Here is a 57,671-nt window from a genome sequence, read left to right as displayed (position 1 = left end):
ACCGCGGATCTACAAATCAGTTGAATGCTAGTTTCACACCTCCTGCAACATTTCACAATGGAGACGGTGTTGGTCTTTTCGTTGCACCTCTTTTAGAGTATCGCCCTGCTAAATCTAAATGGGGCGTGATGTTGCAAGCTGGTTATGATAGCCGTAAAGGTACTTTTGATCAAGTAAATACAGCATGTGACTGTCCTGCTGACCTGACCACTAAACTTAGTTACATCACTGTAGAACCTAGTTTGCGTTTCGCTCCATTTAAATCAAATTTATATCTTTATGGAGGTCCACGTTTAGCTTTCAACCTAGATAAATCTTTTGAATATCAATTAGGTATAAATCCTGCTTATCCAAATCAAACTCCCTCAGCAGCAGTGACGGGTGATTTAGACAACGTTGAAAAAACGCTTATTTCAATGCAAATTGGAGCAGGATATGATATTCCTCTTTCTACAGATGCTAAGAAAACACAATTTGTTCTTTCTCCTTTTGTTTCTTTTCAGCCTTATTTTGGTCAAAACCCTCGTTCAACTGAAACTTTGAACATTACGACAATTAGAGCCGGTGTAGCTCTTAAAATGGGACAAGGAAAAAACATTCAAGAAGCGACTGATATAGTTAAAGATCGTGAAGTTCAATTTACAGTAAACTCTCCGAGCAATGTTCCTGGCGAAAGTAGAATGACTGAAATTTTTCCACTAAGAAACTATGTTTTCTTTAATGAAGGATCTACTGAAATTCCAAATCGTTACGTAACTTTGAATAAAACTCAAGCCGCTAATTTTAAAGAGGATCAATTAGAATTGTTTGCTCCTAAAAACTTAGCAGATCGTTCTAAACGCCAAATGACTGTTTATTATAACGTTTTAAACATTCTTGGACAACGTATGCAACAAAATCCGTCAGCAACAATAACTTTGATAGGTTCTTCTAACAAAGGGAATTCGGATGGTATTGTAATGGCTGAATCAGTTAAAAGTTACTTAGTGAACGTTTTTGATATAAACTCTACTAGAATCGCGACTAAAGGTCAAGAAAAACCAAATATCCCATCAGAACAACCAGGAGCAACATTAGAATTAGTTTTATTGCGTGAAGGTGATCGTAGAGTCTCTATTGAAAGTAACTCTCCTGACTTATTAATGGAATTTCAAAGTGGTCCTGATGCACCATTAAAACCAGTACAAATCATGACATCGCAAGAAGCACCAGTTGAAAGTTATGTAACTTTTAACAATAAAGGAGCTGGAGAAGCATTATCTTCTTGGTCATTACAGATAGCAGACGAACAAGGAAAAACAAAAGCTTTTGGACCTTACACTGAAGATGAAGTTAAAATTCCTGGAAAAGCAATTTTAGGAAGTCGTCCAGAAGGTGATTACTTAGTAAAAATGATTGGTCAGAACAAAAGTGGTAAAATTGTAGAGAAAGAAACTCCTGTTCACATGGTACTTTGGACTCCAGCAAAAACTGTAGAAGGTATGAGATACAGTATTATCTATGAGTTCAATACTTCAAAAGCAATTACGATTTATGAAAAATACCTTACTGAAGTAGTAACACCTAAAATTCCTGTTGGAGCTACAGTATTAATAAAAGGACATACTGATATAATTGGTGACGAAACATACAATCAAACACTATCTCTTTCTCGTGCAAACGATACAAGAAAAATTATTGAAAATGCTTTAGCTAAAACCGGGCGAAAAGATGTGAAATTTGAAGTTTCTGGTTATGGTGAAAATGAAAACAGTGCACCTTTTGAAAACAAAACTCCAGAAGAACGTTTTTACAACCGTACTGTAATTATTGATATAATTCCTGCTAATAAATAAATCTCTTATTTTAGCGTAAATTTTAAGAATGAATAAAAGGATAGAAATTTAAAAATCTATCCTTTTTTTTGTACCAAAAATTAAAATTAGAAACTAATCACTTCACAATACACATAATTCGTCGCATCTTCCTTTTCGAATAAAGTTATCTTTTTTAAATTTTATAACAAATATTATACATTGCGATAAAAAGAGTATTTTTACTTTCTTCTTTATTTTAACATATGAATTCTAACGAAAAAATTCTCAGTAAATTCTACACTGCTTTTGCAAATGGTGATGCGAAATCTATGTGCGAATGTTATCATTCTAACATTAAATTTACCGATCCTATCTTTAGATTATTAGTTGGAAATGATGTTTGCCAAATGTGGAAAATGCTATTTGTAAAAAGCAAAGAGACTATCAAAGTTGAATTTTCAATTGGAAAAATAGATCAATACCGTGGTTCAGCTACATGGATAGCCACATATAAATTTGGCAAAAAGAATAGAAAAGTGATAAATAAAGTTTACTCTGAATTTCAGTTTAAGGATGGATTGATAATCAAGCAATTTGATCATTTTAATATGTGGTTGTGGTCTAAGCAGGCTTTTGGAATTATAGGATATCTTTTTGGTTGGACGGGCTACTTCCAGCGAAAAATAGAAGAAAAAGCTTCGCTGTCATTAAAAAAATATCAAAATGCTAGTTGAGTCACTAAAAACTTTATTTAATAGAGATCTCAATAAACTTCAAGAGGAAATTGAGTTATATAAAAATGAGGCTAATCTTTGGAAGATTGAAAAAGGAATTAGTAATTCTGCGGGGAATCTTTGCTTACATCTAATAGGCAATCTCAATAGTTATATAGGATCTACTCTCGGAAAAACAGATTACATTAGGAATCGAGATCTTGAGTTTTCATTAATAAATGTTTCAAAAGCAGAATTATTAAATAGAATTGAAAAAACTAAAGTAGTAGTGAATAACGCACTAGAAGTAATAACTTCCAAAAAACTTGAAGAAGAATATCCTCTTTTGGTATTCGAAAATAAGACTACAATAGCGTTTTTTCTAATTCATTTGAGTACTCACCTTGCTTATCATTTAGGCCAAATAAATTACCACAGGCGCTTGCTAGATTCTTAAATAAATACAATTTTATTCAAGCAGTAAATGAATGAAAAATTTGCTACTTATAAATTTCAAATGAATTAAAAGTCATTAAAGTCAAACTGCCACTTTATAGTTTTATCATACCATAATTGCCCTTCAGAAACCGTTAGAGGACAATCAAAATTATTAGTATAAAGAGCTCCAGTTCCTAATCCTTGTGGCATCAAATTGTGCTGTAAAAAAGTCCATTGTGCAATTGCATTTAGACCAATATTACTCTCTAAAGCTGAGGTAATCCACCAACCAATATTGTGCTTTTCAGCTAAAGAAATCCATTCTTGGGTTCCTCTAAAACCACCTACAAAACTTGGTTTTAAAATGATATATTGAGGCTTAATTTTAAGTAATAATTCTTCCTTTTCAGCTAAATTAAAAACACCTATTAGCTCTTCATCTAGCGCAATGGGAAAAGGAGTGATTTTGCATAGCTCTGCCATCCTGTCAGTATTGTTTTTTTCAATTGGTTGCTCGATACTATGTAATTTAAATTCAGATAGTTGAAGTAATTTATCTAATGCTAAATTTGAATTAAATGCACCGTTAGCATCTACTCTAATTTCGATTTGTTCTGGTGAAAAATACTCTCTAATAAACCGTAATAATTGCAACTCTGTATCAAAATCAATAGCTCCAATTTTCAATTTAATACAACGAAATCCAGCAGCTAATTTTTCTTCTATTTGCTCCTTCATATAAGCTTCTGTCCCCATCCATACGAGCCCGTTTATATTGATAGACTTTTCACCTGTAGTAAACTCTGATGGAAAGAGTAAAAAAGGGTTTTCACTCCCTAGAGATTGAAACGCCATTTCAACACCAAACTGTATCGATGGATATTCTAATAATACTTCCCAAAGCTTATCCTTTCCTAAATGAATATTAGCACAAGTCCACTTTAATTTCTCTTCATAATCGAGTCTATCGTCGATACTCAAGCCACGAAGAATTCCGCACTCCCCTATTCCCTTTTTACCATCCTTTTCTAGAATGATAAACCAGGTTTCTTTTTCATTCATTATACCTCGAGAAGTTCCTGAGGGCCTTCTGAAATTCAGTATGTATTTATGGTAGGATGCTCTCATGTTTCATTTAACCCCGAAGGATGTTTAAGATTACTTATCAGATTATAAAAACAATTTTTAATTACTCTATCGTCAATTTTAAAATAGACAACTTCTAAGTAAAGCGCTATTTCAAAAACTTTAAAACTCTATCAAAATCCTTATTTCGAATGCCTAATTTTTTAAATGTTTCAAAGTCTTGTTTAATTTTTTCGTTCCAACTCAAACTGTCACTTACATTTTGCGCTTCGTATTCTTTGTAGATAACTTTAGCAGAATAATAATTATCGTTTAACAGATAAGCATGCGCTAAGTTTAATTTTATTAATAATTCAGTATCATCAAGCTTCTCACCTTCTTTAAGAAACTTAATTGCCTTACCGTATTGCTTGGTTAAAATATAATTGCTGCCGATTGAATTGTAGTCTAAAGCCTTTGCCTTACCATCATTTAGCACTATCATCAATTTAGTTATCGCATCACCAATCTTACCCTCTTTTGAGAGAACTCCAGCTTGCTTTCTCAAATCTTCATAAATAGCAGTTGAAAGATTGCTTTCGCTAAAACAACTAGCACCATAATCTTTAAAAGCTTTAGCACGCTCAACAGCTAACAATTTTTGAAATTCCTTAAACTTATATTTAGATTGAATTTTATCCAATATACAGACGCAAAAATCATCCGAATTAGCCATCTTCTGAGCTAAATTAGAAGTTTTACATTGATCAATTATATATTTTCTATTCTCAGTTGTCCATCCACGACTTAGTTTATTATCTACCCACGGCACAACTTCAAGAACAATTTTCTGATTCATAATCCAATTCTTGCTTTCAAAACCAAACCATAAATTGCCGGAATTCGATTTCATACAAGATATTTTATCAGCGGAAAGCAATTTTGCATCTTTGCTCACTGGCGTATCTTGCACGAAACAAGCATTCTCAGTGCTTCCATCTTCCTTGTATTGTGACGCGAAACCTGCAGAAGAAAATATAGCATACTTACACTTATCCTCACCTGAGATTTTTGACAATATAAAGACAGCGCCAGCAGAACCTTGCGAAATACCCGTAGGATCAGGAATAGCTTTTAAAACTGAAACTAAACTACTCGCCATTTGTTGGTTTTTATCCAAGAGCGTAATTCTGAAAACAACTTCGGTGGTTCCTTCTGGGAAATCTTGGGTTTTGACAACAATTCTATTTCTTGCAGAAACGGTTACTTCTTGGACTGTAGCTCGAGTTTTATCCCAATAGCCATCTTTTTGCGCAAAACTCGCTTGGAATGCAAGTGTTATCAAAAGCAGAAAAAAAACTTTTTTACTATTCATATCGTTTGTTTACTTTTTTTTAGCCCAGATAGAAGTGGAAATCCTTTTATAGATTATCTAGCCTTTCTAAGGCTGGATAATTTATAAAAGATTGAAACGGATAGCTGGAATAGCTCCATATAAAACTATAACTCAATTGAAGTCCCTATTTCAAGTAGCATTAAATCTTTTCCTTTATTAAAGAATTTTCTAATAGCGTCTTCATGATCTATTTCAATATAACCAAAAGTATCATAGTGATATCCTAGAATTTTGTCGCAATCAACAAAATCAGAAGCAATAATCGCATCTTCAACATTCATGGTGAAATTATCTCCTATAGGCAGAATCGCTAAATCAAGCTTAGTGCGCATAGGAATGAGTTTCATATCCATTGTCAAAGCAGTATCACCAGCAATATAAATATTTTTGTGTTCGCCCTCGATCACAAATCCTCCTGGGTTTCCACCATAAGATCCATCAGGAAAAGAACTTGAATGTATTGCATTTACGTATTTTAGTTTACCAAAATCAAAGTTCCAACTTCCGCCGTGATTCATAGGATGTGATTGAAAGCCTTTAGCGCCATAATATCCTGCAATTTCAGCATTAGAAACAATTACCGCATTAGTTCGCGTAGCTATTGCTTCAACATCAAGAATGTGATCGCCGTGAGCATGCGTTAAAAGAATAAAGTCAGCTTTTAATGAATCAATATCGATATGTGCTGCCTTAGGATTTGCAGAAATATAAGGATCTACTAAAATATGCGTACCGTTAACTTCGATACCTAAAGAGGCGTGACCATAAAATGTTATTTTCATTTGAATAATTTTTAAAATCCTTTTAATTTACATGTACTATGATACAATTTATATGAAAACGGTCTGAAATTAAAAAGGATGATTATATTTTATTTTAATTTTTGCTAGCAGTTTTTAAAATTGCGACTCATTTATTTCACAATAGAATCGTTATCTACCTCCCAAAAACAGATTTACAATTAAATCCGGAATTAATGAAACCATGCATAAAGCTAATAAAATAGAAAGTGCAAATGTGCTTAACGCTAATTTTTTTAACTCAGGATCTAGAGCTCTCGGATCTTCGTTTCGGTAAACCGTATTAAGGTGCTTAACCAAAGGTACATAAGCTAATAAAAATAAATATTGATCTAAACGATAATCACTTAATATTGCGAAAACTAAAACTAAAACCATTGCTGTAATGATTAAAAAGTAATGATATTTCTTAGCCTTTGCTCCACCTATTTGAACAACAATTGTATTTTTATTTGATTTTCGATCAGAGGATTCATCACGCATATTATTCAAGTTCAAAACTCCAGTGCTTAGTAATCCTATTGCTGCAGCCGGCAAGAATAAATCAAAATCTAGTTGCTCTGAGTATAAAAAATTAACTCCAAGTGTGCTTACCAAACCAAAAAATACAAACACGAAAACATCACCAAATCCCCTATAACCATAAGCAGTATTTCCCACTGTATAGCGAATCGCCGAAGCGATAGATAAAATACCAAGCAAAAAGAAAAATAAAGAATACCAAATATTAGTATCGCTGAAAGCGAAGTATATCAAGGTAATAGCCGACATCAAAGTTAAAAATGAAGTTATCGCAATTCCAGTTTTCATCGCTTGAGGCGAAATCGCACCACTTTGTATCGCTCGCAACGGACCTACTCGATCTGCATTGTCAGTGCCTTTTATTCCGTCGCCATAATCATTTGCAAAATTTGAAAGTACTTGCAAACCCAGCGTTGTTAAGATTGCTAAACCAAAAATGGTCCAACTAAAAACTTCAGTCGGAGTTTCAATATTATCTGTAGGTCGTAACGCATACATACTTCCTACAATAATTCCAGATACTGATAATGGCAAAGTTCTTAATCGTGCTGCTTCAATCCAATGTTTCATTTTATTCAATTTGTTTAATACCACGAAGGTAACTTATATTTCTATTTTATTTTCTAACTAATATATCCTTCTACTCCCATTTATGGGTGATAATTGTAACAACTTTTATAACTCTACATCCAATTGCTATCTGAAGTCTCAATTTTATACAACCACTCGTTTACATGATGCTTTATAGTTGTAAAATTACCTAACTGAAAAGCTAAATCTCCACCGGCGGTATGTATTATAATCGAACCAATGTCGGCATTTTTATGCCAAAAAAGTTGCGAAGTAGTTACTCCTTGTATTTTTGCAGTATCCACAATAGAATTATCGATATCCCAAGCACCACTTTGTTTGATTACAAAATCATCACTAATATAAAGTCTGTTGTTTAGATATCCGAAAAATACAATTAGCCCGATAAACACAACATAGATGGGAACAACAAAAACATAATCCAGCAAAGAAGGATCGACATAATTAGCTAGTGCAAAAAATAGTATCGCTGGAATTATAATAAAAAGTAAAAGTGAAAATACTAGTTTTCTATAATTTGGCTTTAGCTGTATTCCTTTTTCAGGTATGTTTCGAAATAAAAACTTGAAAATAGCAGCTTTTTCATTTTCATCGCAGCCAGGGATTTCGATAATAGACTTGTTGTTTTGTCTATCCCCGCTCGTAGCTTGCTTTATCTTAATCTCCAAAGTATCCATTTTCTTTTGGAAATAGTTTCTACTAATAGTTACAATTTGCACCTTTTCGGGTTTCACGATTGTACTTTTAGTACTCAATAATCCGAAGGAAAGCACAAGCGAGTCATTATGCTTAGTCACTTGGTAATCATAGTACTTGAAAATGACCCGAATCAAATTGATCATTAATATCACAGCGATCAAAACAAAGAATACAAAACCAATAGATTTTAGAGCTAAACCTTGATCAATATAACTTTCAAGTTCTTCATCGCTAAAATCATATTCTGGTATAATCTTTTTTACATTATCAAAAATTGTAATTATAAATGCTAAAACTAAGCCGAATGTTTTGACATAATTAGTTGTAATTCCGACCTTCAATAAACTTAAAAAACTAATTTTCACAAGTGGTTTATCATCCTCAACTGAATTAATTAAAGTTTCATCATCACTTTGTAATTGATCTTTGCTAATTTCATTTACTGACAATCTTGTTTTTAAAGCGACTGCGAGAGCATGTGAAACGGCTTTAATTCTTCCCTCTTTCTTTGCACTTCCAGCTGTGTCAACATTAAGTTCATAAACACCAATTATTCTTTGAATTAAGGATTGATTAATGTCTACTTGCTGAATTCTATTCAGCTGAATAATAGTTCTTTTTTTATTAAGGACTCCTTCATTTATAATAAACTCATCATTATCACTATCCAAGTAAAAAGTAAAATTCAAGTACTTCAGATAAGCAATTAATGCAACAATTAATAAAAAAGCAGCTACGCCAAAAACTAGATAAACTGAATTTAAATCTTTAAACTTAACAATATAAATAAGTAAAACCGGCCATAAACCGCGTGCCCAAAGCTGCAACGTATCAAAAAACATTACTAGTACGCCTATTGGTGATTGCCTTTGAGGAAGGTTAAATTGTTGATCCATTATAATTGCTTTTGAATTTTACCCATTAGCAATTGTTTAATTTTTTCCGCTTCCTCTTTTTCGATTCCAGGAATTTCGATATCGCTAGAGCTTCCACCAGCGGTAAATATTTGAATTTTGGCTAAATCAAAAATACGTGAAACAAGACTTTCATGTAATGCTACGTGCTGTATTCTATTATAAGGTATTACAACAGTATTATTCGAAATAAGTCCGAACTTATATAATACATCGTGTTCTCTAAATGCATATCCCTTTTTGTAGAATCCCGCTATTGACACGAATGTAATAAATAAGCAAAATATTGAAAGCATAATTCCAATTATCAACCAAATTCTTCCTGAAAATAATTCTTCATTATAATAAGAGAAAAAAACAAAAAATAGAATTAGAGACGCACAAAAGATCACCAAATTTATAATAACAACTTTAAGATATTTAGGATGTAAAGATGTAAAAACAACTTCCTCAAATTTAGGAAGTTGCTTGGTATCAATTGTGTAGTTTGTGAAATTTTCCATTTAGTTTTATTGATTTACTGATGCAGTAATTTTTGAATTCATAAAAGTTTTGAAACTTTAATTATATATATAAGTTCAGCTTTAAATAATGACTGTGCTTCCTCAATATTAAAAATTTTTAATTTCGAATTGAAGAATGATCATTAATAAAGCTTATTATATTATGGTAACCATTTTTTTTCAAAATTCGGTTTTCTTTTTTCTAAAAAAGCATTTCGACCTTCTTTAGCCTCTTCAGTCATATACGCAAGACGAGTTGCTTCTCCAGCAAAAACTTGTTGGCCAACCATTCCATCATCAGTAAGGTTCATAGCAAATTTCAGCATTTTTATAGCCATAGGCGATTTCTGCAAAATTTCTTGAGCCCATTCGTAAGCAGTGTCTTCCAGTTCTGCATGCGGAATAACAGCATTTACCATTCCCATATCCATAGCATCTTGCGCTGAATAATTGCGTCCCAAAAAGAAAATTTCGCGCGCTTTTTTCTGCCCGACCATTTTTGCTAAGTATGCTGAACCGTATCCACCATCAAAACTAGTTACATCAGCATCTGTTTGTTTAAAAATCGCATGCTCTTTACTTGCTAAAGTTAGATCGCACACAACATGCAAACTATGACCACCACCTACAGCCCATCCAGGAACAACAGCAATAACTACTTTTGGCATGAACCGAATCAAACGCTGTACCTCGAGTATATTCAAACGATGTTGTCCATCTTCGCCAACATATCCTTGGTGACCTCTTGCATTTTGATCACCACCACTGCAAAAAGAATATACACCATCTTTTGAAGAAGGACCTTCAGCAGAAAGTAAAACTACTCCAATAGAAGTATCTTCTTGCGCATCATAAAATGCATTGTACAATTCCGCAGTAGTTTTAGGCCGAAAAGCATTTCGTACATCAGGTCTATTAAAAGCTATTCGAGCAACACCATTGCACTTCTTATAGGTTATATCTTCATATTCTTTAGCAGTAATCCAATCCATAATCGTTGATTTAAATTATTTTAGTGTAAAAATAAATCATTTTTTGCAGTATATCTATTCTATCAAAAGAAGCTTGTGGTACTATTTATCTGATGAATGATGCTAAAATGTTAAAAATCAGTACTTAAAGACTAAAATAAAGAGTTTCAATGTAAATTTTTTTTATATTTATGGTAATCAAGATTGACAAATACAAATTATGTATTTCATTAATTTTTTTTAATTAACACTGATTTATTAACCCTAAAAAAAGAATGTATTGAGTACACTAAAAAATGTTGTCGCTCCTTTTTCTAAGGCAGTAATTAATCAATCGATTACAAATACTTGGAGAAATGAGATAATGAGAAAATCATATGTCATTTTAATAGATTCTGATAAGTAACTCCTACGGTTGAAACAAAGATTAATTTTTCTTGTTCTTGCATTAGCGAGACATTAATAAAAGAATGTTTAGAAAATAATCTTAAAATTTATATATAAACCAAAGGCTAACTGTGAACTTGGATATCGAATTACATAACTTTTGATTTCACATTTTAAGACATAAAAAAAATTAAGTTAAATTACGCTTAAGTTAATCTAGTAAAGGTAATATAAGTATATAGTATCGTTTTAAAGGCGCATAAATTTACTTTAAACTTCAAATTATTTTATTGCTGATCTAATTACAATTTTAAAAACAGCACTAAAAAGAGAAAGACTAATCGTTTTTGATTAGTCTTTCTTTTTATTATTCTTTTACTAGATAAATTCCATCTTCTTTTATTTCAATTAGTTTCTCTTTATATAGAGAACCTATCGCTTTCTTAAAAGTTTTTTTACTCATTTTTAAAACGGTTTTAATATCTTCAGGATGTGAATTATCAGTGAGTCTTAAAAATCCTCTACTCACTCTTAATTCATCTAGAATTTTTTCAGCATTCGGTTCAATGCTTTCGTATCCCTGAACTTGCAACGCTACATCTATTTTATTGTCTGGACGAATAGTTTTTATAAAACCTCTCATACGATCACCAGTTCGAATGGCATCATCATAAACTTCGTCTTTATAAAGTAAGCCTTTGTGCTTTTCGTTTATGATTACATTAATTCCTATCTCTGTGATATGAGAAACAATCAAATCCACTTCTTCCCCTTTTTCGACAGTAAGCTCTTCATTTTTAAGAAATTGATTCGTCTTACTTGAAGCAACTAAACGATTGGTTTTTTCGTCCATGTATAGATAAACTAAGTATCGTTTTCCTTTTTCCATCGGACGAGCTTGCTCTTTATAAGGAACCAAAATATCTTTTTCCATTCCCCAATCCATAAAAGCACCTATCTGATTTACGTAGTTCACTCGCAACAACGCAAATTCATTTATTAAAATATAGGGTTCCAAATTTGTAGCAACAGGACGCTCTTCGTGATCCAAATAAACAAAAACAATAAGCTCCTCACCTATTTCAAAATCATTTGGCACATATTTATTGGGTAAAAGTATATCATGTATTCCTTCTGGATCCGTATCCGGTGTCCCTAAGAACAAGCCGACTTTAGTATCTCTTAATATTATAAGCGTATTGTATTTTCCTATTTCAATCATTATCTTAGAATTCTTAGTCTTTATCAACTATATAAGTCGCAAAGGTACAAAGATTTAATTATAAATTAATTTTGATTACGACTTATAAAACTCTAATTTTATAGATAATACGGTCTTGGACGATAACTATTTTACGGATTTTCCACTTAATAGTTCGAAATCGCTGTAGCAAATAAAAATTTTTAATTAATTCAAATACAATATTTAACATAATGAAAACAGCCTCATTAACAAAAGATCTTCAGTACAATGAAGAAAAAGTAGCAGTAAAAGTACTAATGGAAACAGAAACATCTAAGGAAATTAGAATCCTTTTTAGAAAAGGACAAGTGATGAAAGAACATAAAGCTGGATTTCCAATTACGGTAGCAATTCATCAAGGAAGTATCAATTTTGGAGTGAATGGTGAAAAAATGATCTTACAAGCTGGAGATTTAATTTCGCTAGATGCAAATGTACCTCATGATTTGCATGCTGAAGAGGATAGTATCGTGAGATTAACGTTATCCAAGTTAGATACAATCGATAGAGTTAAAAAGGTAATTGAATAAGTATTAAATTTTACATTGTAACGTTATACAATGATATTTTAAGAGAATTATTTTGAATCTGAATTAAATTTTAAGATTCAACAAATCCTAAAACTCAATTCTGTTACTTGATTTTTTATTCATTTTACTAACTTTGAGAAAACTAAAAAACTACTAATGAAATCAAAATCTATTTTCTACTTATTAATCTTTACACTACTCTCTCAAACTACTTTTGCACAAGCAACAGTAGATGATCCTGAAATAACAAAAATGGTATCCGAAGTAAAGTCGGAAAACCTCGAAGCTACAGTTCGCAAACTAGTTTCTTTTGGAACAAGACATACTTTAAGCGATACTAAAAGTAATACTCGCGGAATTGGAGCAGCTCAACGTTGGGTAAAATCTGAATTTGACAAATATGCTTTATCTTCTAATGGTAGACTAACTTCAAAAATTGATTTCTTCACTATTAAAGCCGATGGAAAACGTATTGCGGTCGATAGTGAATTAGGAAATGTAATGGCTACCTTAAAAGGAACCGATCCAAATGATGATCGCGTAATGATTATAAGCGGTCATTTAGATTCTCGTGCTTCTAATGTAATGGACGCAAAAATCGATGCTCCAGGAGCAAATGATGATGCATCAGGAGTCGCGGCGATGATGGAACTCACAAGAATCATGAGTAAAAGAGAATTTCCATTTAAACTAATTTTCGTTGCGGTAGTTGGTGAAGAACAGGGATTGTATGGCGCGAAACATTTAGCAGATGTTGCAAAAGAATCAAAATGGAATGTAGTTGCCATGATTAATAATGATATGATTGGTAATAGTTTATCCAGCGGTACATTATTTAGAGACAACATGCAAGTGCGTGTATTTAGTGAAGCTACTCCTTTTTTAGAAACAGAAGCAGAATCTAAAATGCGCAAATCGACTAATCGTGACAATGATAGCCCATCGAGACAACTAGCGAGATACATTAAAACTGTAACTAACCAATATATTGATCAATTAGATATTAAGTTAGTTTATCGAAATGATAGATTTTTACGAGGTGGAGATCACACTCCTTTTAGCCAAAATGGATTTACAGCAATTCGCTTTTGCGAAATGAATGAAAATTTTGATCACCAGCATCAAGATGTTAGAAAAGAAAACAATGTACAATTTGGCGATCTTCCAGAGTTTATGGATTTTGAATACCTTAAAAAAGTAACTACTTCGAATCTAGCAACTTTTAGTAATTTAGCTTGGTCACCAAAAGCACCTACAAACGTAGGAATAGAAGTTAAAGATTTGACTAATTTTTCGACTTTAGTTTGGAAAGCACCTGAAGGAAAAGAAGTTTATGGATACAACATACTTATAAGAGAGACTTCCGCACCTCATTGGGAAAAGACAATTTTTGTTAAAGATTTAAAAGCAGAAATTCCTTATTCTAAAGACAATTTCTTTTTCGCTGTACAAGCTGTAGATGCATTAGGACACTCAAGCCTACCTGTCTTCCCTGTGCCAGTTAGATAAATAATTAACTGATATCAACTTACAAGTGGCAATTTAATATCAAATCAAAAAAAAGCGTTCAAATAATTAAGTTGAACGCTTTTTACATTTAAAAAATTTATTATTTGTAGATACTTTCTTTTTTGAAATGTACGGTTAATAGATAGTATACTACCGCTCTATACTTGCTTTTATTCGAACGACCGTATTTATCCATAACAGCATCAATACCGGCATCTAAATCTGCACCGTCAGTTAATCCTAATTTTTTAATCAAAAAATTATTTTTCAGCGTTTCTAATTCCGCCTTTTGACTTCCAGCAACGATAGCGGCATCAGCGTTATAAATGGATGGTCCACAACCAATGGTTACTTTTGTCAACAAATCCATATCTGGATTAACACCGCACTTGTCTTTCAGATCTGCAGCATACTTAACAATTAATTCTTCTCTTGCGCTCATAATAATAGTGTAATAATGGGTTAGTGTTTAACTCAAATTTAATCAATTATTCCTAATAAGCAGACTATAATAATTGTTTATAACGAAAAACGTAGGATAATCTTTAACTTTCTAATTCTATAATTTTGTTCAACCCTGTAAACCAAATTATCTGAGTCCAAAGAAAACGATACGTTAGAAAAATAACAGAAATACACACTATCCAGTACAAAACTTCACTTTCATAACTAAATGCTGAAAACAAAAAATCCAACAACCAAAAAGCGCCAAAAGAAACTGGTAAAACAACAGCAAATATTCTAAAAATAAATGCAATAATTTGTAGGGTTTTTTGAATAATCATGATTGGCGATTTAGAAAGTTTCATAGAAAACTCGTTACGATAGATTCATATTTAATTAATTAAATATGATATCGAAGAATTTAAAGCTAAAATAAATCAAACATTTTGATTAATTATAAGTGTTTTGTGAACGCCTATTTTAAGTTGACAAACACCCCTTTCTAGCTAAAAAAAAATCCCTAAACTTGAAGCTAAACTTTTATTTTAATAGTTACGCAAGTTCCCTTAGTATCGTTATACTCTGTTTCAATAGGATTTTTTATCTCTTTCTGTAGGAGAATCAACCTCTCCTTTGTCAATTCAACGCCTTTAGATTTATGAAGTTTCACTTTATCAAAAGACGAATTGCCTTTACCATTATCGATAATTTTGCACTCTAGAATACTTTTAGACAACATCGAAAATGAAATAATAAGTTTAGGCTTTACTGAATTATCATTAAAAGCGTGGACAAATACATTTTCAACAAATGGCTGTAAAGTCATTGTTGGAATTTTGCACGACTCTAAATCTATTGCTGAATCGATTTCAAATTCTATAACTATATTATTTCCAAAACGAATATTTTCAATCTCACTGTAAGCTTTCAAATAATTGATTTCATCTGAAATACTAATTTTATTTTGCAATGAATTTTCAAATGTTTGTCGCATTAAAGTAGAAAGATTGCTAACAAAATCAAGTGAGCTGTCAACTTCATTACTAATTATAAAATGCTGAATTGTATTTATTGAATTAAACATAAAATGAGGGTTCATTTGGTTCAATAAGACATCAGCTTGCGTTTCAGCAATTCGCTTTTCTACCCGTGCCTTCTCTTTTTCTTTACGTTTATATAATAAGAAAATATAAAATATTCCTGCATTTAAAACGAAAAAAGATATAGTTAAAAACCACCATGTTAGCCAAAATGGTGGTAATACTTTTATGTTCAACAACTTGAAAACACTGTGCTTTCCCGCATTTGAATCAAAAACTTCGATTTGAACATTATAACTGCCAGGAGGTAGATACGATAAATAAATGTTTGGCTCCTTACTATATGGACTCCATCGATTTGTGTTTTCTAATCGATATTTGAATTGTAATTTTTCAGGAAATGGATGTCCTTTTGGAATAAAATTAATTGAAAAGGAATTGTAATTATAGGCTGTTTTCAATTCGTCGCTAGAGTACTGAAACCAATTATATTTGCCTTTACCAATTTTCACTCCATTAATTGCAATTTCGCTTATAGCGATGGAACTTACTGTAGTTTGCTCTCGTAAAACTTTTTTTAGGTCTACTACAAAATAGCCTTTATTTGTACCCAACCATAACTTATCGCTAAAAATCTTTGAGGTTGTTACGGCAGCATCAGCTAGTCCTTGCTCCTTATCTATTATTCTTACTATACCGTTTTGGTATACGTTCATCCCTTTTTCGGTTCCTATAAGTATACAGTCTTTGTACGCTTCTAAGTACAAAATGGTATTCCCAATTATTTGGTTTTTGAAAATAGTTTTAACGACTTTGAAAGATGGATTATCTTCAACGATAAATATATCACCAAATTCAGCACCGAGTATAAGTCGGCCTTTATCATCAACTGTAATGTGCTTAAACTTTTCTTCTTTCCAAATTCCTTCCGCTAAGTAAGATTTAAATTTACCATTTTCAAAAGTGTACAAGCCATTAAAAACAGATAATAAATATGTTTTGCTATTACTATTTAAAATTTTAACAATAAACTGAGGCGTATTTTTATCTAAATTATAATAATTTTTAGCTTGTAGTTTGGAAACATCATCATAAACTCGAACACCTGCGTAGGGAATGGTTTCAATAAATTGACCGTCAGTTCCAAAACCGAATTTCAAAGTATGCTTCGGTAAATAGGAAATAAAATTTCCACTTCCATCCATTTCGAATACACCTATATTACTTCCAATCCAAAGCCTGTCTTCTTTACGGACTATTTCGTAGAACCCAATTTCAGTGGCCGGAATATTAAAATTTAGTTTATAATCTAAAGAATTTACGCCTCTATTTCTATAGATAGATTTCTGCTTTTCTAAAAATGATAGTTGGGCAGTTTTAAAATCTGATAATGTAAGCCGTTTTGAAATTATCTGATTATTATTTAAAACAGTTAGTCCAGCATTGTCTAAAATTATGGTTTGATTCCCAATTTTTTCAAAATCTATAATTGACTTATCTTCAAAAGAATAATATTCAATCATTTTATCTAAACGTACTTCGTAAATACCTTTGTCGTTAGAACCAACATATAATATATCTTTAGCTTTATCGTAAACAACATTAAGAATGATTTTAGAATCAATTCCATAATATTTGGAAACATTGATCATTACGTCATTTTCAATACGGTACAATCCTCCATCTGGATTGTAAATTCCCCAGGCTGCAGCATATATATTTTTACGCTTATCACCTGCAAATTGCCAAACTATAGAGTTACCAAATTTAGTGGAAGTAAAGTTTCGCTTATTTAATTCTCGAATGTCATATCTATCAATAAAACCCTCATTTCCACTATATAATATAGAGCCAAAAATTCCTAAAGAATAAGAGTTTTTATTTGCATTAACAGAAATTATTTTAAAAGCACCATCAACTTCTTTAATTTTAAATAAGCCATGAAAAAGTGACGTAAAAAAAACTTCATCCCTGTATTCGAAAAAAGAAATACAGATAAAATCCTCATTATGCTTTGGTATTTCAGGCGTTATAACTTTATTTGAATTGATGTCAATTATTGAAACGCCTTGCTCTGTTCCAACGTATACATTATTTTTAAAGGGAAACAATTTACGAGTTTTGTTGTGCTTGAGTCCATTTTTAGTAGTGAATACTTTAAAACTAGTTCCATTATATTTAGTTACTCCGCCACCGTAACTGGCAAACCACATATTCCCTTTTTTATCTTGAGAAATGTCCCAGCAACTATTATGGCCTAAACCTGACGACGCATCAATATTGTAAAAAGAGCCATTTTCCATTCTTGAAACTCCGTTTTCTGTTCCAACCCAAAGAACGTTCTTTGAATCGAAAAATAAAGTTCTGACAGCATTGTTAGGTAAACCATCTGCTGTGGTGTAATTTTTAGATGGAAAATATTGAGCAAAGCCGAAGTTTACAAATAGAAATAAAGCAACTAAAATTCTAATTCGTAATTGCATCTATTAATTTCTTTTTGGTAAAAAAAGTGTCGGAGACTGGTATAATTGATCCATTAATCATCTCAAGATTATACTCCTCTGATTTAAATCCTTTAATGTAGTTTCGATTAACTAAATAACTTTTATGTATTCTAATAAACTGTGGTTCAATTAGTAGCTCAGAAATATCTTTTAAACTTTTTGTAATTAAATATTCCTTTTCAATTGTAATAATATTGGTATATGAACCATCTGATTTACAGTAGACAATGCTATTAGCTTGTATCACTTCAAAACCATTTTTCACGGGAAAAACAATTCTTTGCTTATCACTAAACTGATTATTAATATTTTCAGTAAGTAGTTTGAATCTATCGATGCTTATTTTTAATTCTTTTTTTGACTCGTAACGCGTTATCGCAACTTCGAAATCTTCCTTATTAATAGGTTTAACAAGATAATCTAATGCGCTATTTCTAATTGCTTTAATAGCAAATTCTTTGTGCGCCGTCGTAAATATAATTTCAAAATTTATTTTGTCGAAATACTTTATAAGCTCAAATCCATCTTCGTCAGGCATGGTTACATCTAAGAAAATTAAATCAGGCTGATTTTTTTTTATGGATCGAACAGCGCTCTCAACAGAATTACACTCGTCAATTACTTCGATTCGCTCACCAAAATAACGTTCGCAAAATTTTCGTAAAAAACTACGCGCGTGCATTTCGTCATCAATTATAATTACTCTTATTTTCATGCTGAAAATTGTTTTACTATGCTAGAATACTAAAATAGTATATTATTCTCTTCAGCAACATAATTTCTTATGAAAAGGCATTAAAACGCTATGAAAGCACAAATCTGACTTATGAAAGTATTATTTATTAGAAAAATTACAAAACATTAAAAACTACCACTAAACTAACTCCTTAAAATATTGCAATAAGATCTTATCATTTTCTAATGTAGGAGTAAAAACTTCCAAGATTGAAGGTTTATCACTTTGATTATAGAAAGCACTCAAACTTGCACTTAAGCTTTTTTCGTCGCTAGCAACAGTATACTCGAAACCATACATTTTAGCTAAATGCTCAGCAGTGAAACAATGAGAAGTTTCAAAGAAAGTATTAAAAACTGCAGATTCTTCGTGACCCGGTAAAATCCTAAAAATTCCTCCACCGCCATTGTTCACTAAAATAATCTTAAAGTTTTTTGGAATATATTGATTCCACAATGCATTGCTATCATATAGAAAGCTAATATCTCCTGTAATAAAAACCGTTTGCTTTTTATTGGCAACAGCCGCACCAATAGCAGTCGAAGTACTTCCGTCAATTCCGCTTGTTCCACGATTACAATACACTTCAATAGATGGATCGATATCAATTAATTGTGCGTACCTAATGGCTGAGCTATTACTAATTTGTAATTGACAGTGCTTTGGTAAATTTTTTATTACTTTCTCAAATACTACAAAATCTGAAAATGGAAGTTTTCTTAAATAAATTTCATGCTTTTCTTCACGTAAAATTTTAACTGCATTAGTTTTCTCAAAATAGTCGCCTTTAACAACTCTAACTAAAGGCATAAAAGATTCAAAAAAACTATTTGGATTAACTTCAAAATGCTTTGTTAGTGATCCAAAAGTATCGTAAGCTCGCAAGGTGTCTATATGCCAATGATGTTTCGGTTTATATTTTCGAAGAAACGCTTTTATACGTTTTGAAACGATCATACCACCAAAAGTCACAAGAATATCTGGACAAAAGTCTTCATATTCTTTAGTAGTGAAAGGTGTAATTATAGTATCAATATTATTTATAAAAGTAGAATGATGAAGGTTTGATGTTGTTTCCGTCATTACCACAACCGATTCGTCTTCTCCTAAAGCAGCTAAAGTAGTGTCATTTATTGCGTAAGGTTCATTGACACCTACTAAAATCATTTTTCTAGTCGATGAATTCCAAATTTCTGCATATTCAGATAGATCTTCAATAATTGGAACTGGAATAAATGTTGCAAATCCATTTACTAAAACTTCAACAGAAAGTTCAGATGTCGTTTCGTATAACGGTTCTTCAAAAGGTGCATTGATATGTACAGGACCTTTTTCGTTTAATGATGTATCGATAGCCCGGTTGATTTTAGCATCGTTCTCTTTCGAAACATCCTCATCTAGATTAGCGTTATACAATGAATGATTTTCAAAAACATTTTCTTGACGAATGGTTTGACCGTCACCAATATCAATCTTACTTTGAGGACGATCTGCAGAAATAACAATAAGAGGAATTTGACTGTAAAATGCTTCTGCAAAAGCAGGATAATAATTTAATAATGCAGATCCAGAAGTGCATACTAATGCGACCGCTTGCTTCGTTTGCTGTGCGATACCTAAACCAAAAAATGCTGCTGAACGCTCATCAGCTATACTATAGCACTGAAATGCAGGGTTGTTCACGAAACCTATTGTTAAAGGTGCGTTTCTAGAACCGGGTGAAATTATAATTGTAGTGATTCCTTTCGCTAAACATATTTCGATAATACTCTGCGCCAAAGGAATTTTTGGATAAATCATGAATTCAAATTTTAAAGAGGTAAAGATACAAAGTTGGCATGCTTATTCCTTATTCTAGATTAGTTTTCTTATTTTTGAGAATCATTTCAAATAACCGTTAATATTGATTAATATGCGTTTTTTCTATACGTTTCTAATATGTTTTATTTTCCAATTTAGTTATTCGAATATCAATAACGCACCAGTTGATATAAGTTATGAGCAAGCGCTACTTCTAGGCAAAAAAGAAAACAAGCCTATTTTCATTATGCTTTATGCTAATTGGTGTCCGCATTGTAATACAATGAAATCAACTGTATTAAAGGAACCGAAAATTGTAGATTTCTTGTCAAAAAACTATATCTATCTTTGGAAAGATATTGAGACTGAAGAAGGTTTGAAAATAAAAGACAAATATAAAACTCAAGGCTTGCCTACTTTCTTATTTTTAGATGCTAACGAAACTGTTTTGTATAGCGTAAAAGGTAAAATGACATCAGATGTATTTATGCATGAGGTGAATAATGCCTTAAATCCTAATTTACAATTACCCTATTTAAAATCGCAATTTTTAAAAGACCCAAGTAATGCGACTGCTTGTTTAAATTATATTCAAACATTAAGAAAAGGTGTTGAAAGAACGGAATTAGCGAAAGCAACGCACTTATATCTCGCAACACAAACAGACAAACAATTACTAAGTGAAACGAATTGGCGTATTATTGCCAACGGAGTTTCTGATATAACATCGCGGGAATTCCAATATGTATTAAAAAACAGAATGGAATTTGAAAAACTTATTTCAGTAAAGCGCGTAGATGCAAAGATTACAAATATTGTTTCAGAATTGTTACAACCGTACACTTTAAGTTTAGACACTACAGCCTATTTCAAAAACAGGTTAATTGCAAAAACAATAACGTTAGAAAATATACAATCCTTAATTTTTTCTTATGATCTATTAATTGCAGAACGAACCTCCAATTGGGATTTTTACAAAAAAGCAACTTTAGAAGGAACAAAAAAGTACGTATGGGATTCAGATAATAAACTGAAAGAAATAGGGCAAATTTATTATAAAGAAATAAGTGAACTTTCAGCTTTGCAAAGTGCAATTTTATGGGTGAAAAGAGCACTCAAAATCAATAATTCTGCAGATGGGAATTTACTAATAGCGCGTTTGTATTCGAAAATAAATGATAAGAAGTCAGCACAATTCTACGCTAAAAATGCCCAAACTATTACTAAGGAAATGAGTTGGGACAGCAGCGAATCTGATACGTTTTTAAAGGAATTAAATACTAAATAAAAAATATGTCTGTTAAAATTAGACCATACACTCTAAATGATACCCAAGCGATTTTAGAAATTATTAACTACAACATTTTAAACTCTACTGCAATATACGATTACACCATTAGAACATTCGAGCAGCAAAAATTAATTTTAGAGGATAAAATTGCAAAAGGATTCCCCGTTATTGTAGCAGAGATTGACGGGATTGTCGCAGGCTTTGGCATGTATAGTGAATTTCGTTTTCGAGAAGCTTATAAATTTACAGTGGAGCATTCTGTTTATGTAAATCAAGAAAATCACGGTCAAGGCATTGGGAAATTCTTGCTTAAAGAACTAATTACTCTTGCCAAAGAGCAAAAACTTCATACGATGATTGCTGTTATAGATGAAGAAAATCAAAGTAGTATTGAATTTCATGAAAAATTCGGATTTAAAACTGTTGGCATAATTAAAGAATCAGGATATAAATTTGATCGCTGGTTACATTCCGTTTTTATGCAATTGATTTTAGAATAGATAAGTTAAGAATTGAAGTAAAATGAAAATTTAAATATATTACACTATAAAAATTTTCATTTTATCACTTGATACTTTACCGTATATTTGCATAACTAAAAATTTCATGGACTACACCTTACTTTCATCGCCTTTACAGGGATTTACCGACTTTCGTTTCAGAAATGCACAGAATAAACTTTTTGGAGGAATCGATACTTTTTATTCGCCATACATTCGATTGAATGGCAAAATGGTTATTAAACCTTCTTACCATCGCGATCTTCTTCCTGAGAATAATCTTGATTTAGAAGTAATACCACAAGTTATTACAAATGATGCTAATGAGTTTTTATTTGTTGCTAAATATGTTCGTGAATTAGGCTATAAAGAATTAAATTGGAATTTGGGTTGTCCGTATCCTATGGTGACCAAATCTGGAATGGGTTCTGGTATGATCAGTAATCCTGAAAAAATAAATCATGTATTAGAAAGAGCTCATACAGAATCTGATATTATTGTATCTATGAAGATGCGTTTAGGATACGAGAACAGCGAAGAGATATTAGAGGCATTACCAGTACTAGATAAATACCCAATTAAAAATATTGCTATACATGCACGCATAGGTAAACAGCTCTATAAAGGCGGCGTAAACCTTGATGCTTTTCAGCATTGTATTGATAATACAAAACACAAGTTATATTATAATGGCGATATTACTTCCGTAGCTAAGTTTCATGAGATGCAGCAGCGTTTTCCTACTATTGATCACTGGATGATAGGAAGAGGTTTAATTTCTGATCCATTTTTACCAAGCATGATTAAGAATAACACTACTGAATATCCTGAAAATAAAATTGAATTATTCAATGCATTTCACGACACTCTTTATGCTATTTACAGTGAATCTTTATCTGGTTCTACTCATATTCTATTAAAAATGTATCATTTGTGGGAGTACTTTTCTGCGACATTCTCAAACCCGCACAAGGTTTTAAAGAAAATTAAAAAAGCACAAAGCATCCGAAACTACGAAGCAGCCGTTGCTGAAATTTTTAGAAACGAAAAGTTTTAAGTTACAAAAGACCTATAAATAAAAAAGCGATTTTCAGTTTCCCTGAAAATCGCTTTTTTGTTTAGAGCAAATGTAATTATGCTTTAATCCAATCCATTACTTCTGGTGAAGTAACTAAAGTTTTTGGAGAAATAACTTTTTCTAACTCTCCATTTTCATTGATTAAATATTTTTGAAAGTTCCACTCTACAGTAGAATCTTGTAAACCGTTTTTAGATTTTTGAGTCAAAAACTGATAAATAGCAGCCATGTCATCACCTTTCACAGAAATTTTATCCATCATTGGAAAAGAAACTCCGTAGTTTTGCTCGCAAAAAACAGCAATTTCTTCATTACTTCCCGGTTCTTGTGAAGCAAAGTTATTTGCTGGAAAACCTACAATTACAAAACCTTTATCTTTATATTCTTTATATGTAGCTTCAAGATCTTTGTACTGTGGAGTCAAACCGCATTTTGAAGCAGTATTTACAATCATTACTTTTTTACCTTTTAGAGAAGCAAAATCAAAAGTATCTCCCGATAAATCTTCCACTTTAAATTGATAAATATTTTCTTTTGCTACGGTTGCTGTTGCACTCATATTTGTTTTTGTTTTTTTTGACTGAGCCTGATTTTGGCAGCTAAACATAAATAAAGCGCAAGTTGCAATTAATACTAGATTTTTCATATTCAAATTTTTTATAAAATTAAACAATTATTTGTCTCAACAAAACTTATTTTAGTTAAACAGTCGTTAAAAAAAGAAGCCTGATATTTTGCAATATCAGACTCCCAAACAAATAAACAACAAATCTTAAAAAAACAAACTTAAAAAGTATAAGTAATTTTTCCTTTCATGAAGAATGGCGTTCCTGGAGTAAAGTGAATTTCCTCCACGCTATTCGGTTCGTTTTGTAATCTTGACTCAGTAGCAAACTGAGTTTCATTCCACTCTGTATTAAATATATTTTCTACAGCGACACCAAAATTGATGTTTTTGTATTGGTAATTAACGTTTAAATCAGAAATGAAATATCCTTTTGCAACAATTGAATTATCCTCATTAGCAGGACGATTCTTTAAATATCTGTATCTAATTCCACCTGAAAATCCATTTATTTTCTGGAAACTTAATCCTCCCGTTGTTGTAAAATCAGGAGATAAGGGAATATAATTTTCTCCTTTTGGCTCATCAATACTTCTTGCATACGTGTAATTAGCATCAGCATCAAAATACAACCAGTCATTTAACTGATAACGAAGTCCTAACTCTGCTCCCATACGTTTTGATTTTCCGCTTGGTTCAACAATACCAGCATCACCTACATAAACAAACTCTTGTTCTAAATATAAATACCATAAAGCAGAGTTAACGATTAATCGTGGAAACGGTTTCCAAATTGTTCCAATATCTGTTCCAATGGCAGTAGGTAAAATCTCTTTACCATTATTTTCAACAACTACTCTAGCATCGTTTGAATGAAATCCAATTCCAGACTTTACAAAAAACTGTAAATTATTATTCTCTGAATAAATGAAATTTAATTTTGGAGAAAATTTAACTTTCGATTCTGATTCGTTAGTGTAATTAACGTTTAACTTATCTTGGTAATTGAATTTAAAATAGTCTAATCGAATGGCTGGATTAATCATTAGTTTTCCAAAATTGAATTCTGAATTAACGTATGAAAACATATTCGACTCGTCAATATCTCCTAATTTAATATTTTCAAGAACAGTTTTTCTATTTAAAGTATGTGAAAGCTCTGAATCTGTTGTGGCATCTGACCGGAAGCCTACACCATATTGTAATAAAACATTTACGTCATTCCATTTGGTTTTTCTATTCAATTCTGCATTCAAACCGTAGATATCTCGGTACTCTTTCTGTTTGATTTGATCACCATTAATAGGATCTTCTAAGAAAAATGTAAAATTAGAATACAATTCAAATTGGTAATTAGAGTAAAAAGCATTTGCTTTAAAAAATGTATTTTCATCAATAGGCTTGCTCCAACTCACATTAAAATTTGTTCTAGAAGTTTTACCACCTTCTGTATCATCAACTGATCCAAATCTTGAAATTGTCCCGTTGTCAATAAGACGTTGCGGAATTTGACCTGATGCATCCCATTTACTATTGAAGCGAGACCCCATTACAGAAAGTTTGCTGTTATCACTTAAAATAGTTGAATACTTACCTAATAAATTGATTCTATTAAAATTTTGTGGCGAGTCAAACGGACCGTCTGTCAATATGTATTCAGTCGCTATATAAGCACTCTGATTTTTCTGATTTCCTAAAAGATTAAATAAACCAACTGTACGAAAAGTATTGAATTGACCAACTTCTACACCAATACTACTTTTTTCAATTTTATCTTTAGTTTGAAAAGCAACGTAACCTGCTGTTGCAAAATCACCTTTGTTCGCGTAATACGTTCCTTTACCAAAATCTATTTTCTCTACCGTTTCTGGAATTACAAAATGTAGATCAGCATATCCTTGACCATGTGCGTGCGAAACCATATTAACTGGCATTCCATCTACAGAAATTGCAATGTCTGTCCCGTGATCAATATCAAAACCTCTCAAAAATATTTGTTCTGCTTTTCCTCCTCCAGCATGTTGACCAATAAACAAACCTGGAACTTTTCTTAAAATTTCTTGCGAAGAATTTACAGGTGTAGTTTGCAAATCAATTTTAGAAATAACATTCATTGCTGAAAGCTTAGGTTGAATAACAATTTCATTTAGTCTAAAAATATCATCTTCCATAACAATGATATTATCTGAAGCCATCATTGTGAAATTTGATTTTTTATATCCTAAAGCGGTAACTTTAATAATATTCCCTTCAACGGTTTTATCTAAGCTAAATGCTCCAAATTCATTTGTATGTGCGTGACTCTCTGAATTAGTGTTCACTAAATATGCATTTTCGACTGGATTTCCATCACTGTCTAATACTTTACCCTTTTGAATTTGGCTATAAGCCGAAAAACCCAAAAGCGTCATAATTATTAAAATAAGATACTTCATGATACTACTACAATTGATTTACTTTGTTTTCAAAATTAGGTCCCAGTTCATACAAACTGCCACTTAATTCTTGTTTAATTGGTGCTATTTTTGCGGCTAAATTATTTGATTTGTAAATCATTGCCAAATGATATTGAACCTTTGGCTCAAATGATTTCCCAACTAAATGACGCTGAGCAATCTCTAGCGCTTTTTTAGGTTCACCTACATTTAAATAAGACCATGCAAGTAAATCATAAGAGTCAGCAGTAGGGCGGTGATCGACTTCAATCTTAGCAATATCAAGCGCTTTTTGAGCAGTATTTTTGTCATCTGCGTAAATCAGTGTATTATACTTATTATACATTGCACCATAATTATTTTGTTCCATCATAGAAAAATAAGCATTACGATTTTTCAATTCCTCTTGTTTATTTCCTTCAAATTGAGCAATTTGAGATTTCAATAAATAGAAATCTGGAGTATTATGATTTGCAGCGATTGCATCAATAATTCGGTTTGCTTCCTTAGTATTTCTTTCTTTCGAAAATACAATCCAAGCAATTCCCTTTAATGCATAAGTAAAATTAGGATCTAGTTCTAAAGTTTTTAAGTAAGAATTATAAGAATCTTCAATTCTACCAGCGTGACCGTAAAAATCACCTAAATTAGAATAGGACCATATTTTTAAAGACTTATTGTCATATTTTTCAGCGATATCTTTCGCTTTTTCCATAAATGTGATTGCAGTTTCTAAATCTCCCCTATGATCATTCCATTTCGCTAGGCGAATTAAATAATCAAAATCCTGATGATCTTTAATCGAATTTAAATTTTTAACTGCTTCAGGATAATTACCTAGTTCCATTTGAACATCAAACAAAAGTTTTTCAGTTTCTTTTCTCCCCTCACCTATTGCAAGTGCTTTGTTAGCAAGAACTAAAGCTTCTTTAAAACGGTGCTGAGAAATATAATTTCGAGCTAAAGAACGGATCGTAGAAACTCTAGAATAGTTATATTCTTCATTTGCTTGAAGTAGTAATTCTTCTGATTTATATAAATTTTTTATATTCCCAGTATATTCGAATAAAACACCATAATTTGAAGCGAGTTGACCTAGATAGCTCGGCTGGTTAGGAGCAGCATCATATTTTTTTTGCCAAAAATCAATTTCATTATTTGCAAATGTGACTGATTTATTATCTTTTATATTTAGGTATTTATTATAATCTTCTGTAGTGGTAATCTGTTCTGATTTTTTCTCGCAACCGAATATAAATAGGATTGTGAAAACCAAAAATGGAATTATTTTTAAAGTTTTCATACTCTAATTGTTTTGTTTGTTTGTTTGTTTGTTTGTTTTTGTTTGAAAAAAAACAGAGCGTAAATTAAAAAAACGCTCTGTTCCTCTCTATAAATATTACCAAGCAGTTGCTAAGTAAGGGAAAGCTGCTGCAAAAGGTTTATCGTTTGCGTTTACATTATCTTTAGTAAGACCTGGATTTGAAGTTCCTGCTGATCCACCGAAAATTAGCAATAATTCTACGTCAATTACATCATCCGCTAAAGCTCTACCTGTTAAAACATTAGTTCCATCAAAGAATGTAGTTTTCTTTGTTTTGTCTACGTTTAAAACGTCAGTCGCTAAAAGACCTGATAATTGTGACGCATTCTGACCTAATGCATTAGTTGTGAAAGCCGGATTTAAAGCCATCAATCTCGCTTGAAAGATTGGTTGATATTTAGCTCCCATTGCTGAAGGAATCGCAGCATTAAAATCATCTTTAGGTTGACCTGCTGCTACAAATACTGTGTTAATCGCTGGTCTAGCTGTTTGATCTTGTTGAACAAAAGTTCCTGAAAAATCAGGGTTTGTCATCGAGCTTCCGTTAGAATCGCTATCGTCGCAATTCACAGATACAACTGCAGCTACTAGCGCGATTGTAATAATTTTGAATTTATTTGTTTTACTCATGATATTTGAATTTAATTTGTTTCGAAATCTCTAAAAGCAGATTTCATGTTTTTACTTTTTTAATAAAATACTTTATTGTTTTTTCTTAGTTTCAGACCAAACATTAATAGTGCTTGAAGATCCTAACATTGTTTTTGGAACTTCAACAACAACTGCCATTACGTTAGTTCCTGCAAAAGTATCAACACCTGGATTGTTGAAACCTGTAGCTGTTCCTCCAAGAATTTTTTGGAATTGACCTAAATCGAAGAAAAATGGATCATCTCTAGGACCAGCAAAAAATTTCATACCATTTTGTTCTGCAGTGATTGCAGTACTACCATAAGATGAAATCGCTACACTTCCTGCAGCTGCATTTGTTTTAATTGTACTTTTTGTTCCAGGCGTTCCAGGAGCAACGGGTCCAAAGAAGTACATTTTGTCATTTTTTCTAATCGCTTGGATTACCAAATCTTCAACATTGTCACCATTGTTGTCAATGTTAATCTCAATCATCATGTTTTCGTCAAATTTTGCAGCTCCTGTTGCATTAGGACTTAGCAATCCTTGCGTAGTTACAGCAAATACCATATTACTAGTATTTTGACCTTGAAATGCAAACATATCAGCAATGTCTGCAGAATTACCTGTTACTGCTGGAGCATCTATGTGATCCGCTGCAACTAAAACTAAGCCTGAAATCGCCACCAGCGATAGACCTAAAATCATTTTTGTTTTGTTCATTTTGTTAATTTTTAAAAGATTATAAAGTCATTTACGCAGAAGTAGTCGATATGGTTTTAAAAAACTTAAAAAAAAACCAAATTATTTTTTAAATATCTATAAATCAATTACTTAAATAGTTAAATAAAATACAAAAAATTTTAAACTATAATTATTGTAGTAGTGATTGTTACATATTTCAGTATTGTTATTAAGAATGTATTAAGTTTGCATTAGTAAAATTAAAGTATATGAGTCAGGATGAACTATTGGTATTAATTTACAAAAAAGATGAGCGAGCGTTTACACATTTATATGATATGTATTCTAAGAGTCTATTTTCTGTTATTAATGTTCTTGTAAAGAATAGAGAGGAAGCAGAAGATGTTCTTCAGGAAGTATTTGTAAAGATTTGGAAAAATATAGATTCTTATCACGAAAGTAAAGGACGTTTCTATACGTGGATCCTAAACATAGCAAGAAATACCTCCATAGATAAGTTGCGTTCAAAAAACTTTAACAACAGTCAAAAAAACCTTTCCTCAGATAATTTCGTAAATCACTTTGAAGACAGTTCGAAACTAGTCGACAAAGTGGATACAATAGGACTACAGGAATTTGTAAAAAGACTGAAACCAAAATGTATTCAAATAATAGATTTACTGTTTTTTAAAGGCTACACTCAACAAGAAGCTTCGGACGAGTTAGAAATTCCTTTAGGAACAGTAAAAACGCAAAATAGGAATTGTATTAACGATCTACGAAATTATTTGAAAGTATAATGGAAACAAAAGAATATATTGAATCAGGTGTCTTGGAACTCTATGTTTACGGTTTACTAAGTGAAACTGAAAGCGAAGAAGTTGCTATTATGGCAAAAAATAACCCAGAAATTAACACAGAGATTATAGCAATTGAAAAGGCAATTGTTGCTTTATCAGCTAGCTTCTCACCGTTTCATTCTGTGGCCAATTATGAAAAAATTAAAGAAAAATTAGAGCTGAAGCATAGCCCAAAAGTTATTGAATTAGAACCAACAAGCAACTGGTCTCAATACATAGGTTGGGCGGCTGCAGTTTTATTGTTAGTTGGAATTGGTTATCAATATAATGAGATGCAAGTAACGTCTAATCAAGTAGCGAGTGCAACTAATGATAAAGCTAAATTAGAAAAAGATCTAAAAATGCTCGAAATTAAAAATGCAGCAAGCGAAACAAGTTTAGCGGTTGTTAGAGATACTAAGAATACTGTTGTCGCTCTTGGCGGACAAGCAGTTTCTCCAGAGTCAACAGCAAAAGTATATTGGAATCAAGATACAAAAGTAGTTTACATTGATGCCGCTGGTTTACCAGAACCTCCAGAGGGAATGGTTTACCAAATTTGGGCTCTGAAATTAAGTCCTTTAACTCCAACAAGTATTGGGTTACTAGAGAACTTTAATTCAAATGACCAAAAATTATTTGCAGTTAATAATGCTGATCAAGCGGAAGCTTTTGGAATTACATTAGAGCCTGCGGGTGGGAGTTTAACTCCTACAATGGAAAAACTTTATGCTTTAGGAAAAGTCTAAATTATCTTTTAGTTAAAGAGAAAAAGGTTCAACTTCATAGTTGGACCTTTTTTTATGGAATAGTAATTCTACAACTTTTATCTGACTTGCCGTATTCATTTCTCAAAATGAGCAAGTTTGTCAAGCTGAAATTGTCTCGACGTTAATATTGATAAACCTTTAAATACCTAAAGCATTACAATTAGACAAGCTAATCGTCTTTGTTATTAATGCAGACAGATTTAAGTTTTCGTTCAATTAATAACATGAATTTTTTAAACTAATTTATCAGTATTTACTTGGTCAAGCTGGCAACGTTTCAAGTAGTACATGCACTAATGATTAAACATATGCAGCGAGACAATTGGAGTAGCTGACTTTTGATAAATACTTAAAGCTGCACCAGGATTTTAACAATTACTACTATTCAAAATTTCATCTAACAAAAAAAGGTCCAACCGTGAAGTTGAACCTTTTCTTATTAAAACTATAACTGCTTATTTCTTATAGAACTTTTTATACTTAGGATATGATAAAGCTCCTATAACGGTAATGGCTCCTAAAGAATACCAAATCCAATTAAGTGAATGTGCTTCTCCACTTGCGTAAGAGTGTAATCCAACTAAGTGGAAATTTACACCGTAATAAGTGAACAAAATAGATACGAAAGCAAACATGCTCATCAGGTTAAAGATCCATTTACCTCGTAATGCAGGAACAAACCTCATGTGTATTACAAAAGCATACACCATGATACTAATCAATGCCCAAGTCTCTTTTGGATCCCATCCCCAGTAACGTCCCCAACTTTCGTTGGCCCATTGTCCTCCTAAAAAGTTTCCTATTGTTAACATTATTAAACCAATAGTAAGCGCAAGTTCATTGATATAAGTAATCTCTTGAATATTTAAATCCATTTTAGCTTTGTTTTTCTCATTCGTAAAGAAAATTAAAAGCAATGAAACAAATCCTAAAATCATTCCTAATGCAAATGGACCATAACTAGCTACAATAACTGCAACGTGTATCATTAACCAATATGAGTTAAGTACAGGTTGTAAATTAGCGATTTCAGGGTCAATCCAGTTCATGTATGCTGCAGCTAAAATCATTGCCGTAACAAATGCTGAAGACGCTACAGTAAGCTTCGATTTAATATCGAATGCTAAACCAAAAAACATAGTTGCCCATGCAACATATATAATGGATTCATATGCATTACTCCATGGCGCGTGTCCTGAAATATACCATCTCGCTATTAATCCTCCGGTGTGCAAAATAAATAATACAAGCACTACAATATGCATGAAATTAACTAAATAATTTAATGCTTTTCTTTCTTTAAATATCTTTAGAATAGTAAAAAACAGCATCAATATTGCAGCAAAAACATACCAATAAGGTAATTTTTGGAATACATCATACTTATTATACAAAACCTCTGAAGTAATTTTTTCTTCGCTGGGCCTTACTTTACTTCCAAAACGCTTTTGGAAACCATTGATACTTTCTAATAATTCATCAGCGGTTTTGTAATCATTAGAATTAGCTGCGTTAGCTAATGATCCAAAATACAATGGCAACACGTTTTTAGTATACGTTGCTTCCATTCCTTTTAATCCAGCCTCATTCAGCTCTAAAAACGAAACCCACTTGTTATTTTTATCTTCTGGAATTGGGAAAATCTTTAGGATTCTACCACTTAAAGCAGACTCCATTAAATTTACCTTTTTATCCGTTTCAATAAAATCTTTCTCAAATTGATTTGGATTCGCTGATTTGAATGCTTCTTCCAGATATTTAGAAAGTTTATAATTTCCTTTATCATCAAAAAATGATACAAATGGAGCAAATTCTGCATTTTTGTCAATTCCAATAATCTTTCGAATACTGTCATTTCCACTTTTGATATAAATAATCGGAATCTCTATCCAATAACTAGCATATTGTGTCATCGACATGAAAACTTGATCAGAGTTCATTCCCTTGTAGCTATTAGCATGGCTAACTTTTCTCAGTAATTCAGATGAAAAAGTATTAATAGGTTTCATTCGACCGCCTCCATCTTGAATTACAAGACGACCAAACTTTTCAGCATGCGCTTCTGGAACTTTAAATTTTGCAATTAAAGCTTGAAGCTCATCTTGACTTAATGTTTTCTTCGAATGATTTTCATGTGTTGTTGGTGCAGCTTCTGCAGGTGCTGTGGCTGCTTCAGTATGTGCATGTCCTTCATGGTCGGCATGATCATGCGCAGGTTCTTGAGCAAAGCCGCTAAAACATAACAATAACATTAAGAGTGTTAAAAGTTTAGCCTTTTTTATTTTAACAACATCTAGTTTTCTTTTGATATCTGTAAATCGAGAATGCTTCGTAAACATAATAGCCATCATTGCAAAATACAATAAAAAGTAACCGATATAAGTCAAAGCTGTTCCCCAAAAATCATGATTTACAGATAAAATTGTTCCTTTTTCATCTGGATCAAAGCCCGACTGGAAGAAACGATATCCCTTGTGATCTAATACATTATTCATATAAATGTGAGCGTCAAATGGTTTTTCATCTTCGACAGTAACTTTACTTTCAAAAGAAGAGTAACTTTTTTCTGTTCCCGGATATTTCTGCGCAATAAAATCATTCAATTTTACCTTAAATGGCAAAATGTAAGCTTTACTTCCGTAGAAAAAAGTATAATCAATGTTCCCTATTTTTACCGTTTTAGAGTCTCCTATTTTACCTTTCGAACCAACTAACGTTACTATTTTTTCTTGACCTTCAGCCATTAACTTCACTGTTAAAGCGTCTTCATGAGTTTTAGCTTTGTAATCATTATCTGATTCATAATCCATAATACCTTTCACGGCTTCGTCCGGAAAAACAAAACGCATCTCGCCGATGGTGTATAAAGATCGCATCATTAACGGCTGTACATTGTCCTTTGTAACTGTTCCTTCTAGCTTGTCAGCCATTCGCATAAAGTTACCTTCAAAAGGAGTTTGAATCGTGTATGCACTTCCTGTGGTTGTAATATTTATCGCTCCATCAGTTGGTTTATTCAGTGCAAACAAAACATTATGTATATTTTGCACTTCACCTTCTTTTAGAAAATGTTCATGACGTCCACCGTCGCCGGCTTCTACAATTTTCAAATATAAAATACCTTTTGCGTCAGGCTTGATATATTCCTTTGCACCCATAATAAAGTTCTCATACTCTACTTCAAACTTAGTATCTGCAAAATTTTCAGACATACTAAAATTATTGTTTGTAGCTGGAGAAAGCAAAACTTGCTTTTCAAAAACTCTACGCTTCATTTCGCCTTTATACTCTCCATCTGCAAAAACAGTGAGGAAAGTTTTATCAGAATAAATTTGGTTTTCCGAAGCACCTTCACGTATCGGCATCATTCCCTCATAGCTAATATAACGGGTTACGGCAGCACCCAAAATTATAAAGATGAAAGATAAATGGAGTATTAAAGTTGCCCACTTTTCTTTCTTCAATAATTGGTATCGTTTGATATTACCAATAAAATTGATAACAAAAAACACATGAATAGCTTCAAACCACCATGCATTGTAAATTAAAATTTTCGCGGTATCTGTATTGTATTTACTTTCGATAAAAGTTCCAGTAGCCATCGCAACGGCATAGGATATAAATAAAAAAGCCATTAATCGTGTAGAAAACAAAAAAGAAAATATTTTTTTATCCATTTTTATGGGATTACGTTTTTTAAATTGCCACAAAAGTACTCAAAATTGTTGACTTCCATATTCTGACATTTGTTAATTTAAACCAAAATTAAGACTTCCATAAATAACTGTCGTTCCATAATTTTAGTACCATTCACGAATTTTAAATAGAGTAATTTTCAATTAAAAATCTATCATTTTTTTTGCTAATTTTGCCACATGGTCAAAATCATTATTATCGGTTCTGGAAATGTTGCACAGCATCTCATTTTCGCTTTCGAACAAGAAAGGAAAAAAGGCGGAACGATCGAACTAATTCAAGCTTTTACTCGAAAAAGAGAAACGCTTGTACATTTACTCGATTTTGATCGAATCGCTACTGAATTTAGTGATTTAGTAGAAGCCGATTTGTACATCGTTGCTGTTTCTGATGATGCAATATCTGAGGTGGTCTCACAACTTCCCTTTAAAAATAGATTAGTAGTTCACACCTCCGGAAGTGTTCCGCTGACTGCTTTGAATGAAGAAAATCGAAAAGGAGTTTTTTATCCATTGCAAACTTTTACTAAAAACAAATTAGTCGATTTCAGCAGCATTCCTATTTGTTTAGAAAGCGAAAACGCAACTGATTTCCAACTTTTAGACAAAGTTGCCAAATCAATTTCAAATTCTGTTTTTGCAATTAATACCGAGCAGCGAAAAGCATTGCATGTCGCAGCCGTTTTTGTCAATAATTTTACAAACCACCTTTATCAGATAGGAAATGAAATTTGCGATGAAAACCATGTGCCATTTGATATATTAAAACCTTTAATTGCCGAAACAGCTAACAAAATCATGATGCTTTCACCTATAGACGCGCAAACAGGCCCTGCTAAGCGCAATGATAAAGTAACTATTGATGCGCATGAGCAATTTATTTCGAATGAAAACCAACTTACTATCTACAAAATACTAACACAATCAATACAAGAAAATGGCAAAAAGTTATAAAGAAATAATGAACGACATCACAACCTTTATTTTTGATGTCGATGGTGTATTAACCGATAGTTCTGTTTTTGTAACCAATGAAGGTAACATTTTAAGAACAATGAATATTCGCGATGGTTATGCTATGAAAGCAGCTGTAGAAAGTGGTTACAATGTTTGCATTATCTCTGGCGGAAGCAACGAAGGCGTTCGCGTACGATTAAGAAATCTTGGCATAACAGATATCCATTTGGGCACCCCAGATAAAGTGGAAACCTTTGATGAGTATACTGATGTTTACAATATTAAACCAGAGCAAGTACTTTATATGGGTGATGATATTCCAGATTACCATGTGATGAAATTAGTTGGTTTACCAACTTGCCCGCAAGATGCAAGTCCAGAAATAAAGAATATTTCCAAGTATATTTCACATAAAAATGGTGGAAAAGGAGCCGCAAGAGATGTTATTGAGCAAGTTATGAAAGCGCAAGGAAAATGGATGGCTCATTTTAATGGAAAACACGATTAATTAAAGAGCAGTGTTTTGTGATTATTTTCTAATTTATTGGTCAGTGGTCAGTTTTAAACAAAGTGGTCAGTGATCAAATTGTATTGATAACTTGAAGAATAGTACTATTAACATTAATGCTTTAGAACTAAGAAGTTAAGTACTCAAATTCTGAAAACTAATCATTGAACACTGAAAACTAACCACTGAAGACTGAAGACTGACCACTGAAGACTGACCACTGAAGACTGACCACTGAACACTACTAAATGAAATTCCTAAAACTAATTCGATATCAAAACTTATTAATGCTTGCTTTTATGCAGCTTGTTTTTAGATATGGATTTTTTAAAATGCAGAACATTCAGTTAGCATTATCTGATTTACAGTATGGTCTAATGGTTTTGTCTACCGTTTTGATAGCCGCGGGTGGTTATGTTATTAATAACATATATGATCAAGAAACAGATAACTATAATAAACCGCAAGATGTTATCGTTGGAAAATCAATTTCAGAAACCACAGCATATAATATTTATATCGTCGTTACTGTAATTGGAGTCAGCATAGGCTTTTATTTATCAAATGTTATTGAAAAACCAGGCTTTTCCGCTATTTTTATATTAATCGCTGCTACATTATATTTGTACGCGACAAGTTTAAAGCAAATGATGCTAATCGGAAATATAGTTGTGGCTCTTTTACTTTCATTTAGCATAATTATCATAGGAATATTTGATTTATATCCTGCAACGATTGCTTCCAATCAACAAGAGATGAGATTGTATTTTTCAATTCTACTTGACTATGCAATTTTTGCTTTTATCATTAATTTAAATAGGGAAATAGTTAAAGATATCGAGGATATAGATGGAGATTGCAATCAGTCAATGAACACATTAGCAGTTGCGATAGGAAAGTCAAAAACTGTAAAACTAGTTTTCATCCTGAGTTTCATCCCTCTAATAACTTTTATTTATTACCTTAATAGATATTTATTAGACTTAGTTTTTCTAAGTATCTATCTGTTACTTTTTGTTTGTGGTCCACTACTTTACTTTACAATTAAAATTATCAGCGCAAAATCTAAAAAAGATTTTCATTCACTCAGTACAGTTTTAAAATACATGCTTTTTTTCGGAATTTTGTCTGTCGTAGCCATTACTTTAAATATGAAATACAATGCTTAAAAATAAATTAAAGAAATACCGTTTAATTCTTGCTTCGGGCTCACCGCGTCGCCAACAATTTTTTACAGATTTAGATTTGGATTTTGAAATCCGATTGAAAGAAATTGAAGAAATTTATCCGTTAGAACTCCAGGCAGAAGAAATAACAAACTTTTTAGCAGAATTAAAATCGAGCGCTTTTGAAGGAGAACTAAAAGATGGCGAAATTTTAGTTACTAGCGACACTATTGTTTGGCATAACAATAAAGCTTTAGGTAAACCCAAAGATAAAAAAGATGCTTACGAAATTTTAAAATCACTATCTAATAGCACGCACGAAGTTATTACTTCAGTATGTTTCAAAACAAATCAAAAAATTGATTTACTTCATGAAGTCACAAAAGTGACTTTTAACGAACTGAACGATGAAGCTATTTACTATTACCTAGAAAATTTTAAGCCGTACGATAAGGCAGGATCTTATGGAATTCAGGAGTGGATTGGTTTTATAGGCGTTTCAAAAATAGAAGGTTCCTATGCTAACGTTATGGGAATGCCAACTGATAAAGTGTACGATTATTTATCTAAATTAACATAATATGGAGATTTTAGCATTACAAGAATACTCAAAGGAATTGATCGCCAGTGCAATTTTATTAGTGACGCTTCTTTTCTTTAGAACGGCAACAACAAAACTCGTACGACGTTACGCTAAAACAAACCAAACACTCGAGCATAGAACTAATTTAGTTGTCAAGTATATGCACTTGTTTTTATATATTTTGGCAGCTATCGCGCTAATAATTATTTGGGGTGTTCAAACTAAAGATATTATTTTAGCATTTTCGTCCGTAACTACTGTTGTGGGTGTGGCATTAATTGCTCAGTGGTCCATATTGAGTAATATAACTGCTGGCATTATTTTATTTTTCTCCTTTCCTTTTAAAATAGGTGACGTTATTAAAATTCATGATAAAGATTTTCCAATCATTGCTGAGATTGTGGATATTAGTGCCTTTCATGTCTTCTTAAAGACTTATGATGGTGAGCAAATAATTTATCCAAATAATCTACTTTTACAAAAAGGTATTTCGATTTTAAAAGATCATTTTAAGGATAAAGAATTTGTTGATTAATAATCATATCGAATACAATAATCTTGATAGTTCGATACAAAGTATAGCCTGATACCAAATTTAGACTTACTATTTCAAATTTTTATTACGATATATTATTAAAATTTTCAATTACTAAAATCAGTTTTTAATTCACTTTGTTTTGTAAAATTTCGTACTTTTTACAACTGTTAGCAAAGTCTTAATTATATAAGTATTGACTAAAAATATATAATGCATAGCTTTTGATTTAATCACATATTTGTCAATTGAAAACAACTGAAAATTAGTTCGTTTTAACGAAACACAAAACAACAATGGACGAGAACTTGAAACTACCGTTTTATGCTAAATTGACTCTAGTTTTACTAGGATTAATTTCACTGACTTTTATATTTTATATCGCACAAGATATACTGATACCAGTGATGATGTCCTTTTTGTTTGCGATTTTACTTTATCCTGTTGTCCAGTTTTTCAAATCAAAAATTCGTTTACCACATGTGATAGCAGTTATGTTAGCGGTCGTGATATTCGTATTAGTTTTTATTGGACTGTTTGTTTTTTTATCCTTCCAAATCAGTGATTTCGTCAATGATTTTGATAAGATTGAGCGCAATTTTAATATTCATCTAAATAGCATTCAAGGCTTTATAAGAGATAATTTCCATTTAAGTTCTAGCGAACAGAAGAAATACATTGACACAGCCACTGAAGATTCTATGGCAAAAGGTAAAGAAATGATAGGCAGTACGTTGATGTCTTTCACAGACACTCTTGTAAACTTGACTTTAATACCTATTTATACTTTTTTAATTCTTTTATATAGAACTCACTTTTTACTTTTTTTATCTAAATTAATTAAAAAAGAAAATCACGAACAATTAAAAAACATATTGACAAATATAAGAGTAGCAATCAATAGCTATATTGTTGGACTTATAATTGAAACAGTTTTGATAGCGATAATGACTACAGCTGGTTTCATGTTAATTGGCTTAAAGTATGCTGTATTACTAGGAATTGTTACAGGAATACTAAATCTTATCCCGTACATAGGAATTCTTTTTGCTGGATTACTTAGTATTTTAGCATCACTTACTGGCTCTCCAGATCTCTCAATAATTATAGGTGTGATTGTGATCACTATAGTCGTTCAGTTAATTGATAACAATATTCTTGTCCCAATAATCGTAAGTTCAAAAGTAGAAATCAATGCCTTTATTTCAATCATCGGAATTATTATAGGCGGAGCAATTGCAGGAGTTTCGGGAATGTTTTTAGCATTACCTATTATAGCAATCTTGAAAGTTATTTTTGATCGCGTGGAATCATTAGAACCTTGGGGCTATTTAATGGGAGACCATCTTCCCAGAACGTACACGTGGCGTAAAATTAAGTTGCCACTTTTTGACGAAGAGCAGCAAAGTGAAGTTAACTTTATAAAAGCTGATGTTATAGTTCCAGTTTTTACTGAAACTACGACTGAAAATAATCCTGATAGAACAGATCAATAATTTCCTAGGAATTATAGATAGTTACTTTGACCGTAAAGAACTTTTTTTCTACTTATTATATTATTTTTGAGTTTATAATTAGACTATGCAAAATAAAATAAATTTCTATTTCCTTGTAATTCTACTCAGTTGTTTCCAAGTATCTTTTGCTCAGGAAACAGGTGTAAAAAAGGATACGTCTAAAGTTTATGACAACATAAAAAACTATTCGAAAAAGAATAAGTTTACCAAGTTGATGCATAAGCTCGTATTTAGATCTCCTAATTTAAACAAGAAAGCACTTCAAGATGTTCAAAAAGATTACACCAAATTTGAAGGTAAGATTATTAGAAATATTAATATTATCACGTTAGATCCTTTTGGATATTCTGAAATTGATACTTTAAGAAAACCTAAAAACTGGGCTGAAAGAACTGGTAATAAAGCACACCTAAAAACAAAAAGATTCGCAATAATGAATTTGTTGCTAATTAAAAAGAATGAGCGTTTTGATTCATATTTAGTTAAAGAGTCAGAACGTTTAGTGAGATCGCAACGCTATATTAATCGTGTAGATATTGCACCTGACTTAATAAACAACAATAAAGATTCTGTAGATATTACATTACGCGTTTTAGATTCTTGGAGCCTTATTCCTAAAGGTTCTGTTTCTAGTTCGAAAGTAAATCTAAAAATTATAGAGCGTAATATTTTAGGAACAGGTCACCAATTAGAAAATCAATTTAAAAATAGATTTAGTGACGGTAAAAGTGCTTACAATGTTGCTTACACCGTACCAAATATTAAAAATACTTTCATTAGCACTAAAATAAGTTACCAAATAGATTTAGATAATTATTACGGTAAAAGTATTGCTATTGATCGACCATTTTATTCACCGCTCACAAAATGGGCAGGAGGAATTTACTTAGATCAGCAATTTAGAAAGGACAGTTTACAAGATTCGAATTCAGTTTATGCTTTCCAGAACTTTAAATATAGTACACATGACGTTTGGGCTGGACATGCTTTTAAACTTTTTAAAGGAAACACCGAGAGAGAACGAACTACGAATTTAATTACGTCAGCGCGCTTTTTAAATGTTAAGTATCTAGAAAGTCCGACGTTCGAATATGATAATACCGACTTTTATTCAAGCGAAAAATTGGCATTAATAGGTATTGGTATTTCTTCTCGTAAATTTATTAGAGATCGTTATATATTTCAAAACGGAACAATTGAGGATGTACCTATTGGTAAAATATACGGCTTGACTGGAGGTTATCAATATAAAAATAACAAAGATCGATACTATTTAGGAGCCAGAGCAGCTTTTGGTAACTTCTATTCATGGGGTTTCTTAAGTGCAAATTTTGAATTTGGTAGTTTTTTCGAAAAGTCAAATGCTGAGCAAACTGCTTTTTCTTTTCAAGCTAATTATTTCACAAATTTAATGACAGTAGGTAGATGGAAACTAAGGCAGTTTGTAAAACCACAGCTTGTTCTGGGTTCAAATCGTGTAGAAATAATGGGCGATCAAGTATCTATCAATGACGATTATGGTTTAAATGGATTCAAAATGGCCGAATACGGAACTAAGAAGGCTATTTTAACTTCGCAAACCCAGTTTTATTCTCCTTGGGATTTGTGGGGTTTCCGAATTAATCCTTATTTCAACTACTCAATTGCTATGTTGGGAACGGCAACGAGAGGAATATTACAAAGTAAAGCGTATTCTAAAGTGGGCATAGGCGTTATTATAAATAATGATTATTTAGTATTTAGTTCGTTTCAAATTTCACTTAGCTACTACCCTTCAATTCCGGGTGATGGACAAAATGTTTTTAAAACCAATTCATTTGAAACCACAGATTTTGGTTTTCAAGATTTCGAATTGGCAAAACCACGAACTGTTATCTATAAGTAATAGATTAAATTTTTAAATAGCAGACGATTAAACTAATAAAAAACTATTTTACGTTCTAATTATAAAATGTAAATTATATAACGAAATCCCTTAATTATATAAAAAATATTAAAATATTATTTACTACTTTTATGTGATTTAAATTCATAATTAAAACCCAAAACAAATGAAAAAAGTTACCTTTTATTTAATGATGATGGTATTATCATTAGGAGTTATTCCAAGTCAAGTATTTGCAGCTGAAAAAAACCCTACTTCTATTAGTAATACTCCGAAGGAGGTTCCTGCAGAAGTTAAGGTAATGCTTAATCGTCTGGAAGAAATTAAGGCTATGGATAAGTCTTCTTTGAACTCAGCAGAAAGAAAAGAGTTGCGTAAAGAAGTACGCACTATTAAAGCAGACTTGAAATCATCAGGAAATGGTGTTTATTTATCTATTGGTGCGATTATTATAATTGTTTTATTATTGATTTTGTTACTATAATCGGAAAACAAATGCATAAAAAAAAGGAAATGATAAATCATTTCCTTTTTTTTATGTATTATTTTCTGTGTTAATAATTTACTAGCTCTCGAACTGATTTAAACTAAAATTCGATTTTTAATTATTAGTCACTATAATTTAACATGGCATGGTTATTGGCTCTGAAGTAGAATAAGAAAATAAAATTATTAATCTAAAAATATAAGAAATGAAAATAATAAAATTATTAGTACTAGGTGTACTATTTATAGCAGGAGCTAATTTAGCGCAAGCACAAGTATCTGTAAATGTAAATCTTGGTGCTCCTCCAGCTTGGGGTCCTGCAGGATATTCGGCAGTAGATTATTATTATTTACCCGACGTTGAATCATACTATGATGTAAAGAATTCCCAGTTTATTTACCTTGGAAATGGAAAATGGATTCGTGCCAAAAATTTACCTACTCGTTATAGAAATTATGATTTGTACAGCGGCTACAAAGTTGTTCTAAATGACTATCATGGTAGAACTCCTTACAATCACTTTAAAAATCATAAAGTAAAATATTACAAAGGATACAAAGGTAAACCACAAAAAAATATTGGTTATTACCGCGGACACAAAAGTAAAGCGCATAAAAATAGCGATTACAATAAAAACAAGAATAAAAGTTATGAGAAAGGAAAAAAAAATCATGACAAACACAAAAATTAAATCTAAAATACTACGCACAAAATGAGAACCTTAGCTTAAGGTTCTTTTTTTTTACAATCTTATATTTGTTTTATAGTTCTTAAAAAAATGTTAATTCTACCACCTTGGCATGCTTGTTGAAAAAGTACAAATAGATATATCGTTTTACTAAAATAAGTTTCCCCATTAAAATAAAGAAAGATGAAAACATTAAAACTAATCGCCTTAGGAATTATCCTTTTTGCCTCAAGTACAATTCAAGCACAAGTTTCAGTGAACGTTAACATTGGTAGAGCTCCAGCATGGGCTCCCGTTGGTTATGCCGATGCAGATTACTATTATTTACCAGATGTTGAAGCCTATTATGATGTACGCGCTACACAATTTATCTACTACGGAAATGGTAGATGGATGCGCTCAAGATACCTTCCTGGACAATATAGAAATTACGATTTATACGGTGGATATAAAGTAGTATTAAATGACTATCGCGGATCAAGACCTTATAATAATTTTAGAAATCATAAAGTAAAATATTATAAAGGTTATAGAGGTAATGATTATAGACATAACGGATATAATAATAACCGTCGAGTTTATGTAAGCAATAGACATGACAACAGAAAAAGATACGATCACGACGATAGAAAATACAAAAAACATGGAAATTATAAAAGAAAAGATAATGATCATGATAAACGCAGAGGTCACCACGATAGAGACTAATTTTTAAAGTTATTTTATTAAAATAAAGAGAGAGAAAGCTAATTATAGTTTTCTCTCTTTTTATTTTAATTCATTTCAAAATAATAAAGAAATTAAAAAAGATTTCTAAAAAAAACATTTAATACTTACATTTGAAGCTATTGCAAACTAAATTTTAAATAATGCCGAAAAAACAAATTCTTACGTTCACAGCGTTCCTTTTATGTTTACACATTACAGTTGCACAAAATCCTAAAAAACTTAATTCAGTTGAGATATTCAATAAGATCGAGAAGCTTAACTTTCTTGGTTCGGTATTATATATTGCAGCGCATCCAGATGACGAAAATACTAGATTAATTTCATATTTATCGAATGAACAAAAAGCTAGAACAGGCTATTTGTCTTTAACTCGCGGCGATGGAGGACAAAACCTTATAGGAACTCAATTAAGAGAATTATTAGGCGTTATCAGAACTCAAGAACTTATCGAAGCTCGAAAAATAGATGGCGGAGAGCAATTTTTCTCAAGAGCAAATGATTTTGGTTTTTCTAAAAACCCAACAGAAACCTTGCGAATTTGGGATAAGGAAAAAGTTTTAGCTGACGTTATTTGGGCTATTAGAAAATTTCAACCCGATGTTATTGTAAATCGTTTTGATCATCGCTCACCGGGAACAACTCACGGACATCATACTGCATCTGCTATGTTGAGTGTCGAAAGTTTTAACTTAGCTAATAATCCAACTATTTTTCCTGACCAACTTAAATTTGTAAAGCCTTGGCAAAGTAAACGCCAATTTTTTAATAGTTCCTGGTGGTTTTATGGAAGCATAGAAAAATTTAATGCAGCTGACAAAACCAACCTAATCGCTATAGAAACAGGAGTATATTATCCTGCAATTGGAAAATCAAATCAAGAAATTGCGGCATTAAGTAGAAGTCGTCATCAATCACAGGGCTTTGGCTCAACAGGAGTGCGAGGCGAAGAAACTGAATATTTAGAATTTATAAACGGTGATGCATTAAAAGATAAAAAATCACTTTTTGAAGGAATTGATACGTCTTGGAATCGTGTAAAAGGTGGAAAACCGATTGGCGAGTTATTGACAAAGATTGCAAAAGAATATGATTTCAAAAATCCCTCAGCAAGCATTCCGAATTTGGCGAAAGCCTACTCAATGATTCAAGCATTAAATGAAAATCATTGGGCTCCATTAAAATTAGCAGAAATCAAAGAAGCTATTGCTTCATGCGCTGGCTTGTATCTTGAAGCGGTTGCTCAAATTCAAGAAGCAACACCAAGAAGCACTATTAAAGTGAAAATTGAAGCTATTAATAGAAGTTCTAATTCCATTGAACTAACAAGTACAACTTCATTGCCAAACAATAGTACTACAACACAGAATCGCGATTTAAAAAATAATATTGTAAATAATATTAGCTTAGATTTAAAATTGCCCGAGTCTCTAAATTATACACAACCGTATTGGCTAAAAGATAATGGAACGGTGGGAATGTACACTGTAAATGATCAAGAAAATATAGGGATTCCAGACATAATTCGTGATGTAAAAGTAGTTTTTAACCTTAAAATAAATGGAGTAGCAATTCCCTATGAGCGTACCGTAATTTACAAGTATAATGATGATGTAAAAGGAGAAGTATATAACTACCTTGATATTGTACCTCAAGTCACAACTTCAATCGAAAATAAAGTTTTACTTTTTACAGATAATAAAGCTAAAACTGTGGTCGTAAAAATCAAATCAGGTAAAGAAGATGTTAAAGGAAATTTACAATTAGAGTTGCCAAAAAACTGGCAAGTCTCTCCTCAATCTATTTCTTTTACGATTGCTAAAAAGGGAACAGAACAAACCGTTTCTTTTCAAGTAACTCCGCCGCTTTCAGCGGATGAAGCTGTATTGAAAAGTGTCGCTGTTATCGATAATAAAAGATTTGATAAAGAACAAATTTTCATCAATTACGACCATATTACGAAGCAGCAAGTTTTACAATCAGCGGAGTCTAAATTGATAAGAACTGATCTAAAAACCAGTAATGAACGTATTGCTTATATTATGGGAGCTGGCGATGAAGTTCCAAATAGTCTTCGTCAAATGGGCTACACGGTGACATTAATAAAAGCAGACGAAATTACCGCGCAGAAATTAGAAAATTTTGATGTTGTTATTACTGGAGTTCGGGCTTACAATACCATTAACGCTTTGGCTTTTAAACAAAATATTCTTTTTGATTTTGTGAAATCTGGGAAAACGATGGTCGTACAATACAACACTAATGGAGATTTAGTCACTGATAATATTGCGCCTTATCCATTAAAACTATCTAAAGATCGAGTTACTGAGGAAGATGCAGAAGTTAGATTTTTAGCGCCTGATCATAATGTCTTAAATTTCCCAAACAAAATTACTACTGCAGATTTCACGGGTTGGAAACAAGAGCAAGGACTTTATTATCCTAATGAATTCGATAAGGCCTTCACTCCTATTCTTTCTTCAAATGATACGGGTGAAACTCCTAAAAATGGCGCATTACTTATCGCTCCATACGGAAAAGGTAATTATGTTTACACTGGCTTAAGTTTTTTTAGAGAACTTCCTGAAGGAGTTACAGGAGCATATAAATTATTAGCTAACATTATTTCACTTTCCTCCGTGGAGAAAGATTCGAAATCAAACACTAAGAAATAATAAAATAAGATGGAACCAAAAAAATTAAAAACCTGGAAAAAAAACTATACATGGGTGCTGTTGGCTAATGCTATCTATATCATGTTTTTTTATTTTATAATGAAATTATACTCTTAAATTATGCAGTTATTTGATTGGATTATACTTATCGTTACTTTATTATTTATTGTAATCTACGGTGCTTGGAAAACTAAAGGAAGTAAGAATGTTGAGGACTTTATTTTAGGTAACAATGAAACACCTTGGCATGTTGTAGGACTCTCTGTGATGGCCACACAAGCGAGCGCAATTACGTTCCTTTCTACTCCGGGACAAGCATACCACGACGGAATGGGGTTTGTTCAATTTTATTTTGGACTTCCTATCGCGATGGTGGTTATTTGCGTAACGTTCATACCGTTATACCATAAATACAAAGTGTATACCGCCTACGAATATCTTGAGAAACGATTTGACTTAAAAACAAGATCTCTTGCCGCCATTCTGTTCTTGTTTCAAAGAGGATTGGGAACTGGATTAACCATTTACGCTCCCGCCATTATTTTGTCAGCAATCTTAGGTTGGAATCTTACTTATATGAATATCGTAATCGGAGTTTTAGTAATTATATATACATTTTCAGGAGGGACGAAGGCAGTGAATGTTACTCAAAAACAACAAATGTTTGTAATCATGTCGGGGATGTTTATTACTTTCTTCCTGATATTACATTATTTACCTAATGATATGACTTTTACAAGCGCCCTTCATATTGCTGGTGCAAATGACAAAATGAATATTGTAAATTTCTCTTTTGATCCAGAAGAAAAATATACTTTTTGGAGTGGTATAACAGGTGGTTTTTTCTTGGCTTTAGCCTATTTCGGAACGGATCAATCGCAAGTGGGACGATACCTTTCTGGTAGATCGGTAAAGGAAAGCCAAATGGGACTGATTATGAACGGACTTTTGAAAGTGCCAATGCAGTTCTTTATTTTACTAACTGGAGTAATGGTTTTTGTCTTTTTCCAATTCAATCCTGTACCATTAAATTTCAATCCTAACAATAAAGCGATGATTGAGAAATCAGCTTTTAAGGGCGAATATAATGATTTAGAAAAAAAGCTTGACGATCTGTCTGAAGATAAAAAAGTCATCAATTTATTGTACATCGATCAATTGAACCAAGATTATGACAATCCAATTCTTCGAAAAGAGTTGATTGCGTTATCTAATAAAGAAAAAGATTTACGAGATCGTGCGAAGGAAATTATTCTAAAAGCCGATAGTAACAGTGAAACTAACGACAAGGATTACGTTTTTTTTCACTTTATTTTAAATTATTTACCGCGAGGTCTTATTGGATTACTATTAGCAGTAATTATTTCAGCTGCGATGTCATCTACAGCATCTGGATTAAATGCACTTGCTTCCACAACAGCAATTGATATCTATAAACGAAATGTAAAGGGAGAAAAATCAGATCGTCACTACTTGTACGCTACTAAATTTTTCACTTTGTTATGGGGAGTTATTGCAATTCTATTTGCTTGTGTAGGAACTTTGTTCGAAAATTTAATACAGTTAGTAAATATAATTGGTTCCATATTCTACGGAACAGTACTTGGAATTTTCTTAGTTGGCTTCTATCTAAAAAATGTACAGTCCAAAGCTATATTTTATAGTGCTTTAATAAGTCAATCTACAATATTCATCATCTACTACTACGCGATTTATATTTATCCAAGCGGACAAGAAAAACTAGGTTACTTATGGTTGAACTTTATAGGTGCGACTTTGACAATAGTTATTTCGCTACTGCTACAATGGACAATTTTCAGAAAGCAAAAAGCTACTCTTTTAGACCCAAATGTTATCTAAAACTAGCATTGCTAACATACAATAATTAAACCGCAGATTCACATACAGTAAGTATTGAATCTGCGGTTCTTTTTTGAAATAGTTTGTGGTCTAGAAATTATGCATGATTAAGCTGATTAGCTCAAAGTTCAAAGAATACTAGCATTATACTTTAATTTAATAAAATAGTACTATTCCAACTTAAATTAAAAAGCTGCACCTATTTAAATAGCTAATTTAATTTGGGACAAAAGATCGTAGTAGCAATAGGATCCAACTTGGTAATTATCTTATTATAGCATTAAACGATACTTTATAAGAAAATCTTAATGTCTTTCGATCGAAGTACATTAAAAAAAATCCCGTCTAGAATAGTATCTAGACGGGATTTAAATTATGGTAAACTAAATATCTTAGTTTTTATTCCACTCAGCGATGCTGTCTTTATTCATTTTAACGTAATCTTGATTCTTTGCTGCTTCAGCTGCTGCAAGTGAAGCTTTAGCAGTATCAATAGCACCTTTTTTATCACCAGCTTTTGCTTGAATCAGTGACTTCAATCTTGTATACCAAAAAGGTTTATCTTTTGTCATATCCAATGATTTATTTACATACTCTAAAGCTTTTGTATTATCACCGTTCGATTGAAACAAAAATTGTGCTGCAGAAAAATAATCAGCAGATGCAGGACCTGATAATGCTTTATCAATATTAGCTGTTGCTTTTTGTTGTGTTGGAACTTCAAATTTTAAAGCAGCATATGAATTCTCCCAAGAGATTTCTAAAAATGCAAAGTTGTTATCTAAACCGCTTATTCCAATAGTAAATGTCTCTACACTTTTATTTAAAGTTTCTGGTTTAACAGTTGCTTTTAGTGCTATATTTTCTTCTTTCCATTCTTCTGGATTACCCCAGTTATCGGTAGTTTTATAGAAAATTATATCCCAACTTTCAATTTTCGGAATTGTATATACTGAGTACTTCCCTTTTTTCAAAGGTTTACCATCTATAATTACATTATCACTAAAAGATATTGTTGTGTTTTCATTTGCTCCTGTTCTCCATACTTTTCCGAAAGGAATTAAATTACCAAAAACTGCTCTACCTCTAGCGCTAGGTCTTGAATAATTAATTTCAACATCAGTCAATCCTACTGATTGATTTATTGTTGCTTTTGGGCTCGATTGAGGCGTTTGAATTTGAGCTTCAGCTGCAAAATTTGCTAAAAATACAGCTAAGACAATAATTATTTTTTTCATAGTTCTTGGTTTTTTTTAATGATTGGCAAAATTACAACTTCGCTTATTCATATTTGTTAAATACTTCTTAATTTAGAATGAATATTCGTTACTGTATTGAAATCTAATTCATTAAAGTGATTTACAATCAGGTCCGCTTGAGATAGATCTTGCGCTTCAGAATGAATGCTATTATAACCCACGCAGAAAATTCCAGCTGCCTTAGCCGCTTTAATTCCGTTAGTGCTGTCTTCGATAACAATACAATTCATTTTTGGAGCAATTGATAAGGTAACTGCGTGCTCGAAAATAGCGGGATCGGGTTTCGATTTTGGAAAATCTTCACCGCTGACTAAATGAGTAAAATAATCATATAACTTGAATCTACTGAAAACACGTTCGATCGTAACTTTTGATGCCGACGAAGCTAAAATCAATTGCATTCCATTTTTGTGCAAATCTATAATCAATTGCTCCACGCCTTCGAGTAATTCTAAATCTTCCTTATTGTCAAAAGCATCATTGAAAATAGTTCGTTTGCGCTGAATTAAATCTTCAACTTCTTGCTCGATTGTGAATACTTCTTTTAATCTTTGAAATGTATTTCGTGTCGAAAAACCGGTGTACGAAGTATACATTTCTTCAGTTACATCAATGTTCAACTCTTGAAATTGTTTGAAATATGCATAACGGTGGACGGGTTCTGTATCTACAATTACACCATCCATATCAAAAATTACAGTTTGTATCATTATTGTTTTGCCACGAAGGCGCTAAGACACGAAGTCTTTTTTAATTAATTTCTAATTCTTGTGCAAGTTCTTTTTTGCCAGAAGAGGCTAAGGAAAAAAGTGTTTTTTTTTTACTACTAACTACTAAAAAAAAATTAGACCACTCAACACTCTATAAACTGAATACTGATTACTCAATACTGAATACTGAACACTGACCACTGTTCACTGATCACTCCTTCTTTAATAAATATCTAATCACCGTTTCTGCTGCATATAAACCAAACAATCCCGGCATATAGCTATTAGTTCCGTAGAACGATCTTTTATAATTAGACCCGTCGGTCATTTTCAAACTGGCCTCGTCTTGGATTTCTGACGAAAAAACAACTTTTAATTTATCAATTTTGACTTCCTTTAATCGTCGGCGGATTGTTTTTGCCAAAAAGCAATTTACAGTATTACTGATATCTGTAACCTTTACTTTTGCAGCTTCCAGTTTACCACCAGCACCCATACAACTAATAATTTTTACTCTTTTGCGCTTTGCACCAATAATTAAATTCAATTTAGGAGTTACACTATCAATGCAATCCAAAACATAATCAAATTCGTCACTTACAATTTCGAATGCACGTTCTGGAGAGAGAAATTCCTCTACTCTCGTTAGTTTCAGCTCAGGATTAATATCCATTAAGCGATCTCCAACTAATTTTATTTTTGACTTACCAACGGTTGAATGCAAGGCAGGCAATTGTCTATTTATATTGGTAATATCAACCACATCACCATCAACAATTGTCATTGCTCCTACTCCTGCTCTTACTAAAAACTCCGCTGCAAAAGAGCCAACGCCACCTAAACCGACAACTAAAACGTTTGCTTTTTGTAAATTATCTATACCTTCTTTTTTAAATAGAAGTTCACTTCTCTCCATCCACTCTGCCATTCTACACTACTTGTTTATTATTCTCGTACGAATATTATATTTTTAATTTTTTCTATTTTCTTTCGAATACTGCTTCGAAATTTCTACTAATGATTTCTTGCATTTCAGTCATTGAGATTCCTTTTATATTTGAAGCCAACTCGTAAACAGTTTCAATACCTTTATCGATAGTATCTGTTTCGAGAAAAATGCGGTTTTCTGGAATTTTTTTGAAAACTTCTTCCAGTCCAGTGCCAAGACTGGCAGATTGTACTAGATATTTACCAAAGGAAAGATAAAAACCACTGCCTATTAATTGAGTCGCAATTTGTTGGTTTTTAGAAAATCCGTGAATAATTAACGGAACTGAAATATTAAGCCGCTTCTTAATTTCTATCACTTCTTGAAACGCGGCAACACAATGTATTACAACTGGCTTACTATATTTTTGCGCTAAAAGCAATTGTCGCTCAAAAACCATTTGTTGCAATTCGAAAGGAGCATCAATTCGTTTGTCTAATCCACACTCTCCTAATGCAAGGCAATTTTCGGTTTGTAATTTACTTTCGATAATTACCAAATCTACCTCCAAAGATTCTTCATTGATGTACCAAGGATGAATCCCAATAGAGTAAAAAGGAATATCTCTATTAAATTCTTGAGGATATTGATTTACTAATTCCACTACTTCAGTGCGATTAGTACCTTGATGAGTATGTAAATTAAAGAAATCCATTAATAATGAAATTTTTTAACACCTGCTTTTATTTCGATATTTAGATCATTCTCTAATGGAACAATTGGGCAGGAATATTTATGATTGTAGGCGCAATATGGATTATATGAAGTGTTGAAATCAATTGCAATTGTTTTGCCTTTGGGAATTTTCAAATCAATATATTTTCCACCTATATAACTATCGTTACCGCAAGTAAGATCTGAAAAAGGAAGAAACAAATGATCTTTATAATTCTCTTGTTTTGAAAGTGCAATGTTCTTATAAACATTTAATTTAAAATCAGAACCATTAATTTTAAAATACACTTCTCCATATTTCACATAAATTGGTTTTCTATCAGTGGAAGTTTTCATTTCGAATGGCTTCTCTTTTTTAGTTCGCACGAACTTTGCCACCACATAAAATGTTTCATTTGCGGGGTAAAATTCTAATGATTTAAATGTCGCTAAATCCTCAGCCATCAGCGGACTAGTTTTAGAATCCGCATACTCGGCATTTAATTCGTTTTGAAATTTTATAACAGCAGCAGTGTCGAATTGCTGTTGCCCAAAACCAAAATGAAATTGAACTAAAAAAATAAAAATTGATACTATTCTCATGTGACTATTTTGATACAAAAATAAGGTAAAAGTTAGAAAGGAACAATTATTATATTTTCTTGTATTACATCACGACATAGTGAAGATGCAGTTCAAAATATAAACAATATCATATGCTTAATAAGATAAGTAGGGAACGAGGATAAAACGGATTAAGCAGATAAATACAGATTTAAAGAATCTAAATATTTACATTTTTTTAGTCAATGAGCAGAAGTACGGCTTTACTATTGATCGTTATTTATAAACAAAATAGTCTAATTTACACTAAACCCTAGCCCAGATAGCAGCAAAAATCCTTTTATTTTTTTTGGATTTGCGAGGAACGAAGCAATCTAAAAAAAGAAAAGATTGTAGCGAATAGCTGGAAATAGCTACAAAAAAACATTGTAAATTTGCGTCATACAAAATCTACTTATGCTTAAAACAGCTTTTAGTCGCTACATCAATAATTACCGAGGATTTTCAAGAGAGATATGGATTTTGACTCTTATCACATTTATAAATCGTGCGGGAACGATGGTTTTGCCTTTTTTATCTAAATATTTAAAGGAAGATTTGAGCTTCTCATATGAGCAAGTAGGATGGATTATGGTCTGTTTTGGATCCGGTTCGATGTTAGGTTCGTGGCTTGGTGGTAAATTATCTGATAAAATAGGATTCTATAAAATCATGGTTTTTAGTTTATTAACCAGTGGATTGCTTTTGTATGCGGTGCAATATGTGCGCACTTTTTGGGGATTGTGTTTTGCCATGTTCTTCATTATGACAGTCGCGGACATGTTTCGTCCCGCAATGTTTGTCTCATTAGGGACTTACGCAAAACCTGAAAATCGCACGAGAGCACTGACTTTAGTTCGTTTAGCAGTCAATTTAGGGTTCACTGCAGGACCTGCTTTGGGTGGTTTAATTATCATGAATTTAGGATATAGCGGTTTGTTTTGGGTCGATGGAACTTCATGTATTGTATCTATATTAATTTTCACAGTGCTTGTAAAAGAGCGCAAAGTTCCAGCAGATTTGGCAGTAAACAACGCCGAAACCGAAATTCCAGCATCTGTATTTAAAGATAAAATATTCTGGATATTTCTATTTATTTGTTTTGTTACAGCTATGCTTTTCTTTCAACTTTTCACCACATTACCGCTCTATCACAATGAAAAATTTGGTTTAAGCGAACTTCAAAGTGGACTTTTACTATCACTAAATGGTTTGATTATTTTCTTTCTCGAGATGCCCATTGTCAGCGCTAGCCAACGAAAAGGAATTGATAAAATCAAGATTATTCTGTGGGGTTGCGTGTTGATGTCCATAAGCTTTTATGTTTTAATGATTAATATTTGGGCAGGAATGCTCGTTGTGAGCATTCTTTTTATCACTTTTGGAGAGATGTTTATTTTCCCATTCTCGAATTCATTTGCATTAAGTAGAGCACCAAGAGGACATGAAGGACGCTACATGGCGTTGTTTACAATGAGTTTTAGTCTGGCCCACATTGCCAGTTCAAAAACAGGACTTGAAGTAATAGCAAATTTTGGATATCAAGCCAATTGGTTTGTAATGGGAACTTTTGGAATTCTGTCAGTGGCTGGATGCATCTGGCTTCAAAAGTTGGTGCGACAAGAACAAAGCTAAAATAACTTTATTAATTTGGGCGTGACTCCATTCATAAAAGGGGCTAATCAACGGAGGCGTTAATTAGCCCCTTATATAAATGCTGTCGGGCTTTACGTTTCAATCCACGCTAAATATCGTGCGATTTCCTCTTCAATCCCTCACGCAAAATCGTTTACAGGAGCACTCGCTCGTCCCTATCGAAACTTAATATTAAGTTATTCAACTTACCAAAAAATCTTACAAACTACAAAAATAGTTTACAAACTACAAAAATAGTTTGTAAACTAGAAATATAGTTGTACGTTTGTTTTTCTTACAAGTTCAAGATGAAAAAAAATATACCGATGCAAAAATTAACCAATAAGGAAGAAGAAATCATGCACATTATATGGAAGCTCAAAAAAGCTTTCGTTAAAGAAGTAATGGCTGAAATAACTGAAGATCAACCGCATTATAACACCTTATCTACAATGGTTCGAAATCTAGAGGAAAAAGGTTATGTTGCCTACAATGCTTTTGGAAATACGCATCAGTATTACCCTATTGTGCCTATTGAAGAATATCGAAAGAAATTTATGAACACTGCAATCGATAACTATTTTAATAGTTCATATAAAAATATGGTTTCTTTTTTTGCCAAAGAGGAAAAAATTTCAGCGGAAGAATTAAGAGAGATTTTGGCAATGATTGAGAATAAAAAAGAAGAGAATACCTCATTATAAATCAGAGTATGTAAATTATAAATTGAATACTATGGAAGAACTTTTCATCTACTTTTTAAAGTCAAGCGGATTATTAATTACATTCTACTTAGCATATCATTTTTTGCTCCGGAAAGAAACATTCTTTGCAACAAATAGATGGTTTCTCCTAATAGGCTTACTGACATCAGTTTTTCTTCCTCTAGTATTTTACACCAACACTGTTTTTGTTGAAACAAATGATAATGTTATCGATTGGAACAAAATTCCAGCAGCAGCAGATGAATTGGACAATACCAATGCAATCAATTGGTATTTCCTTTCGGCGGTTATTTACGGCATAGGTTTTATCTTTTATCTATTAAAATTCGCTTTAGATTTCTACCTTTTAAATACCATTTTTAAAGGAAAAGGAATTCAGAAACAAGAGGATTACAATTTATTAGACACCAGCGAAAATGTAGCTCCCTTTTCCTATTTCAGTACAATAGTTTATAACTCGACATTATATTCTCCATCTGAACTAGAAAATATTTTAGAACATGAAAAAGTACATTGTCAGCAAAAACACTCTATAGATGTTCTACTTTCTCGGGTATTTTGTATTGTTTTTTGGTTTAATCCAATTGTTTGGCTTTATAAAAAAGACATACTACAGAATTTAGAATTTATTGCTGATCAAAAAGCAACAAATAAAGTTATAGACAAAAAAGCATACCAATTCACACTTTTAAAAATAACAACGCAGGAAAATTGTGTTGAAATCACCAATCATTTTTATCAATCATTAATCAAAAAACGAATCGTTATGTTAAACAAAAATCGATCAAAAAAAAGAAATTCTTGGAAGTATGCAGTTGTTATTCCAGCGCTAATTGCATTTGTAATTTTCTTCCAAATTAAGGTCGTTGCACAACAGAGAAATGAACAAACGTCAACTCAATTAAAAGGCGAGGTTACTGCAAATGAATTAGAATTTAGTTGGAATAAAAACACAACTGATGTTCTATTTACGAAAGATATAAGTACAGCTAAAAGTTTAAATATTGACCTTGTTTTTTCAAAAATTAGGAGAAACTCAAAAAATGAAATTACTAAAATTAAAATTTTCTATAAAGACAACATCGGTAACGAATATGTTCAAGATTTTTCTAAAAGTAGTGGAATAGATCCCATTCGTTTTGTACGCAATATTGACCAAAATGGAAAAGGCGAAATTGGATTTTACGAAAACCAAACTCAAATCTCAACAAGAGCGAAAGATGCAGTCTTAATATCTGAAGAAAAAGTAGCAATAATTGATGCCGCAGTAGAACAGGAAACTTCTAGTAAAGGAATCTCACAAACCACAAATTCCGTAAAAACAAATAACCAGAAACCGAAACCAATAATAGTATTAAATGGCATAAGACAAATTCCCGATTTTGATTTAAATTCGGTCGATCCTAGCACTATTGCAACTGTCAATGTTTTGAAGAATGACAAAGCAATTGAAAAGTATGGTAAAGAAGCAATCGATGGAGTAATCGAAATTATAACTAAGAATGAAAATTATAAAGCATCCACATCAATTACCACTTCAAAAAATGACAAAACATTTTCATTCACTCCTTTAAAAGCATCCACCAGCAATCGCAATGAGAAAGGAAACATAAAATTAGAAGCTGACGTATATGAAATGAATTTAGAAAAAACAGAGCCAACTAATTTAAATAATAAACAGTTCAGTAAGAAAACGTTCAAGAGGCAGTATGTAAAAGTAAAGTCAAGTGAGGCTATTATAGATGAAGCAGAAATATACATAGACGACGTAAAATCAACGAAAGCAGCGCTAGATAACATAAATCCAAACTCCATTGATAAAATGGATGTAATCAAATCTGCTGAAGGCAAAAAGTTTGTAAAAATAACGACCAAAAAACAGTAAAATATTTTCATTAAAAGACGGTTAACAGTAAGACCGTCTTTTTTTATATCTTTGAAAAAAAAGCATGTTCAAAATCTTAGCTCAAATCAATAAACTCATATTACCTAGTTTTACTAAACAGCGATTAGATTTGGCTAAAGCCAAAAAATGGCAAATGGCTATTATTGGTTTTCGTTATTATGTTACGACAAGAGCATTGGATTAATAGGTTACTGCAGCAAATATTTCTTGATCTTTAATTTTTTCTCTTCCGTTCAGAAAAGATAATTCCATAATGAAATTGCATTGTACAATTTCACCCCCCAATCGTTCTACTAATTCGCAAACAGCCTTTATAGTTCCTCCAGTTGCTAGCACATCATCGTGAATCAAAATGCGCTCTCCTTTTTGTATGGCATCAATGTGTATTTCCAAAGTATCAGTACCATATTCCAAATCATAAGTGGCTGAAATAGTTTCAAAAGGTAATTTATTTGGCTTCCTAACCGGAACAAATCTAGCATTTAAATCTTGTGCAATCAATGTTCCAAAGAAAAATCCACGACTCTCCACTCCTACTACCTTATTAATTTTTTTATCTTTTAGAGTTGAAACCAATAATTTCAAGCATTCCTGACTTGCTAAAGGATCAATTAGTAGCGGAGTTATGTCTTTAAACAAAATTCCTTCTTTTGGAAAACCTTGAATATCACGTATATAATTTTGCAATGACATATTTTTTAAGTTTTTACGAATTTACTCTTGCAAATTACACATTTATACCTATCTTTGCACCCGCAATGAGGTTATTATAACCACCTGCAAATGGCCTTGTGGCGCAACTGAATAGCGCACTTGATTACGGCTCAAGAGGTTACTGGTTTGAATCCAGTCAAGGTCACAAAACCCCAACAGATGTTGGGGTTTTTTTATGCTCAAAACTGAAATAGCTACTGAAATCAACTAATTAGAGCTAATATAGGGAAAAAAAACATCAAAATCATATATAGGTCCTAGTACACCATTAGATGCACTACTGAGTACACTGTAGTTTTTTTATTTGAAAATTTTCTTTACACGCCAATGATTATGTAGAATTCGACGATAATTTCGAGTAGTCGACAGATTTCATTAAAAAAAATCATTAATGTCCGATAAAAAATAAATCCGCATGATTTTATTTTTCATCTATTTGATTGCCAATGTTTTAATTTTTATTTTCTGTGCTTTTATA

The 57,671-nt window shown here is 32.0% G+C and carries 52 protein-coding genes and 1 tRNA gene (1 of these 53 running past the window's edge); 28 read left to right on the top strand and 25 right to left on the bottom strand.

What is annotated here, in order from left to right:
* The 3 genes from RCH19_RS09345 to RCH19_RS09335 form a co-directional block, all read left to right on the top strand.
* Positions 1–1,835: the 3' portion of an outer membrane beta-barrel protein gene (locus tag RCH19_RS09345; protein ID WP_343022998.1), read on the top strand. It extends 199 nt beyond the left edge of the window; the window shows 1,835 of its 2,034 coding nt (coding positions 200–2,034); the start codon falls outside the window, past its left edge; it ends in the stop codon at positions 1,833–1,835.
* A gap of 224 nt (positions 1,836–2,059) precedes the next feature.
* Complete coding sequence (locus tag RCH19_RS09340; protein ID WP_343022997.1) at positions 2,060–2,530, top strand: nuclear transport factor 2 family protein; 471 nt, start codon at positions 2,060–2,062, stop codon at positions 2,528–2,530.
* Positions 2,520–2,966, top strand: coding sequence for a DUF1572 family protein (locus RCH19_RS09335; RefSeq protein WP_343022996.1), 447 nt, complete (start codon positions 2,520–2,522; stop codon positions 2,964–2,966). Before RCH19_RS09340 ends, RCH19_RS09335 begins: the two co-directional genes overlap by 11 nt.
* 65 nt (positions 2,967–3,031) lie before the next feature.
* On the opposite strand, the gene RCH19_RS09330 is transcribed toward RCH19_RS09335, so the two are convergent.
* The 7 genes from RCH19_RS09330 to RCH19_RS09300 form a co-directional block, all read right to left on the bottom strand.
* Positions 3,032–4,075: an o-succinylbenzoate synthase gene (locus RCH19_RS09330; protein WP_343022995.1), complete on the bottom strand. Its 1,044-nt coding sequence runs from the start codon at positions 4,073–4,075 to the stop codon at positions 3,032–3,034.
* 106 nt (positions 4,076–4,181) lie between these two features.
* On the bottom strand, positions 4,182–5,387 hold the full coding sequence (locus tag RCH19_RS09325) for a hypothetical protein (RefSeq protein ID WP_343022994.1): 1,206 nt from the start codon (positions 5,385–5,387) through the stop codon (positions 4,182–4,184).
* Between the two features lie 125 nt (positions 5,388–5,512).
* Positions 5,513–6,190, bottom strand: a complete 678-nt coding sequence (locus RCH19_RS09320; protein WP_343022993.1) for a metal-dependent hydrolase — start codon at positions 6,188–6,190, stop codon at positions 5,513–5,515.
* A gap of 150 nt (positions 6,191–6,340) precedes the next feature.
* Positions 6,341–7,300, bottom strand: coding sequence for a 1,4-dihydroxy-2-naphthoate octaprenyltransferase (gene menA, locus RCH19_RS09315; protein WP_343022992.1), 960 nt, complete (start codon positions 7,298–7,300; stop codon positions 6,341–6,343).
* 113 nt (positions 7,301–7,413) lie between these two features.
* The gene (locus tag RCH19_RS09310; RefSeq protein ID WP_343022991.1) at positions 7,414–8,916 is read right to left on the bottom strand and encodes a PH domain-containing protein; all 1,503 of its coding nucleotides are present in this window, start codon (positions 8,914–8,916) and stop codon (positions 7,414–7,416) included.
* Positions 8,916–9,437: a PH domain-containing protein gene (locus tag RCH19_RS09305; RefSeq protein WP_343022990.1), complete on the bottom strand. Its 522-nt coding sequence runs from the start codon at positions 9,435–9,437 to the stop codon at positions 8,916–8,918. The genes RCH19_RS09310 and RCH19_RS09305 overlap by 1 nt, the downstream gene beginning before the upstream one ends.
* Positions 9,438–9,598: 161 nt before the next feature.
* Positions 9,599–10,429, bottom strand: a complete 831-nt coding sequence (locus RCH19_RS09300; protein WP_035671944.1) for a 1,4-dihydroxy-2-naphthoyl-CoA synthase — start codon at positions 10,427–10,429, stop codon at positions 9,599–9,601.
* Positions 10,430–10,688: 259 nt separating this feature from the next.
* On the opposite strand from RCH19_RS09300, the gene RCH19_RS09295 reads away from it, so the two are divergent.
* On the top strand, positions 10,689–10,814 hold the full coding sequence (locus tag RCH19_RS09295) for a hypothetical protein (RefSeq protein ID WP_262706569.1): 126 nt from the start codon (positions 10,689–10,691) through the stop codon (positions 10,812–10,814).
* 348 nt (positions 10,815–11,162) lie between these two features.
* Here RCH19_RS09295 and RCH19_RS09290 read toward each other — a convergent pair whose 3' ends face one another.
* Complete coding sequence (locus RCH19_RS09290; RefSeq protein ID WP_343022989.1) at positions 11,163–12,017, bottom strand: S1-like domain-containing RNA-binding protein; 855 nt, start codon at positions 12,015–12,017, stop codon at positions 11,163–11,165.
* A gap of 212 nt (positions 12,018–12,229) precedes the next feature.
* Here RCH19_RS09290 and RCH19_RS09285 point away from each other — a divergent pair, with 212 nt between their 5' ends.
* Together RCH19_RS09285 and RCH19_RS09280 are read left to right on the top strand one after the other, a co-directional pair.
* Positions 12,230–12,568, top strand: coding sequence for a cupin domain-containing protein (locus tag RCH19_RS09285; protein WP_343022988.1), 339 nt, complete (start codon positions 12,230–12,232; stop codon positions 12,566–12,568).
* Between the two features lie 156 nt (positions 12,569–12,724).
* Positions 12,725–14,077, top strand: a complete 1,353-nt coding sequence (locus RCH19_RS09280; protein ID WP_343022987.1) for a M28 family metallopeptidase — start codon at positions 12,725–12,727, stop codon at positions 14,075–14,077.
* Between the two features lie 100 nt (positions 14,078–14,177).
* Here RCH19_RS09280 and RCH19_RS09275 read toward each other — a convergent pair whose 3' ends face one another.
* From RCH19_RS09275 to menD, 5 genes are all read right to left on the bottom strand, one after another.
* The gene (locus tag RCH19_RS09275) at positions 14,178–14,519 is read right to left on the bottom strand and encodes a DUF2853 family protein (protein ID WP_343022986.1); all 342 of its coding nucleotides are present in this window, start codon (positions 14,517–14,519) and stop codon (positions 14,178–14,180) included.
* 103 nt (positions 14,520–14,622) lie between these two features.
* Positions 14,623–14,862 (bottom strand): hypothetical protein, encoded by a 240-nt coding sequence (locus RCH19_RS09270; RefSeq protein WP_343022985.1) that lies wholly within the window; start codon positions 14,860–14,862, stop codon positions 14,623–14,625.
* A gap of 191 nt (positions 14,863–15,053) precedes the next feature.
* The gene (locus RCH19_RS09265) at positions 15,054–18,044 is read right to left on the bottom strand and encodes a histidine kinase (protein WP_343022984.1); all 2,991 of its coding nucleotides are present in this window, start codon (positions 18,042–18,044) and stop codon (positions 15,054–15,056) included.
* Positions 18,028–18,780 carry a LytTR family DNA-binding domain-containing protein gene (locus tag RCH19_RS09260; protein WP_343022983.1) on the bottom strand — a complete coding sequence of 251 codons (753 nt, stop codon included), beginning with the start codon at positions 18,778–18,780 and terminating at the stop codon, positions 18,028–18,030. The genes RCH19_RS09265 and RCH19_RS09260 overlap by 17 nt, the downstream gene beginning before the upstream one ends.
* A gap of 159 nt (positions 18,781–18,939) precedes the next feature.
* Positions 18,940–20,601 (bottom strand): 2-succinyl-5-enolpyruvyl-6-hydroxy-3-cyclohexene-1-carboxylic-acid synthase, encoded by a 1,662-nt coding sequence (gene menD, locus RCH19_RS09255; RefSeq protein WP_343022982.1) that lies wholly within the window; start codon positions 20,599–20,601, stop codon positions 18,940–18,942.
* Between the two features lie 112 nt (positions 20,602–20,713).
* Between menD and RCH19_RS09250 the strand changes: the two genes are divergently transcribed.
* The 3 genes from RCH19_RS09250 to RCH19_RS09240 all read left to right on the top strand — a co-directional run bounded on the left by RCH19_RS09250 (position 20,714) and on the right by RCH19_RS09240 (position 23,449).
* Positions 20,714–21,889 carry a thioredoxin family protein gene (locus tag RCH19_RS09250; protein WP_343022981.1) on the top strand — a complete coding sequence of 392 codons (1,176 nt, stop codon included), beginning with the start codon at positions 20,714–20,716 and terminating at the stop codon, positions 21,887–21,889.
* A gap of 5 nt (positions 21,890–21,894) precedes the next feature.
* Positions 21,895–22,392 carry an N-acetyltransferase family protein gene (locus RCH19_RS09245; RefSeq protein WP_343022980.1) on the top strand — a complete coding sequence of 166 codons (498 nt, stop codon included), beginning with the start codon at positions 21,895–21,897 and terminating at the stop codon, positions 22,390–22,392.
* Between the two features lie 106 nt (positions 22,393–22,498).
* Positions 22,499–23,449: a tRNA-dihydrouridine synthase family protein gene (locus RCH19_RS09240; protein WP_343022979.1), complete on the top strand. Its 951-nt coding sequence runs from the start codon at positions 22,499–22,501 to the stop codon at positions 23,447–23,449.
* Positions 23,450–23,525: 76 nt separating this feature from the next.
* On the opposite strand, the gene RCH19_RS09235 is transcribed toward RCH19_RS09240, so the two are convergent.
* From RCH19_RS09235 to RCH19_RS09215, 5 genes are all read right to left on the bottom strand, one after another.
* Positions 23,526–24,116: a glutathione peroxidase gene (locus RCH19_RS09235; protein WP_343022978.1), complete on the bottom strand. Its 591-nt coding sequence runs from the start codon at positions 24,114–24,116 to the stop codon at positions 23,526–23,528.
* Positions 24,117–24,256: 140 nt separating this feature from the next.
* Positions 24,257–26,470, bottom strand: a complete 2,214-nt coding sequence (locus RCH19_RS09230; protein ID WP_343022977.1) for a TonB-dependent receptor — start codon at positions 26,468–26,470, stop codon at positions 24,257–24,259.
* A gap of 7 nt (positions 26,471–26,477) precedes the next feature.
* Positions 26,478–27,773 (bottom strand): hypothetical protein, encoded by a 1,296-nt coding sequence (locus RCH19_RS09225; protein ID WP_343022976.1) that lies wholly within the window; start codon positions 27,771–27,773, stop codon positions 26,478–26,480.
* A 96-nt stretch (positions 27,774–27,869) separates the two neighbouring features.
* A complete protein-coding gene (locus tag RCH19_RS09220; RefSeq protein WP_343022975.1) occupies positions 27,870–28,424 on the bottom strand; it encodes a DUF4331 family protein in 555 nt (184 codons plus the stop codon).
* Positions 28,425–28,496: 72 nt separating this feature from the next.
* Entirely contained in the window at positions 28,497–29,147 is a 651-nt protein-coding gene (locus RCH19_RS09215) for a DUF4331 family protein (RefSeq protein ID WP_121926410.1), read from the bottom strand.
* 230 nt (positions 29,148–29,377) lie between these two features.
* On the opposite strand from RCH19_RS09215, the gene RCH19_RS09210 reads away from it, so the two are divergent.
* Both RCH19_RS09210 and RCH19_RS09205 read left to right on the top strand, forming a co-directional pair.
* Complete coding sequence (locus RCH19_RS09210; RefSeq protein ID WP_121926411.1) at positions 29,378–29,908, top strand: RNA polymerase sigma factor; 531 nt, start codon at positions 29,378–29,380, stop codon at positions 29,906–29,908.
* Positions 29,908–30,696 (top strand): anti-sigma factor, encoded by a 789-nt coding sequence (locus tag RCH19_RS09205; protein ID WP_343022974.1) that lies wholly within the window; start codon positions 29,908–29,910, stop codon positions 30,694–30,696. The genes RCH19_RS09210 and RCH19_RS09205 overlap by 1 nt, the downstream gene beginning before the upstream one ends.
* A 476-nt stretch (positions 30,697–31,172) precedes the next feature.
* Here RCH19_RS09205 and ccsA read toward each other — a convergent pair whose 3' ends face one another.
* Positions 31,173–34,394: a cytochrome c biogenesis protein CcsA gene (ccsA, locus tag RCH19_RS09200; protein WP_343022973.1), complete on the bottom strand. Its 3,222-nt coding sequence runs from the start codon at positions 34,392–34,394 to the stop codon at positions 31,173–31,175.
* A gap of 198 nt (positions 34,395–34,592) precedes the next feature.
* Here ccsA and RCH19_RS09195 point away from each other — a divergent pair, with 198 nt between their 5' ends.
* The 12 genes from RCH19_RS09195 (at position 34,593) to RCH19_RS09140 (ending at position 47,999) form a co-directional block, all read left to right on the top strand.
* Complete coding sequence (locus RCH19_RS09195) at positions 34,593–35,366, top strand: Rossmann-like and DUF2520 domain-containing protein (protein WP_343022972.1); 774 nt, start codon at positions 34,593–34,595, stop codon at positions 35,364–35,366.
* The gene (locus tag RCH19_RS09190) at positions 35,350–35,877 is read left to right on the top strand and encodes an HAD-IIIA family hydrolase (RefSeq protein WP_343022971.1); all 528 of its coding nucleotides are present in this window, start codon (positions 35,350–35,352) and stop codon (positions 35,875–35,877) included. The genes RCH19_RS09195 and RCH19_RS09190 overlap by 17 nt, the downstream gene beginning before the upstream one ends.
* Before the next feature lie 248 nt (positions 35,878–36,125).
* The gene (locus tag RCH19_RS09185) at positions 36,126–37,046 is read left to right on the top strand and encodes a geranylgeranylglycerol-phosphate geranylgeranyltransferase (protein ID WP_343022970.1); all 921 of its coding nucleotides are present in this window, start codon (positions 36,126–36,128) and stop codon (positions 37,044–37,046) included.
* Positions 37,039–37,623, top strand: a complete 585-nt coding sequence (locus tag RCH19_RS09180) for a Maf-like protein (RefSeq protein ID WP_343022969.1) — start codon at positions 37,039–37,041, stop codon at positions 37,621–37,623. The genes RCH19_RS09185 and RCH19_RS09180 overlap by 8 nt, the downstream gene beginning before the upstream one ends.
* Positions 37,624–37,630: 7 nt before the next feature.
* On the top strand, positions 37,631–38,161 hold the full coding sequence (locus RCH19_RS09175) for a mechanosensitive ion channel domain-containing protein (protein WP_121926450.1): 531 nt from the start codon (positions 37,631–37,633) through the stop codon (positions 38,159–38,161).
* Positions 38,162–38,457: 296 nt separating this feature from the next.
* Positions 38,458–39,657 carry an AI-2E family transporter gene (locus RCH19_RS09170; protein WP_121926423.1) on the top strand — a complete coding sequence of 400 codons (1,200 nt, stop codon included), beginning with the start codon at positions 38,458–38,460 and terminating at the stop codon, positions 39,655–39,657.
* An 85-nt stretch (positions 39,658–39,742) separates the two neighbouring features.
* Positions 39,743–41,563: a hypothetical protein gene (locus RCH19_RS09165; protein ID WP_343022968.1), complete on the top strand. Its 1,821-nt coding sequence runs from the start codon at positions 39,743–39,745 to the stop codon at positions 41,561–41,563.
* A gap of 166 nt (positions 41,564–41,729) precedes the next feature.
* A complete protein-coding gene (locus RCH19_RS09160) occupies positions 41,730–42,047 on the top strand; it encodes a hypothetical protein (protein WP_343022967.1) in 318 nt (105 codons plus the stop codon).
* A 208-nt stretch (positions 42,048–42,255) separates the two neighbouring features.
* Entirely contained in the window at positions 42,256–42,741 is a 486-nt protein-coding gene (locus RCH19_RS09155) for a hypothetical protein (protein WP_343022966.1), read from the top strand.
* A 180-nt stretch (positions 42,742–42,921) separates the two neighbouring features.
* Positions 42,922–43,446: a hypothetical protein gene (locus RCH19_RS09150; RefSeq protein WP_343022965.1), complete on the top strand. Its 525-nt coding sequence runs from the start codon at positions 42,922–42,924 to the stop codon at positions 43,444–43,446.
* A gap of 161 nt (positions 43,447–43,607) precedes the next feature.
* Positions 43,608–46,139: a PIG-L family deacetylase gene (locus RCH19_RS09145; RefSeq protein ID WP_343022964.1), complete on the top strand. Its 2,532-nt coding sequence runs from the start codon at positions 43,608–43,610 to the stop codon at positions 46,137–46,139.
* A gap of 120 nt (positions 46,140–46,259) precedes the next feature.
* Complete coding sequence (locus tag RCH19_RS09140) at positions 46,260–47,999, top strand: sodium:solute symporter (protein WP_343022963.1); 1,740 nt, start codon at positions 46,260–46,262, stop codon at positions 47,997–47,999.
* Positions 48,000–48,391: 392 nt separating this feature from the next.
* Here RCH19_RS09140 and RCH19_RS09135 read toward each other — a convergent pair whose 3' ends face one another.
* The 5 genes from RCH19_RS09135 to RCH19_RS09115 form a co-directional block, all read right to left on the bottom strand.
* Positions 48,392–49,237 (bottom strand): DUF2911 domain-containing protein, encoded by an 846-nt coding sequence (locus RCH19_RS09135; protein WP_121926430.1) that lies wholly within the window; start codon positions 49,235–49,237, stop codon positions 48,392–48,394.
* Between the two features lie 56 nt (positions 49,238–49,293).
* Positions 49,294–49,968 carry an HAD family hydrolase gene (locus tag RCH19_RS09130; RefSeq protein WP_343022962.1) on the bottom strand — a complete coding sequence of 225 codons (675 nt, stop codon included), beginning with the start codon at positions 49,966–49,968 and terminating at the stop codon, positions 49,294–49,296.
* Positions 49,969–50,179: 211 nt separating this feature from the next.
* A complete protein-coding gene (locus RCH19_RS09125) occupies positions 50,180–50,896 on the bottom strand; it encodes a tRNA threonylcarbamoyladenosine dehydratase (protein WP_343022961.1) in 717 nt (238 codons plus the stop codon).
* A 52-nt stretch (positions 50,897–50,948) separates the two neighbouring features.
* Complete coding sequence (locus RCH19_RS09120; RefSeq protein WP_343022960.1) at positions 50,949–51,611, bottom strand: TatD family hydrolase; 663 nt, start codon at positions 51,609–51,611, stop codon at positions 50,949–50,951.
* Positions 51,611–52,213: a DUF1684 domain-containing protein gene (locus RCH19_RS09115; RefSeq protein WP_343022959.1), complete on the bottom strand. Its 603-nt coding sequence runs from the start codon at positions 52,211–52,213 to the stop codon at positions 51,611–51,613. Before RCH19_RS09115 ends, RCH19_RS09120 begins: the two co-directional genes overlap by 1 nt.
* A 417-nt stretch (positions 52,214–52,630) precedes the next feature.
* On the opposite strand from RCH19_RS09115, the gene RCH19_RS09110 reads away from it, so the two are divergent.
* The 4 genes from RCH19_RS09110 (at position 52,631) to RCH19_RS09095 (ending at position 56,663) form a co-directional block, all read left to right on the top strand.
* Positions 52,631–53,848 carry an MFS transporter gene (locus RCH19_RS09110; RefSeq protein ID WP_343022958.1) on the top strand — a complete coding sequence of 406 codons (1,218 nt, stop codon included), beginning with the start codon at positions 52,631–52,633 and terminating at the stop codon, positions 53,846–53,848.
* A 326-nt stretch (positions 53,849–54,174) separates the two neighbouring features.
* A complete protein-coding gene (locus RCH19_RS09105; RefSeq protein ID WP_343023010.1) occupies positions 54,175–54,552 on the top strand; it encodes a BlaI/MecI/CopY family transcriptional regulator in 378 nt (125 codons plus the stop codon).
* A gap of 31 nt (positions 54,553–54,583) precedes the next feature.
* Positions 54,584–56,458 (top strand): M56 family metallopeptidase, encoded by a 1,875-nt coding sequence (locus RCH19_RS09100; protein WP_343022957.1) that lies wholly within the window; start codon positions 54,584–54,586, stop codon positions 56,456–56,458.
* 64 nt (positions 56,459–56,522) lie between these two features.
* The gene (locus RCH19_RS09095) at positions 56,523–56,663 is read left to right on the top strand and encodes an SsrA-binding protein (RefSeq protein ID WP_343022956.1); all 141 of its coding nucleotides are present in this window, start codon (positions 56,523–56,525) and stop codon (positions 56,661–56,663) included.
* On the opposite strand, the gene RCH19_RS09090 is transcribed toward RCH19_RS09095, so the two are convergent.
* Complete coding sequence (locus RCH19_RS09090) at positions 56,660–57,172, bottom strand: adenine phosphoribosyltransferase (protein ID WP_343022955.1); 513 nt, start codon at positions 57,170–57,172, stop codon at positions 56,660–56,662. The genes RCH19_RS09095 and RCH19_RS09090 overlap by 4 nt on opposite strands.
* A gap of 92 nt (positions 57,173–57,264) precedes the next feature.
* On the opposite strand from RCH19_RS09090, the gene RCH19_RS09085 reads away from it, so the two are divergent.
* Positions 57,265–57,338: transfer RNA gene (locus RCH19_RS09085), tRNA-Arg, on the top strand.
* Positions 57,339–57,671 lie beyond the last annotated feature (333 nt).

This window comes from Flavobacterium sp. PL12, assembly GCF_039123485.1.
In the GTDB taxonomy this organism is placed as follows: Bacteria; Bacteroidota; Bacteroidia; order Flavobacteriales; family Flavobacteriaceae; genus Flavobacterium; species Flavobacterium weaverense.
This window is presented reverse-complemented; position numbering and strand designations above follow the sequence as displayed.

Coding starts and splice junctions, on each gene's coding strand:
- RCH19_RS09340 (WP_343022997.1), top strand. CDS start 2,060: ATGAATTCTAACGAAAAAATTCTCAGTAAATTCTACACTGCTTTTGCA.
- RCH19_RS09335 (WP_343022996.1), top strand. CDS start 2,520: ATGCTAGTTGAGTCACTAAAAACTTTATTTAATAGAGATCTCAATAAA.
- RCH19_RS09330 (WP_343022995.1), bottom strand. CDS start 4,075: ATGAGAGCATCCTACCATAAATACATACTGAATTTCAGAAGGCCCTCA.
- RCH19_RS09325 (WP_343022994.1), bottom strand. CDS start 5,387: ATGAATAGTAAAAAAGTTTTTTTTCTGCTTTTGATAACACTTGCATTC.
- RCH19_RS09320 (WP_343022993.1), bottom strand. CDS start 6,190: ATGAAAATAACATTTTATGGTCACGCCTCTTTAGGTATCGAAGTTAAC.
- menA (WP_343022992.1), bottom strand. CDS start 7,300: ATGAAACATTGGATTGAAGCAGCACGATTAAGAACTTTGCCATTATCA.
- RCH19_RS09310 (WP_343022991.1), bottom strand. CDS start 8,916: ATGGATCAACAATTTAACCTTCCTCAAAGGCAATCACCAATAGGCGTA.
- RCH19_RS09305 (WP_343022990.1), bottom strand. CDS start 9,437: ATGGAAAATTTCACAAACTACACAATTGATACCAAGCAACTTCCTAAA.
- RCH19_RS09300 (WP_035671944.1), bottom strand. CDS start 10,429: ATGGATTGGATTACTGCTAAAGAATATGAAGATATAACCTATAAGAAG.
- RCH19_RS09290 (WP_343022989.1), bottom strand. CDS start 12,017: ATGATTGAAATAGGAAAATACAATACGCTTATAATATTAAGAGATACT.
- RCH19_RS09285 (WP_343022988.1), top strand. CDS start 12,230: ATGAAAACAGCCTCATTAACAAAAGATCTTCAGTACAATGAAGAAAAA.
- RCH19_RS09280 (WP_343022987.1), top strand. CDS start 12,725: ATGAAATCAAAATCTATTTTCTACTTATTAATCTTTACACTACTCTCT.
- RCH19_RS09275 (WP_343022986.1), bottom strand. CDS start 14,519: ATGAGCGCAAGAGAAGAATTAATTGTTAAGTATGCTGCAGATCTGAAA.
- RCH19_RS09270 (WP_343022985.1), bottom strand. CDS start 14,862: ATGATTATTCAAAAAACCCTACAAATTATTGCATTTATTTTTAGAATA.
- RCH19_RS09265 (WP_343022984.1), bottom strand. CDS start 18,044: ATGCAATTACGAATTAGAATTTTAGTTGCTTTATTTCTATTTGTAAAC.
- RCH19_RS09260 (WP_343022983.1), bottom strand. CDS start 18,780: ATGAAAATAAGAGTAATTATAATTGATGACGAAATGCACGCGCGTAGT.
- menD (WP_343022982.1), bottom strand. CDS start 20,601: ATGATTTATCCAAAAATTCCTTTGGCGCAGAGTATTATCGAAATATGT.
- RCH19_RS09250 (WP_343022981.1), top strand. CDS start 20,714: ATGCGTTTTTTCTATACGTTTCTAATATGTTTTATTTTCCAATTTAGT.
- RCH19_RS09245 (WP_343022980.1), top strand. CDS start 21,895: ATGTCTGTTAAAATTAGACCATACACTCTAAATGATACCCAAGCGATT.
- RCH19_RS09240 (WP_343022979.1), top strand. CDS start 22,499: ATGGACTACACCTTACTTTCATCGCCTTTACAGGGATTTACCGACTTT.
- RCH19_RS09235 (WP_343022978.1), bottom strand. CDS start 24,116: ATGAAAAATCTAGTATTAATTGCAACTTGCGCTTTATTTATGTTTAGC.
- RCH19_RS09230 (WP_343022977.1), bottom strand. CDS start 26,470: ATGAAGTATCTTATTTTAATAATTATGACGCTTTTGGGTTTTTCGGCT.
- RCH19_RS09225 (WP_343022976.1), bottom strand. CDS start 27,773: ATGAAAACTTTAAAAATAATTCCATTTTTGGTTTTCACAATCCTATTT.
- RCH19_RS09220 (WP_343022975.1), bottom strand. CDS start 28,424: ATGAGTAAAACAAATAAATTCAAAATTATTACAATCGCGCTAGTAGCT.
- RCH19_RS09215 (WP_121926410.1), bottom strand. CDS start 29,147: ATGAACAAAACAAAAATGATTTTAGGTCTATCGCTGGTGGCGATTTCA.
- RCH19_RS09210 (WP_121926411.1), top strand. CDS start 29,378: ATGAGTCAGGATGAACTATTGGTATTAATTTACAAAAAAGATGAGCGA.
- RCH19_RS09205 (WP_343022974.1), top strand. CDS start 29,908: ATGGAAACAAAAGAATATATTGAATCAGGTGTCTTGGAACTCTATGTT.
- ccsA (WP_343022973.1), bottom strand. CDS start 34,394: ATGGATAAAAAAATATTTTCTTTTTTGTTTTCTACACGATTAATGGCT.
- RCH19_RS09195 (WP_343022972.1), top strand. CDS start 34,593: ATGGTCAAAATCATTATTATCGGTTCTGGAAATGTTGCACAGCATCTC.
- RCH19_RS09190 (WP_343022971.1), top strand. CDS start 35,350: ATGGCAAAAAGTTATAAAGAAATAATGAACGACATCACAACCTTTATT.
- RCH19_RS09185 (WP_343022970.1), top strand. CDS start 36,126: ATGAAATTCCTAAAACTAATTCGATATCAAAACTTATTAATGCTTGCT.
- RCH19_RS09180 (WP_343022969.1), top strand. CDS start 37,039: ATGCTTAAAAATAAATTAAAGAAATACCGTTTAATTCTTGCTTCGGGC.
- RCH19_RS09170 (WP_121926423.1), top strand. CDS start 38,458: ATGGACGAGAACTTGAAACTACCGTTTTATGCTAAATTGACTCTAGTT.
- RCH19_RS09165 (WP_343022968.1), top strand. CDS start 39,743: ATGCAAAATAAAATAAATTTCTATTTCCTTGTAATTCTACTCAGTTGT.
- RCH19_RS09160 (WP_343022967.1), top strand. CDS start 41,730: ATGAAAAAAGTTACCTTTTATTTAATGATGATGGTATTATCATTAGGA.
- RCH19_RS09155 (WP_343022966.1), top strand. CDS start 42,256: ATGAAAATAATAAAATTATTAGTACTAGGTGTACTATTTATAGCAGGA.
- RCH19_RS09150 (WP_343022965.1), top strand. CDS start 42,922: ATGAAAACATTAAAACTAATCGCCTTAGGAATTATCCTTTTTGCCTCA.
- RCH19_RS09145 (WP_343022964.1), top strand. CDS start 43,608: ATGCCGAAAAAACAAATTCTTACGTTCACAGCGTTCCTTTTATGTTTA.
- RCH19_RS09140 (WP_343022963.1), top strand. CDS start 46,260: ATGCAGTTATTTGATTGGATTATACTTATCGTTACTTTATTATTTATT.
- RCH19_RS09135 (WP_121926430.1), bottom strand. CDS start 49,237: ATGAAAAAAATAATTATTGTCTTAGCTGTATTTTTAGCAAATTTTGCA.
- RCH19_RS09130 (WP_343022962.1), bottom strand. CDS start 49,968: ATGATACAAACTGTAATTTTTGATATGGATGGTGTAATTGTAGATACA.
- RCH19_RS09125 (WP_343022961.1), bottom strand. CDS start 50,896: ATGGCAGAGTGGATGGAGAGAAGTGAACTTCTATTTAAAAAAGAAGGT.
- RCH19_RS09120 (WP_343022960.1), bottom strand. CDS start 51,611: ATGGATTTCTTTAATTTACATACTCATCAAGGTACTAATCGCACTGAA.
- RCH19_RS09115 (WP_343022959.1), bottom strand. CDS start 52,213: ATGAGAATAGTATCAATTTTTATTTTTTTAGTTCAATTTCATTTTGGT.
- RCH19_RS09110 (WP_343022958.1), top strand. CDS start 52,631: ATGCTTAAAACAGCTTTTAGTCGCTACATCAATAATTACCGAGGATTT.
- RCH19_RS09105 (WP_343023010.1), top strand. CDS start 54,175: ATGCAAAAATTAACCAATAAGGAAGAAGAAATCATGCACATTATATGG.
- RCH19_RS09100 (WP_343022957.1), top strand. CDS start 54,584: ATGGAAGAACTTTTCATCTACTTTTTAAAGTCAAGCGGATTATTAATT.
- RCH19_RS09095 (WP_343022956.1), top strand. CDS start 56,523: ATGTTCAAAATCTTAGCTCAAATCAATAAACTCATATTACCTAGTTTT.
- RCH19_RS09090 (WP_343022955.1), bottom strand. CDS start 57,172: ATGTCATTGCAAAATTATATACGTGATATTCAAGGTTTTCCAAAAGAA.